The sequence below is a fragment of the Acinetobacter sp. V89_7 genome (genome assembly GCF_029967895.1).
Taxonomy (GTDB): domain Bacteria; phylum Pseudomonadota; class Gammaproteobacteria; order Pseudomonadales; family Moraxellaceae; genus Acinetobacter; species Acinetobacter soli.
This window is the reverse complement of sequence record NZ_JASCAJ010000024.1, coordinates 57,672-115,342: the sequence shown is the minus strand read 5'-3', so window position 1 is coordinate 115,342 and position 57,671 is coordinate 57,672. Positions and strand designations below refer to the sequence as shown.

Sequence of the window (57,671 nt, the reverse complement as noted above, 5' to 3'; positions counted from 1 at the left end):
CCAATTAATAATAGGATTCTTCATATACATGCTAAAAATGAAAGACCAAAGTCTAGAATTTGTTTTTGTCATGCCAAATTATCCATGACTTCTATTAGATTTCAGAGTTTAAGATAGCATTTATTATGATGTATCAGATATTCCTTCTTATTATTTTTGAAATGCCGCTGGCAAAATGCCAGCTTGCATTTAATCACGATCGAGTTGATGAGCAAATACGGCAAGATCTGAAATAGCCTGTTTGGCATCATCAAACCATGCATTAAACATATGGAAGTTATGCCACATGCCGGTATAGAGTTTGAAATCAACTTTTACATGCGCAGCTTTTGCATAATCGCGAAAGCGCTTGGCATCATCAAGCAAGATTTCTTTTGACCCCACCTGAACCAAGGTTGGTGGCAAACCTGACAGATCTGCAAAAAGCGGCGAAACGCGCGGATCATCACGTGCTACACGTGAGCCGATGTAGTATTCAATGCCAGCTTCAAGTGCTTCAATTGAGAGTAAGGCATCGTGCTTTTTATTTAGGCGCAGTGATTCACTACTCAATGTCAGATCTAAAAATGGTGACATTAAAATCAGGCCACTTGGTAAAGGATCCTGATTATCTTTTAAACGCAGCGCCAGAGCGAGCGCCAGATTTGCACCACAAGAATCGCCAGACAAGATGATATCTTTGGCCAAAACACCTTGATCGAGCAAGATATGGTAAATATCGTATAAAGCATCTAATGCTTCTGGAAAACGCGCCTCTGGAGAAAGTGGATAATCGACATGCAGAATTTGCATCTGGGTGCGCGCTGCCAGATCGGTCATAAAGGCACGGTGGGTATTTAAGCTTCCCAGAAAAAAGGCACCGCCGTGAATATGAAAAATAAGCTGTGTCGAAGACGATTGCGGTTTGATTTCCTCGGCACGAACGCCCGCCAAGCGCACTGAACGCACGGTCACGGTTTTATTCACGGGAAAAATCCGGCACATTTGCTCAAGTGCAATTCGCAGCGTTGTGGGTGGCAAGCTAAAACGGCTTGGTGTTCGTATCGTGGTTTTTAAAATTGTTTCGGTAAAATATTGTTTCCACATAATTTACAACCTATAGTGGTGTTGCAGATTTTTACAGTTTATTCGCAATGTATATGTTTTTTCCCCTGCGATTAACAAGGCTACACTAAATAGTCACATACAAAAATTGCATTATTGTTGTGAGTTTTTAATACTATAACTGTCGGTTAAGACTACAAGGATATTGGACAAAAATGAAAAAAATAGCATTGGCATTAGGATTGCTAGGCGCAACGGTTTTGGCAAATGCGGCCGATCCGCTCAATGGTACGGTATGGAAAACCATTGATGATAAAACCAACCAACCCAAAGCGATTGTCAAATTTACCGAGCAAAAAAATGGCACCTTATCGGGTACCATCCAGAATGTGCTTACACCAGGCCAGGAAAATGGCTGTACCGAATGTGAAGGCCCATACAAAAATAAACCGCTTAAAGGCGTGACCATTGTTCACAACCTGAAGAATACTGGCGGCACCAGCTATGACGGCGGGAATATCATGGACCCAAAAACTGGTAAAACTTACCGACTCAAAGGTGAGATTGCCGAAGGCGGGAAAAAGCTGAACTTACGTGGCTACATCGGTATTTCTGCACTTGGGCGTAACCAGACATGGGTTCGTGTAAGCTAATTACATTGAGTCATAAATTTGTATTAACAGCCGAATGAGTCATTCGGCTGTTTGCTTTGAACGGTTTAGCCCTTTAATGCCGCATATGTATCGGCATCGAAGCCAACGACAAAACCAGAGTCTGTTTTGAGAACCGGACGTTTAATGATACTTGGCTGCTCAATCAGGGTTTGAATCAGTGTGGCAGTATCAGAAAGTGCTGCTTGTTGTTGTTCAGGGCTGAGTTTGCGCCATGTGGTGCCTTTTTTATTCACTAGAAGCTCTGGGCCGATGTTTTCTAGCCACACACCGAGGGTTTCGGCATCAATACCTTGCTTTTTATAATCGTGAAATGTGTAACGCAAGCCGTTGGCATCGAGTGCATCAAACGCTTTTTTCATTGAACTACAATTTTTGATTCCGTAAATTTCCAGCATGATCATCAACTTTTCTCATCACAAGCGCTTAAGCCTATCTAAAAATCTTAAAAAGCACCAGTGCAACGCCAATCTGTAATCACGTGGAATAACCTTTGCAGAAATACAGACAAACAAGATGCAGATAAAAGTTTGAAAATGTCATAAGATTGACACATGACAGTGTTTAAATAGATTTAAAAGAAGTATGAAGATATAAAAATAAAATTGGATATTTAAATAGAGAAAACCCGCATTTAATCATCCTGATCATGCGGGTCTCATTTCAACGTCCAATGTCACATCCTTGAAATAACCATCCGGTTATCGTATTCGTCCTACGGCGTCCTATCCCTTTGTCATCCTGACATGTCCCTGTGCCGTGTGTGTATAATGCGCTTAAACCTATGAAATAAAAATACTAAATTTCCACAACAAATGTAGGTTTTTGACGTTTATTCAGTGTACATATGTGCACTGAATTAGCTAATTTGATAATCCACAATGACCGGTGCATGGTCGCTAAACCATTCATCTTTATATACCCAAGCATTGACGGTACGGGATTTCCAGTCTGGGGAACACGCATGATAGTCAATTCGCCATCCTACATTTTTAGCACGCGCCTGACCACGGTTTGACCACCACGAGTAGAGCTCTGCTTCAGGGCGAACCTCACGAAAAGTATCGACATAACCGAGTTCGTCATAAATATGATCGAGCCATGCACGTTCGTGCGGTAAACAGCCCGACGACTTTTGATTGCCCGACCAGTTTTTAATATCGATACGCTTGTGCACGATGTTGTAATCACCACATACGATGATCGATTTATTTTCATCGCGCCATTGCTTTAAGATCTGGGCGTATTGCTCTAAAAACACATCTTTACGCGCCTGTGCTTCATCGCCAGAAGATCCAGACGGAAGATACAAGGAGCATACATAGGCTGGCTGTTCGAGGCCCAAATCAAACTCGGCGGCAATAAAGCGACCTTGAGAATCAGCCAGTTCAAAGCCCAAACCGTCCTGAACAGCGCGAAAGGGAATACGGCTATAAATCGCAGTACCTGCATAGCCTGCACGTTCGGCAGGAAACAGGTGCGTATACCAGCCTTCGGGTTTGAATTTGTCGGTCCATTGGGCATGCGTGATGCGGCTTTCTTGCATACATACCACGTCTGCCTCGGACTTTTCTAACCATTCCAGTAGGCCTTTAGTGACCGATGCACGTAAGCCATTTACGTTGATTGAAACGACTCGTAGAATTTTTACATCACTTGGATACTGATCCTTTGGTATCATGCGCAAGTTTGACCTCAATTGATGAATCTGGAGCACCTATGACAACGCCATCGTCTTTTAACCCGCAAGCCTTTATCGAACTCGCGTTATCACGCGGTGTGCTTAAATTTGGTGAGTTTACCTTAAAATCAGGACGTGTCAGTCCGTATTTTTTTAACGCAGGTTTGTTAAACGATGGTGAAGCATTGTCGCTACTGGCGCAAGGCTATGCCGATCAATTGATGCAATGTCAGCATGTCGATGTCATTTTTGGCCCTGCCTATAAAGGTATTCCGTTTGTTGCCGCAACAGCGGTGGCATTATCGCAAGTGCATGGTAAAAGTGTGCCGTGGGGCTTTAACCGTAAAGAAGCCAAAGATCATGGTGAAGGTGGTGTGCTGGTCGGCGCTGCGGTTGAAGGTAAAAAGGTCTGGATTATCGATGATGTAATTACCGCAGGCACGGCCATTCGTGAAGTAGTCACCATTTTAAAAAATGCAGGGGCAACCATTGCAGGCGTGCTGGTGGCACTTGATCGTCAAGAGCGTGGTCAGGGCCAATTATCTGCCATTCAGGAAGTTCAAAAAGAGCTTGAGATCCCGGTTCATGCCTTGATCACCATGAAAGATTTAATGAATTATCTTGAAGCCAAAGGTGAAACTCAAGCGTTAGCCAAAATGGAAGATTACCGTTTGAAATACGGCATTTAATATTGAGTAATCAAAAAGGAAGCATCGGCTTCCTTTTTTTTATTTGCGATTACATCGCGTGCGCTGAAATGTCATTAATATCAAGATTGCAGAATAAATCACCATTAAAAACGTCCATTGAACCCTTAGATTCATTTTAGCCAATCGCTGAATGCCCTTATTTATGGGGCTATTGGGCTAAACATGAATTTTACTCAGTTTGCTGTGAAACTAAATCATTTTTATTCATCTAAGGCTTCGGGTATAACTGTCTGCATAGAGAATAGGGGCAGATCACCATGAGTAAAGCGTTTGAATTTTCGATTAAGAGTATTCGTTTTGACGAAAATTATCGTCCAGCCGACAATACGCGCATTACCACCAATTTTGCGAATTTAGCCAGAGGCGAAGCTCGTGAAGAGAATCTGCGTAATACATTGACGATGATCAATAATCGTTTCAATGATCTTGCCCAGTGGGATAATCCAAATGGTGATCGTTACGCCTTAGAACTCGATATTATTTCGGTCGGGATTGATGTTGAAGGCAACGGTGAAACGTTTCCAACGATTGAAATTTTAAAAACCACAATCATCGATTATCAAACCAATCAGCGTATAGATGGTATTGTGGGCAATAACTTTTCTTCGTATGTTCGGGATTACGATTTTAGCGTTTTGCTCTTGGAACATAATAAAAATCAGGCAAAGTTTAGCATTCCAGAAAACTATGGCGATTTACACGGTAAAATCTTTAAGTCGTTCGTCAATTCAGCAGCCTACAAGCAGAACTTTGCTAAGCAGCCTGTAATTTGCTTAAGCGTATCGAACACCAAGACTTATCACCGCACAACCAATGAGCATCCTGTACTCGGTGTGGAATATCAACAAGAAGCTTATTCATTGACCGATGAATATTTTGCCAAAATGGGTCTAAAAGTCCGTTATTTCATGCCAAAAAATAGCGTGGCACCACTGGCATTTTATTTCCAAGGTGATTTGCTGCGTGATTATACCGATCTTGAGCTGATAGCGACCATCAGCACCATGGAAAGTTTCCAGAAGATTTATCGTCCAGAAATTTACAATGCCAACTCAGCCGCTGGAAAAATTTATCAGCCAAGCTTAAAGCACCAAGATTTCTCATTGACACGCATTGTGTATGACCGCGAAGAGCGTAGTCAGTTGGCAATCAAACAAGGCAAGTGGACAGAAGAACACTTCATCAAACCGTACCAAGATATTTTGACGCAATGGGCTGCAACTTACACAGAAACAGGTCATTCGGATAAAAAGACTTACGCTGAAAAAAATTGTGCTGCTGTTTAACTTAAGATAGAAGATTATTGATTATGAAACGTGTATTACCGACATCAACTGCTGGCAGCTTACCAAAACCGTCTTGGATTGCAGAACCTGAAAAACTTTGGTCACCGTGGAAACTCGAAGGCGATGATCTAGTACAAGGCAAACGTGACGCATTGCTTGTGTCTTTGCAAGAGCAGCTACATGCTGGTATTGATATCGTCAGTGATGGTGAACAAACGCGTCAGCATTTCGTGACCACCTTTATTGAGCATCTTGATGGCGTAGATTTTGAAAAGCGTGAAACGGTCCGAATTCGTAACCGTTACGATGCCAGCGTACCAACGGTTGTCGGCGCAGTTTCACGCCAGAAGCCAGTATTTGTAGAAGATGCCAAGTTTCTGCGTCAGCAAACCACACAACCAATTAAATGGGCACTGCCTGGCCCAATGACCATGATCGATACCTTGTATGATGCGCACTATAAGAGCCGTGAAAAGTTAGCGTGGGAATTTGCTAAAATTCTGAACCAAGAAGCGTTAGAATTAGAAGCAGCGGGTGTAGACATCATCCAGTTCGATGAACCAGCATTTAACGTATTCTTTGATGAAGTCAATGACTGGGGCGTTGCCACACTTGAGCGTGCGCTTGAAGGTCTTAAATGCGAAACAGCAGTACATATCTGCTATGGTTATGGCATTAAAGCCAATACAGACTGGAAGAAAACGCTTGGTTCAGAATGGCGTCAGTATGAAGAAGCCTTTCCAAAGCTACAGCAGTCAAAGATCGACATTATCTCACTTGAATGTCACAATTCACGTGTACCTATGGATCTGATTGAACTGATCCGTGGTAAAAAAGTCATGGTGGGTGCAATTGATGTTGCAACCAATACGGTTGAAACACCGGAAGAAGTGGCAGATACCTTGCGTAAAGCCTTGCAGTTTGTTGATGCAGATAAATTGTATCCATCGACCAACTGCGGTATGACTCCACTCGCACGTCACGTTGCACGCGGTAAATTACAGGCCTTGAGTGCAGGTGCCGAAATTATTCGCCGTGAACTTTCAGCCTAAGCGTTTTAATCATCCTGGGGATATAAATGCCTTGGGGTGAATCAGTAAATTCAGTCGGTGACCTGTGCCTGTTGGGCACAGGATTCAATTGAGGAAGATGGGAATGGTTGCAGCAACAGACTTTCGAAACGCAATGTCGTTATTATCCAGTGCGGTCAGCGTTGTGACCACAGCGGGTATGTCAGGGCGCTACGGATTTACTGCATCTGCGGTGTGTAGCGTGACCGATACACCACCTACTTTATTGGTTTGCATGAATCAGTCTGCCAGCTCTCATGCGCATTTTCTCAAAAATAAAATCCTGAGTGTGAATGTACTCGGTGCCCAGCATGAGCAGCTCTCGACAGTGTTTGCATCGAAGCTTAGTCCTGAAGAACGCTTTCAACATGGCCAGTGGATTGAGCTGGAAACAGGTTCGCCGGTTTTAAATGATGCATTGGTCAGCTTTGATTGTGAAATCGAGCAAATTCAGCAAGTGGGCACACATACCATTTTTATCTGTCCGATTGTGGCAATTCGTCAGCAGCATCATGAGCAAGGTTTGGTTTATTTCAACCGTGCCTATCATCATGTAGGTGAAACAACGCTGGCGTAAATGACTGTTTAAAAACAGATTTAAATATAAAAAATGCCTGTCTCGTGACAGGCATTTTTAATTTAGGCATGTTGTTTGAGCGTTTCAAGCATATCCGCTTCTGGTTCGTAAGCGGCATTAACTTTTATCACAAGCAAATCTGCCCATGCGTATTTTTTACTTCAACAAAATTGCCAGATCAATCAATGGCGCTGTGCTTGAAGTACCAATAGTCGATGCTGCCACATTTGGCGTACCATCAACGCTGACTGCTGCGCGTGCGCGGGTATCGCTGGTGGTTGTGGTATTGATATCAACTCGATAAAGCACAGAAGGCCCAGTGCTTCCTGCCACTGTTGCCAGTGCCAGACCGTTATCACCACCTGCAATATCAAAGCCGTTGTCGGTGCCCAAGCTAATTCCTAGCCCACCAATTCGATTAATCGTACCGTTGTTTGGCGGGTCTTGTTTGACCAGCGTTTGATTGGTTTGATCAAGATCAAACAGTTCGGTTGCTACGCCACTGATTGCAGTTTTGAAGCTGTTGGTATACGCCGCTGCCGTGACAATTGCACCCGCAATGCCATTAATGTCACCATCTTTAATGGTTTCGCCCGTATCGACATTAATACGCAGGCTTTGTCCAGTGTTACTGATCACACGTAAGCGATCCGCCGCAGGGTTAAAGTCCACTGCAAAAGAGGTTCCTTGTAAGCCGGCGTAACTACTACCCGTAGCAGGCTTAAGAGGGGTTACCAAAGTGGCGACGCCTGTATCGGTATTGATGGTATAGAGATTGGCTTTGTTGGTCAGACCGTACAATACGCCAGACTTATCGGTGGTGGTGCGTAGTCGGTAATCGATACCAATAAATTTCTCATCGACCTGTACGCCACTAATTGAACGCTCTTGGACGCTATTTGGTGTGCTCAACGAGAACACCACCAGCTTATTGTTGGCATTTAAGCCAATACCTGTCGCGGTGGTATCTTTGGCACGTTTGAGTGCCAGTCCGCGAATGCCTGAAGTATTGAAGCTGCTGGCCAGCGCCGCACTATTAAATACGGCAGGGTTACTGGTGCCCACATTCCCGACATTAATTTGATACAGTTTGTAGCTTCCTGCCGCTTTTAAGGCCGCATAGCCAACATTACTCACTGGATCGATATCAAAACCGCTGCCACCTTGGAAATCCAGTCCTTCTGCAAGTCGTGCAGAAGTTCCCAGTGTACCCGCATTGGCGTTTTGTAAGTAAATGCTGTCGGTGGTCTGGTCGATACTAAATAAGCGTGTGGTCGCGGTGCCTGCAAATGCATTGGTATAGGCAGCGGCAACAATGACTGGACTGCTGGTGGTCGGGTTGATATCGAGGTCTGTAATCGTCGCACCAGTGTCGACGTTGATGCGTAGATTTTGCCCTGTATTGGTGATGACACGTAAACGATCGGCCACGGGGTTAAAATTGACCGTAATCAGTTCTGCATCGCCATTAATTTTAGTAAAAGGCGCATTACCATCAGTGGTATCTGTCGGGTCAGCCGTTAACTTTCTTAAGAAAGTCGCTGCACCAGTACTCGGATCGACGGTATACAAATTACCTTGTAAGCCAACGGCATAAAGCTTTTCATCTTTCGGACGATAATCGATCCCCACAAGCTGATCGTTGGCTTGCAGCATGGAGATTTTTTTCGATGATACAATCTGATCTGGCGTGTCGCGGTTTACAGAGGCAATGGAGCCATCTGCAGTTAATATGATGGTATCTCCTGTAGCACTTGATGATACGTTATCATCGCTATCGGAGTCTGAGTTGCATCCTGTAATCAAAAGGCAGCTTGCCGATGCAAGTGCCAATGCCAATATACTTTTTTTCATGAGTTTTATTTCCAGCACTGTTTGGAGTGGTTAAACAAGGTACAAGGAATGAGTGATCAACTTCCCCAGTCGCATTTGTTATTCCGCTGTGTTCTAATTGTGTCCTGTATAAATCGTGAACGATTTACTATTCTTAAGTTAGAGTTGTGATCAAATTTTGTAAATAAAAGAATTATTTTTGATCGATGTAAATTGGTCATTTAAGTGTAAGTCTTCACGTCAAATTCACATGGTTTATGGGTAAAAAGTAAACAGTGTAAGATTTTCTACACGCTGATACCGATCTGACTAAACAAATCACTATCATCGAACGCTTGGATGCGTTCACAAAAAATTCACTGTACTGTCGTTACCCTAAAATCGAAAATGATGATGTACCAGTGGCTGTAGCACTTTTTTATTGCATATATTGCGGCAAAAACTCACTAACCTTTTGAATCCAGTGGGCCCTCTTCTTATTAAATTCGGATTTAGATTTGTCGCTTCATAGAAGCTATTCAAAGCGCCTGATCTTGTCATTCATGATGATGTATCCGGGTTTGATCTCATTGGTTTTTTACAAGCGGATAAACTCATGGCTATAGAATTCGTTGCAAAATCAAAATTACCGACCGCTTATGGTGATTTCGACATTCATGTGTTTCAAGATCCCAAAACGGGCGAAGAGCATGTGGCGCTGAGTAAAGGCGGTGCGGATCTCTCTGGACAACCCGTGTTGGTGCGCATTCACTCAGAGTGTTTAACGGGGGATGCTTTCGGCTCACTCAAGTGTGATTGTGGTCCTCAATTGCATGCCACGATGAAGATGATTCATGATGCAGGGCAAGGTGTGATTCTGTATTTGCGTCAGGAAGGGCGTGGCATTGGCTTAACCAATAAAATTCGCGCCTATGCATTGCAAGATCAGGGGCATGATACAGTCGATGCGAATTTATTGCTCAACCTTCCTGCCGATGCGCGTCGCTATGATATGTGCTCGATTATGCTGGATCATCTCAAGGTAGAAAAAGTGAAATTAATTACCAATAATCCTTTAAAAATAAAAGCACTACAAGATTTAGGAATCAATGTGGTTGATCGTGTGCGATTAACAGTCGGACTGAATATCTTCAATCAAGATTATTTGAATACCAAACAAAAACGCATGTCTCACATGTATGAAGAAAGCGATTTTTAATCGGCCTTTCATCAACATTGAAAGTCACAGTTTTCCTGCGCTGTAGTTGAAAAGGCAAAGATTTCGGATCTTTGCCTTTTTTTGTGGTCTGTGTTGTTTTATGCTGCTGTTCGGCGTGAGATAAAAAATTCGCTATACTTTTGCCACAACTCAACAGATGAGCGTCAGATTATGCGTGTACTTGTCGTAATGGATCCGATTGAAACGGTGAATCTTAAAAAAGATTCGACTATGGCCATGCTGTGGGCAGCGAGCCGACGAGGTCATCAATTGGGATATGCATTACAGCACGACTTATATATCGATCAAGGTAAGGCCTGTGGTCTGATTGCACCTCTCACCGTATTTGAAGATTACCAGCACTATTACGAACTGGGCGAGAAGCAAAAACAGTCGCTAGCCGACTACGATGTGATCTTGATGCGTAAAGATCCGCCGTTTGACATGAACTTTGTCTATACCACCTACATTTTGGAGCAGGCGGAGCGTGAAGGGGTGTGGATCATCAATAAACCGCAGTCCCTGCGTGACTGTAACGAAAAACTCTTTGCCACGCAGTTTCCAGAGCTACAAGTGCCGACACTGGTAACATCGCAGCAGAGCTTAATCCGCGAGTTCATTCAAGCGCATAGTGATGTGATTGTTAAACCGCTCGACGGTATGGGCGGGATGGGAATTTTCCGCCTGCATCAAGGCGGGCATAATATTGGCTCAACTTTGGAAATGCTCACAGAAATGGGAACGCGTCCGATCATGGCGCAACGCTATATCCCTGAAATTGTAGACGGCGATAAACGAATATTGATGATCAATGGTGAGCCAGTGCCGTACTGTTTAGCGCGCATTCCGCAAAATGGAGAAGTGCGAGGGAATTTGGCTGCTGGTGGTTTAGGTGAAGCACGTCCACTCACAGAAAATGACAAAAAAATTGCAGCCAAAGTGGGGCCATTTTTACGTGAAAAAGGCTTGGTCTTTGTCGGGCTCGATGTTATTGGAAATTACGTCACGGAAATTAATGTGACCAGTCCAACCTGTATCCGCGAGATCGATGCGCAGTTTGGTACTTCAATTGCCGATATGTTGTTTGATGTGCTAGAAGCAGATCGTCCACAGTAAAAAATAAATCACGCTATGTCCTTGTCGGCCAGTGTCTACAAGGATATTAGATAATTCTAAAAATGATTATTTTGATTTTTATGCAGTTAATATATTTTTTGCTGTAGAACAACCAAAAAACACCATGCTTTATGTTGCAAACACGTGAAATAAGCTTTTCGTTGCGTGTGCTTTAGGATTAGAATAATCCGCTAAATAAATAACTGTTATTTCCCTTGTTTTTGAGCTAAAGAAGTATACCGTGACTGATGCATCACAACGTAAATCCAAACATGTCATGATGATGGCTGCCGGTACAGGCGGTCATGTCTTTCCCGCATTGGCGGTTGCAAAACAATTGCAGCAACAAGGGTGCCAAGTGGCATGGCTGGCAACACCTACGGGGATGGAAAATCGACTGCTCAAAGACCAGAATATTCCGATTTATCAGATTGATATTCAAGGTGTGCGTGGCAATGGTGCGGTGCGTAAACTCATGGCACCATTTAAAATCATGAAGGCCACGTACAGTGCCATGCGTTATATGAAGCAGCTCAAAATCGATGCAGTCGCGGGCTTCGGTGGTTATGTGGCAGGGCCTGGTGGGCTTGCCGCGCGTATTTTAGGGATACCGGTGCTGATTCATGAGCAAAATGCGGTTGCAGGCTTTACCAATACGCAGCTCGCACGTGTTGCTGCAAAAGTCTGTGAAGCTTTCCCCAATACGTTTCCTGCACATAGCAAAGTCGTAACCACAGGTAATCCGGTGCGTCAGGAAATTTCAGCCATTCTTAGTCCGAAGTGGCGCTATGACAGCCGTGAAGCAGCTGGCCAACCACTAAATATTTTAATTGTAGGCGGATCCTTGGGAGCACAGGCACTCAATGAACGTCTGCCAGAGGCGCTATTAAAGCTCGGATTGCCGCTCAATATTTTTCATCAATGTGGGCAAAAACAGCTTGATGACACCCGTGCACGCTATGCCAATGCACCCTCTCATGTACATGTACAAGTGATGCCGTTTATCGAAGATATGGCACAGGCTTATAGCGATGCCGATCTGATTATTTGCCGTGCTGGTGCGTTAACCGTCACTGAAGTGGCAACAGCGGGTGTGGCGGCAGTTTTTGTTCCGTTACCCATCGCAGTGGATGATCACCAAACTGCCAATGCCAAGTTTTTAGCTGATGTCGGTGCTGCCAAAATTTGCCAACAATCTAGCATGACGCCAGAAACGCTCGATGCATTGTTGCGCCCGCTCATGAATCGTCAGTTACTCTCTGAAATGGCTGTGAAAGCCCGCCAACATGCGCAACCCAATGCTACCCAACACGTGGTAGACCTTATTGAAACTTTGTAAGTTAGAGTGCCCTATGTCACCAACAACCCCAGCCGATCAAGCCAAAAAACTCATTAAAGTTCCTGAGATGCGCCGTATTAAACACATTTATTTTGTGGGAATCGGTGGTGCTGGGATGTGCGGCATTGCAGAAGTTTTAAAAAACCAAGGGTATAAAATATCTGGCTCGGATATCAAAGCCTCTAAAACCACGGCACAGCTTGAAGAAAAAGGCGTAAAAGTTTATATCGGACACAGTGCCGAAAACCTGAAAGCTGTAGATGTACTGGTGGTATCGACAGCCATCGATCAGGAAAATCCTGAAATTAAAGCAGCGATGGAACAGCGTATTCCTGTGGTGCGCCGTGCAGAAATGCTGGGTGAGCTGATGCGCTACCGTCATGGGATTGCAGTTGCAGGCACGCATGGTAAAACCACAACCACCAGCTTGCTGACCACCATGTTGGCCGAAGAAAATCTGGATCCAACTTATGTGATTGGCGGTTTGCTGAATCGTACCGGAGTGAATGCTGCCCTCGGTGCAAGTCGCTTTATTGTGGCCGAAGCTGATGAATCCGACGCCTCATTTTTATATTTGCAACCAATGGCCGCCATTATTACCAATGTCGATGCGGACCATATGGATACCTACGGTGGAAGCTTCGACAAATTAAAAGATACCTTTGTCGAGTTTATTCATCGTTTACCGTTTTACGGTTTGGCTGTGGTGTGTGGCGATGATCAGAATGTGCGTGAAATCATGCCACGTTTTGGCCGCCCAACCTTGACCTATGGCTTTAATGAAGACAACGATATTCGTGCTGTAGACGTGGTGCAAGAAGGCATGCAGTCGCATTTTACCGTATTGCGAAAAGATCGCGAACCATTGCGTCTGACGGTTAATCAGCCAGGGCTGCACAACATTTTAAATGCACTTGCAGCGATTGGTGTGGCCACCGATGAAGGGGTTTCCGATGCAGCGATTGGTCGTGCGCTAGAAGGTTTTAGTGGTGTTGGACGCCGTTTTCAGGTGCAAGGTGAATATGCACTTGGTGATGGAGATGTCAAACTGGTCGATGATTATGGCCACCATCCAAAAGAAGTCGAAGCCACCATTAAAGCGGCCCGTCAAAGCCATCCAGATCGTCGTTTGGTCATGATGTTTCAACCGCATCGTTACAGCCGTACCCGTGACTGTTTCGATGATTTTGTAGAAGTGCTGTCACAGGTGGACCAACTGCTGTTGCTCGAAGTTTACCCTGCGGGTGAAAAGCCGATTGTTGGTGCTGACAGCCGCGCCTTGGCACGAAGTATCCGCTTACGTGGTGATGTAGAGCCTATTTTGGTCGATCCGGTTGAAGGCAATTTGCCCAACATCATACAAAAAGTGTTACAAGCAAATGACTTGTTATTGACACAAGGTGCGGGTAACGTGGGAGCAATTTCAGTCGATCTTGCCCAGCAGCATTTGTATTTAAAATCAGTGTAATGGTTTTGGTCAGATTCAGTGTGCGAAAAATTTAAGGATAAAAACGTGTCAAATGCGTCAAAGTTCGGCAAAGTTGCCGTGTTGTTTGGTGGGAAATCAGCTGAGCGAGAAGTTTCTTTAGATAGTGGTCAGGCCGTACTCGATGCATTGTTACGTTCGGGTGTTCAAGCAGAAGCATTTGATCCTAAAGAACGTAGCGTCACCGAACTGGTGGGCTACGATCGCGCGTTTATCGTATTGCATGGTCGGGGCGGGGAAGACGGCCAGATTCAAGGTGTACTGGAATGGTTAGATATTCCTTATACCGGAACAGGTGTACAAGGCTCCGCCATTGGCATGGATAAAATTAAGACCAAGCAAATTTGGCAGGGCAGTGACTTACCGACTGCACCTTACCGGATTATCAATAAAGATTCAGATTTGAACGAAATTGTGGCGTCTCTTAACCTGCCTGTCATCATCAAGCCAGTACATGAAGGCTCAAGTATTGGCATGAGTAAAGTCGAAAAAATGGCAGACTTTGCAACCGCCATTGAAAAGGCAACCGCCCATGATGCCGTGGTTATGGCTGAACAATGGATCACGGGGCGCGAGTACACGATTGTGGTGCTCAATGGTCAAGCTTTGCCCGTCATTCGTTTGCAGCCACCTCAAGACGTGGCGTTTTACGATTACGATGCCAAGTATCAGCGTAACGATGTGCAATACGGTATTCCGTCGGGATTGTCCGATGCCGACGAAAAGAAACTACAAGCACTCACTTTGCGTGCCTTTCATGCCGTTGGAGCCAGTGGTTGGGGACGTGTCGATGCGATGCAGGATGAGCATGGAAACTTCTGGTTGCTCGAAATCAATACTGTACCAGGAATGACCAGCCATTCGCTTGTACCAAAGGCTGCGCAGGCCGTTGGAATCGATTTTGATGCACTGTGCGTTGAAATTTTAGCGCAAACTCTTACAGGTTCGACACACTAAATATGGCTCAGCTTCCAGCATCCATGCGTCGTAAACGAGCGGCGATTACATCCATTCATGAAAAGCCACCCACGCGCAAGCAAAAGCTTGCCAATATTGGTGGCTGGATCTTGCTGTGTATTGCATTTGTGGTGCTGGCTGCTGGCGTGTTTGGTTTGTATAAAGTGATTACCGATGCAAAAATTGCCGATTTAGACATTGTCGGCACACGCTCTGGTATCGAGCAATCACAGCTTGAGCAGCATATACGACCCATCATCAAAGAAAATTACTTTACCTCGGATCTAGAGCAGATCCGCGACAAAGCACTAGAGATTTCTTGGGTAGATCGCGTAGTGGTATCACGTGCTTGGCCCAATAGTATTCGTGTACGGATTATGCCGCGACATCCAATTGCACGCTGGGGCACGGGTCGATTGCTCAGTGACAGCGGCGATGTGTATGCAGAAGCCGAGCTCAAAAACCATCCAAATTTACCGATGCTACATGGGCCAATCACCCAGTCGAAGGCCATGATGCGTCGCTATAACGAAATTAACCAATTATTCCAGCCCGTCAATTTACGTTTAACTGAGCTTTATCTCACCGAGCGTATGACGTGGTTTATGCAATTTGATTCTGGTCTGCGTATTATTGTGGATCAAGATCAAACCATGAGTAAACTGCAACGTTTAAGCCATCTGGCTCAAACTGACCTGAAACCAGTGTGGTCCAAAATCTCAGCCATTGATTTACGCTATAGAAATGGATTATCACTACAATGGAAAACAGGCGCACCGCCTAAGATACTAAATGGTCAGTTTGTTGTAACGAGTGATGACACAAATGTTGCATCTGGAATAACAGCAAAGCCATAATGTTTGGCTTTAAAAATAACAGGCATTTTGCCATATTACACAACGAACGAATGGTAGTGAGTAATGAGTGAAGCTGTTCCCTCGATTGTTGCGATTGACATTGGGACGCATAAAGTTTCAGTTTTAATTGGTAAAGTTCACGCACCGGATAACATTCAAGTCATCGGGATGGCGACTGCACGTAACCGTGGCATGAATAAAGGAAAAATCGTCAGTCTCGATAAGGTCATTTCGGCAATTAAAAATGCAGTGGCTGAAGCAGAGAATATGGCGGAGTGTCGTGTGCACACGGCATGGGTGTCAATTCCAACAACAGAATTACAAAGTTTTTATGCCTCTGGCCGAACGCCGATTGCCAAAGCCGACCACACCATCACCACCAATGAAGTGGTACGTGCCTTAGAGCTGGCCAAAGCCAGTCATGTCACGCCAGATTATTATTTGGCCAGTGCGGTGCCGTTAGGTTTTGAGCTCGACGACGAATCAGAGTGGGTACAAAATCCGATCAATATGTCGGCGCATAGCATGACCGGTCATTATCAGCTGATGATGATGCCGATCAGTATCATGCAGAATCTGGATCGGGCCATGAAAGGCGCCAACATTGGTGTTGAAAAGATGGTGGTGTCGTGTTTGGCGACTGCCGAAGCCAGCCTGCTCAAAGACGAAAAAGAATATGGTGTGTGTTTGCTCGATATGGGTGCAGGTATTTCTAATCTTGCGGTATATTTAGACGGACGTTTAGCACTGGCACGTACTTTGCAGCGCGGTGGGGAAAATGTAACTCGTGACATTGCAGCAGTACTGCAAACCACCACGGAAGAAGCAGAACGTATTAAAATTCTGCATGGTTGCGTGGATTTGAGTGCGATCAAACCCGATCAGATGATTCAGGTACAGGCGATTGATGGGCCACAAACCATTAGTCGTATTGAGCTAGCAGAAATCATCATTGCACGCTATGAAGAGATTTTAGGTCAGGTTCGTGATGAACTTGAGCGTAGTGGTGCCATTCATGGTCTGTATCATGGTGTGGTTTTAACAGGTGATGCTTGTCAGATTGAAGGTATGGTGAGTCTGGCACGCCGTATACTGGGTGTTTCGGCACATTTAGGTAATCCGCCATTACAGGTGTATGCTGATGAACAGCATCAGGCGGCCATGCGTCGCTCGATGTATGCCACAGCTGCGGGCTTACTGATGTTTAGCCAAAGTGAACTGCAAGATACCGTTGAAGATTCTGAAGAGGTCGCCCAGCGTTCATTGTGGAATCGGGTTGCAAATGGTTGGAATACCTTAAATACCAAGTTAAAAGCCATCTTTTAAGGTGTATGTATTTTTGGACAATATTGTTGGGAAGTTGTAATAGAAAATTGTCGTACTTGACAAGGTCACTCTTGAGCAGCATCCTAAAAATGAAGTTTTATTAAAGATCAAGGCAGTATACGGGCTGAAGTGACTGCCAATATGAATTAGGGAACTCTACAGGTCATGGCCTCATTTGAATTTATAGAAGATGAACTAAGCGATAGCAACGGTCAAGCCCGTTTCACTGTGTTTGGTGTAGGTGGTGGTGGCGGAAATGCCGTACAGCACATGGTGCAATCCGACATCAAAGGTGTGAAATTTGTTTGCGCCAATACAGACAAGCAAGCTTTAGATAGCATGAATGCACCTTTTAAGATGCAGCTTGGTGAGCAAAGCACACGTGGTTTGGGTGCAGGTGCAAACCCGGAAGTGGGTCAGATTGCAGCAGAAGAAAGCCGCGAAATTATCCGCCAGCATTTAGAAGGCACCGATATGGTGTTTGTGACTGCCGGTATGGGCGGTGGAACCGGAACTGGTGCTGCGCCAGTTGTGGCCGAAATCGCACAAGAGATGGGCATCTTAACCGTTGGTGTAGTAACAACGCCATTTAACTTTGAAGGCCGCCGTCGTTTGCGTGCTGCCGAAAAAGGTATAGAAGCACTTGAGGCACATGTTGATTCATTGATTATTATTCCAAATCAGCGTTTGCTCAGTGTCTATGGCGACATCTCAATGCGTGATGCGTATAAAAAAGCAGATGATGTCTTGCTTAATGCGGTACGTAGTATCTTTGATTTAGTAGTCAACCGTGGTCACATTAACCTTGACTTCGCCGATTTGAAAACTGCTATGAGTACCCGTGGCTACGCCATGATGGGTGCTGGTTTAGGCCGTGGTGAAGATCGTGCGCGTCAGGCAGCTGAGCAAGCCATTCGCAGTCCGCTGCTCGATAATGTCAATATCATTAATGCCAAGGGTGTATTGATCAACATTACCGGTGGTGATGATATTACCTTGCGTGAAACCGAGATTATTACCGACGTGGTTAACCAGATTGTCGATCTTGATGAAGGCGAGATTTTCTACGGTACGGTATTTGACCCTGAAGCACGCGATGAATTACGTGTGACTGTGATTGCAACAGGGTTAACGCGTAATGCCTCTGAAGCAGAACCGCGTAAACGTCATGTTCAACATCATGTGAATGTACCAAGTGCACATACAACTGATGACGATGACGTACCAGCGATTAACAAGCGTCAGGGTGTTGAAGCGGCAGCTGCACCAAGCTCTTCACCACGCTCTTCACCGATGAGTATTCAGGATTATCTTAAAAATCAACAACGTAAATAATAACGTTATTGAGTTAACTAAAAGGTAGTGAGATTCACTACCTTTTTTATTTTTTATCAATAGCTAAATATGCTAACTTATATCGGTTTTTAGAGATAAAGTAAGCGTAGCATGTTGAAACAACGTACCCTCAAACGCGTGGTTAAGGCGAGTGGCATTGGTCTTCATAGTGGTCAGAAGGTCATGATCAATTTTTTGCCTCATGCAATTGACGGTGGCATTGTATTTCGCCGGATTGATTTAGATCCACCAGTCGACATTCACGCCGATGCTTTGCTCATTCAAGAAGCATTCATGTGTTCCAATCTGGTCATTGATAATGTCAAAGTGGGCACCATTGAGCATGTCATGAGTGCAATTGCAGGATTGGGAATAGATAACCTGATTATTGAAGTGTCTGCCTCGGAAGTTCCGATTATGGATGGTAGTGCAGGGCCGTTTATCTATTTATTGATGCAAGGTGAACTGTGTGAACAGGATGCCCCAAAAAAGTTTATAAAAATCTTAAAACCTGTTGAAGCACTGATTAACGATAAAAAAGCCATTTTTACTCCGCACGATGGCTTTCAACTTAATTTTACCATTGATTTTGATCATCCAGCCTTTGCCAAAGAATACCAGTCAGCCACGATTGATTTTTCGACCGAAACGTTTGTATACGAGGTGAGTGAAGCACGTACATTTGGCTTCATGAAAGATTTGGATTACTTAAAAGCCAATAATCTTGCACTGGGCGCCAGTCTTGAAAATGCCATTGGTGTAGATGATACCGGTGTTGTGAATGAAGAAGGCTTGCGTTTTTCGGATGAGTTTGTACGCCATAAGATATTAGACGCCGTAGGGGACTTGTATTTGATGGGTCATCAGATTATTGCCAAGTTCGATGGCTACAAGTCTGGCCATGCTTTAAATAACCAGTTACTTCGCAACGTACAAAGCGATCTAGCCAATTATAAAATTGTAACATTTGATGACGCACAGGATTGCCCAATTTCTTACGTAAACATTGGCTAAGTCATTGTCTCGCAGTTGTTATGTTATAGTGTAATTCTTTAAAGAGATAACTGCATCACAGATTTAACGCACCGCGAGCCAGACCTAACGCTCGAGATTATTTTTTATTGCTTGCCAAACGTAGTAAAGCTTGGCTAAGCTTAGGGTCGCTCACCAAACCAGCAGCACCTTGTAACATATCTTGGGTTTCTGGTGGGAGAGAGGTAACTGACGGTGATGATGTTGGGGGAAGTTGCGATTTTGGTCGTAAACGCACTTGGAGTCGTTGCAGTTCGTGTAAGCCTTCTAGTTGAGCTAATTTCGTAATGTATTGTGTTTGAAGATAACCGAGCTGACTAATCATGGCCTGATTTTCGCCGGTGAGGGTCAAGACACCATATTGATAACAGACTACTTGCCATTTTTCAGGTTGCGGCAATAAGGGTTGAATTAATTTCGTAAGTTTTTGCCACTGTGCAACTTGCGTTGTAAGAAACGTTAAGTTTCCTGTTTTTATGTGTTTTCTTGTTTGTTGAAACACGTTTTTAGGTTCAGACATGGTCGTGACTCACTGCAGGCAATGTCTCATCTTATACGCGTCATTCAATGGATATCAAGGAAGAGATCACGCAAGGAACTTTTAGTAAGAACAGTTTCACGAGGTTTTTTATGCATACGCGTCGAATTTTACTTGCTTTTTCTCTGGCAGCTTCTGCCGCATCAGTTGCTTTCGCTGATTACCAAACGATTGACCAGACAGATACATCATCCGACCGACTCGAACAGCTTTCCCGTACACTCAGTCAAGGTTCTTACACGCATCCAGACGATTTGGATATTCCCGGTAAGACACAGGTTTCAGTCACCTTACGAGAAAAAACAACTGAACTGAACAATCAAAGCATCGAAAAAAAGTACGGTAAATCCTCTTCTTCGCGTTATAGCGCCGCCTCAAATAACAGCCCTTACTCATGGTTAGTAACGCATCCATTGCCAGACATGGTGCGTGTCTCTTCGGAATTTGGTACACGAACTTTACTCGGCACCACACGCGCACATGAAGGAATTGATCTCTCTGCGCCAAGTGGTACACCGATCTATGCTTCTGGCCCGGGTATTGTGACCAAGGCGGGTTGGGGTACAGGTTATGGTCAATATGTCGAGATTAATCACGGCAACGGTTACCTCACACGCTATGCACATGCTTCACGCGTAATGGTACAGGTCGGTGACCGTGTAGGTGCGGGTGAGCACATTGCCAATGTTGGCTGTACAGGGCGCTGCACGGGACCACATTTACACTTTGAAGTGGTGAAAGACGGTCAGCGCAAGAATCCAGGTTCTTATCTTGCCATGTTGCCATAAGTTCTTTATATCCATCTGACTCCTGTTTTATTGAATCTTGCTTTACATAAATTCTTAACAATGCACAAACCGCGCAAAAGTCGCGGTTTGTTTATTTTTGAGCCAAATTTGACTCTAACATCAAATTTCAAATACTCGTGTATAAAAAAACAGCTTTAATTGGCGTTTTTTTGTTATTTTGGGTTATAAAAAGTCAATCAGTATTTATTATCTAAATAATAGTGCCTATCTGTATTCACCTGCGGGGATAACTTGCATGGCGGTAAATATGATAAAAATACACCCTAGACAAAAGACTAAGGAAAAGGTGAACTATGGCGTTTTATGGTGATTCCGACGCACAAGAAACCCAAGAATGGCAAGATGCATTTGATTCGGTTTTACAGCACATGGGAACTGAACGTGCAGCTTTTTTATTGGAAAAGCTTTATCAACGCGCGATTGCGAAGCATGTTCCCATTCAACGCTTGAATACACCTTATCTCAATACAATTTCTGTGGATGAACAGCCTGCAATGCCGGGCGATCAAGACATGGAACGCCGTATTCGTGCATTGATCCGTTGGAACGCGTTGGCCATGGTACTACGTGCCAACAAAACAGGCGACGACTTAGGTGGTCACTTGGCCAGCTTTGCATCTTCAGCAACGCTTTACGACGTTGGATTTAACCACTTCTTCCGTGCCAACAGCGACAGCTTTGGCGGCGACATGATCTACTATCAAGGTCACTGTGCACCTGGTATTTATGCGCGTTCTTTTCTTGAAGGCCGTTTGACAGAAGACCAACTCAATAATTTCCGCCGTGAAGTAAATGGCAATGGTCTATCAAGCTATCCGCATCCTTACTTAATGCCAGATTACTGGCAGTTCCCAACCGTATCGATGGGCTTGGGTCCAATCATGTCGATTTATCAAGCACATATTCAAAAGTACTTGATGAACCGTCGTCTGATCAAAGAAGAAGACCGTAAAGTCTGGGCATATCTCGGCGATGGCGAGATGGATGAGCCAGAAAGTACTGGTGCAATTTCACTGGCAGGTCGTGAGAAACTCGACAACCTGATCTGGGTAGTCAACTGTAACTTACAGCGTCTTGATGGCCCTGTACGTGGTAACGGTAAAATTATTCAAGAGCTTGAATCATTGTTCCGCGGTGCCGGATGGCGCGTGATCAAAGTGGTTTGGGGCCGTCATTGGGATCCACTTTTGGCCAAAGACACCTCAGGTGCACTTAAAGCAATTATGGATGAAGCAGTTGATGGTGACTACCAACGCTACCAAGTAAAAGGTGGTGCTTACACCCGTGCGCACTTCTTTGGTAAATATCCAGAAGCTGAAGAGCTGGTGAAAAACTTAAGCGATGAAGATATCGACAATCTGAATCGTGGTGGTCACGATCCGTACAAAGTATACGCAGCTTATGCTGAGGCAATGAAGAGCACTGGTCAGCCAACCGTTATTCTGGCAAAAACTGTGAAAGGTTACGGTTTGTCTGACGAAATTGAAGCGGTCAACAAAACGCACCAAATCAAGAAAATGCATGTTGACTCACTCAAATATGTACGTAACCGTTTCAACTTGCCATTTAACGATGAGCAATTAGAAGATCTGCCGTTCTATCGTCCTGCGGAAAACTCGCCAGAACTTAAATACATGAAAGCGCGTCGTGAGGCTTTAGGTGGTTATCTGCCTGCACGTCGTAAAGAAAGCGAATCTTTGGCGATTCCTGAAATTTCAGTATTTGACAGTGTGTTAAGCGGTAGCAACGGTAAAGAACAATCGACCACCATGGTGATGGTGCGTTTGATCGCGTCGTTGTTAAAAGAAAAAGCGATTAAAGATCGCGTAGTGCCAATCGTACCAGATGAAGCACGTACCTTCGGTCTTGAAGGGATGTTCCGCCAGTTGGGTATTTATGCTGCTCATGGTCAGAAATATACCCCAGAAGACAATGAACAGCTCATGAACTACCGTGAAGCAAAAGACGGTCACATGTTGCAAGAAGGCATCAACGAAGCGGGTGCGATGAGTGCATGGGCCGCGTTGGCAACCAGTTATTCAACCAATAACTTGCCAATGATTCCGATGTACATGTATTACTCAATGTTTGGTTTCCAGCGTATCGGTGATATTGCATGGGCAGCAGGCGATGCACAGGCACAAGGTTTCTTGTTGGGCGCGACCGCTGGCCGTACGACGCTAAACGGTGAAGGCTTACAGCACCAAGATGGTCACTCGCATATCCTTGCAGGAACGATTCCAAACTGTATTTCTTATGATCCATGTTTCGGTTATGAGCTTGCAGTGGTCGTACATGATGGCTTGAAGCGTATGTATGTCAATCAAGAGCGTGTGTTCTATTACCTAACGCTCATGAACGAAAACTACGAGCATCCAGAAATGCCAAAAGGCGCTGAAGAAGGCATCAAACGTGGTATGTACCTGTTTGAAAAAGATGAAAAAGCCACCGTTCAGTTACTTGGTTCTGGCGTGATCTTACGTGAAGTCATCAAAGCGGCGAAAATCTTGCGTGAAGAATATCAAATTCACTCAAATATCTGGAGTGTTACCAGCTTCAACGAGTTGGCGCGCGACGGTATGGCCTGTGATGAATACAACCGCTTGCATCCGCTAACCGAAGAAACCAAAGAATCTTGGGTATCTCAGCAGCTTCGTGGTACAGACGGTATCGTGGTATCGGCAACGGATCATATGCGTGCTTATAGCGAACAGATTCGTGCCTACCTCCCAGACAACCGTCCATACGTGACTTTGGGTACCGATGGTTATGGCCGTTCAGATACGCGTGCCAACCTACGTAGCTACTTCGGTGTCGATGCAGCTCACATTGTGGTGGCAACACTGAAAAAACTGGCTGATGAAGGTGAAGTAGAAAACCGTCTGGTGAAAGATGCGATTTCAAGCTTCGAACTCGAAACAGACCGTCCAGTTGCATGGGCGCCACAGACGCATCCAGAGGTTCATCCTGTGGCAGCGTATGAAGAACACTCAGGTGAGGGGAACTAAGACATGCAAGTGAAAACACCTGATATTGGCGTAGATAAAGCAACGGTTGCTGAAATCTTGGTAAAGGTTGGTGACACGATTTCTGAAAACGACAGCCTGATCTTGCTCGAATCGGACAAAGCATCGGTTGAAGTACCAAGTACAGCAGCTGGTGTGGTCAAACGTATTTTGGTTAGCCTTGGTGATGAAGTCACTGAAGGTACAGACTTGGTTGAGCTTGAAAGTGAGGGTGCAACGGCAGAACCTGCCGCTGCGCCAGCACCAGAAGAAAAACCAGTTGCACAAGAAGCAGCACCTGCACAAGAAGCACCAGCTGCACAGCCTGCTGCTGGCGGTGCAACTCAGGAAATTGAGGTTCAGGTTCCTGATATTGGTGTAGAAAAAGCAACAGTTGCCGAGATTTTGGTGAAAGTTGGCGACGAGATTGCCGAAAATGACAGTCTAGTTTTGCTTGAATCGGACAAAGCGTCGGTTGAAGTGCCAAGTACAGCAACAGGTACTGTGGTGTCTATTGCGATCAAAGAAGGCGACACGGTTCAAGAAGGTGTTGTGCTGCTTAAGCTTAAAACAGCGGGCGGCGCATCTGCTGCGCCTGAACAAGCACCTGCTGCATCAAGCGCTGCTGCACCTGCCAAAGAATCTGCGGCAGAAACGGCACAACCTGCTACTGAATCAAACGCACCTGCGGGTGATGTTGAGGTAAATGTTCCAGATTTAGGTGTGGACAAGGCTGCAGTGGCTGAGATTTTGGTCAAAGTGGGCGACAAAATCACCAAAGACGAAAGTATCGTGGTGGTTGAATCGGACAAGGCAACAGTTGAAGTTCCAAGTTCGGTTTCAGGCGTGGTTAAAGCCGTGCATGTTCAAGCCGGACAAGATGTTCAAGAAGGCGTACTGCTGATTACAGTTGAAGCCGAAGGCGCAGCGCCAAGTGCACCGAAAGCAGCACCAGCAAAAGCCGAAGCAGCACCTGCACCAGCGGCACCAAAAGCAGCGCCTGCGCCTGTTGCCAAAGCCGATCATGCAGCGCCACAGGCAAGCCAAGACAGCAAATTGACCAAAGAGCAAGAAGCTGAAAATGCCAAAGTCTATGCTGGTCCAGCTGTACGTAAACTCGCCCGTGAATTGGGTGTGGTGTTGGCACAGGTCAAAAATTCTGGTGAGCATGGTCGTCTGATTAAAGAAGACATTTATGCATACGTGAAGCAGCGCTTAACTGCACCAGTTGCAGCGCCAAAAGCAGCAGCGGCTGCAGTGGCATCGGGCTTGCCGTCATTGCCAGATTTCAGCGCATTTGGTGGCGTTGAAGAAAAAGCACTGACGCGTTTACAGCAAGTTTCGATTCCGCAATTGTCGCTCAACAACTTTATTCCGCAAGTGACTCAGTTTGATCATGCGGATATTACTGAGCTTGAAGCATGGCGCAATGACTTGAAGGGTAACTTCAAGAAAGAAGGTATCAGCCTGACCATCATGGCGTTTATCATCAAGGCTGTGGCACACCTGCTGAAAGAAGAGCGTGAGTTTGCTGGTCATTTGTCTGACGATGGTAAATCAGTACTGCTTCGCAACGAAATCCATATGGGGATTGCTGTTGCAACGCCAGACGGTTTGACTGTACCGGTACTACGTAACCCAGATCAGAAATCGATTAAGCAGATCGCGGTTGAGCTAGGTGTAATTGGTCAAAAGGCACGTGATAAGAAATTATCACCAAAAGACTTGCAAGGTGCCAATTTCACCATTTCAAGCTTGGGCGCGATTGGCGGAACAGCCTTTACACCGTTAGTGAACTGGCCACAAGTGGCGATTTTAGGTATTTCACCTGCTGCGATGCAGCCAGTATGGAATGGCAAAGATTTTGAGCCTCGCTTGATGTTACCGTTGTCATTGTCGTATGACCACCGTGTGATTAATGGTGCCGATGCAGCGCGTTTTACCAACAAGCTGACCAAATTGTTGCAAGATATCCGCAGCTTACTGATCTAAATCATCGTTTATTTAAAAACCCTGCTTCGGCAGGGTTTTTTGATTTAAAGTGGTTGAATATGTGTTTCAGATCAAAGCAAATTGAAACTAGGCGATCAAACAGGTATAATCGATTCACTTCATTGGGGAGTAGCCTCTATTTACGCAATGTAAATAGGTGATGATCAACATAATTGTTCCACAGAACATGGTCATCATAGCTTAAACGCATACGTGTGTTTCCGAGTTGGCAAGACCTTTGATTTATCGTTCTGCACATTTGGCTAGCAGGGGCGGTGAGTCATCGGTACGTTATGCTAGCCAGAGAACAGATATGCAAGAATTCCTGATTTCGACTTCTGTTGTTGCCCTTGCTGAAATGGGCGACAAAACCCAGCTCCTTGCGCTTTTACTCGCAGCCCGGTTCCGCAAACCTGTTCCTATCTTAATCGCGATTTTATTGGCGACCACCATCAACCATGGTTTATCTGCGGTATTAGGACAATGGCTGACGACCGTCTTAAATCCTACCGTTATGGTGTGGGTATTGGCCATTGGCTTTATTGCAATGGCACTGTGGATGCTAGTGCCAGACAAGCTCGATGACGAAACCGATAGCATCAATAAATGGCAACGCTTTGGAGTATTTGGCGCCACCTTTATTTTATTTTTCTTGGCAGAAATTGGCGATAAAACCCAAATCGCGACCGTTGCACTGGCAGCACGTTTTGACAGTGTGTTTTGGGTAATGCTCGGGACCACTGTCGGCATGATGATTGCCAATGCACCAGCGGTATTTATTGGCAACAAAATGGCCGATCGTTTACCTATTTCGCTCATTCACAAGATTGGCGCGGCAATTTTCTTGGTGGTGGGTGTCTCAACACTGGTACAGCATTACTTCTTTTAAATTGCTGTAAAAAATCAAGTCGACCTAAAAACGCGCAATCTCATGCGCGTTTTTTTCAAAAAGTCGCATCAGAAAAAATCGGATCATGTTTATTTTGCGCTAAAATAAATCATGAGTGAGCAGCGAAACTTACTCAAGCCTCATATAAAAAAATTCTTCAAGCATCAGAAATCTGTAGTGAACGCAGGAAAAAGGATTCATGTATGCCATTACTAAATGAGCGTCAGTGTGTAATTGCCAGTTATCTGATCATGACCATTAGTTTACTCATGATTTTACCGCTACATCTGTTGCCCGGGCTTTTGTCGGGTTTACTGGTTTACGCGTTGGTCACCAGTTTGAGCCCCTATGTCGAGCGCTTTTCCAATCGAAAGTATGGCCGTGTAACGGTGGTGGCATTATTTAGTGTGGTGATTATCAGTCTGTTGGTACTGCTCATGGTGAGTTTAAGTGCCTATGTGGTGCATGATCTACGCGGCGGTGGACTGGCTGAGGTCAATGCCAATCTGGATGCCTTGCTCAAAAAATTTCAAAGTGAAGTGGGCGGGTATTTTCCTGGATTTGTACCTGAAAGTATCGATGAGATGAAAGATACTTTGCTGCGCTTATCCAAAGAGCACCTGATCACGTTGCAACATGCCGGAACCGATGTATTGCATGGTTTTGTCACCATGATTGTCGGCATGATCTTAGGTGCCTTGATTTCACTACATCCGAATCAAGACGAAAAAGACATGCCAATGTTTCGGCGCGTTTTTCTACAGCGCTTAGATACGTTATACCGTGCCTTCAAGAATATCGTCTTTGCGCAGGTCAAAATTTCTCTGATCAATACGATTTTATCGGGACTGTTTATTTTCATTGCCTTACCGCTGATGGGAATGCATTTGCCTTTTGGAAAAACCTTGGTGATTTTAACCTTTGTATTTGGCCTGTTGCCCGTGATTGGTAACTTGATGTCCAATACCTTGATTGTTTTATCCGCCATGAGCGTGTCTTTTACCACGGCGGCCATTGCCCTGTTGTATCTGGTTCTAATTCATAAACTGGAATACTTCTTAAATGCCGATATTATTGGTCAGCGAATTAATGCCAAGGCGTGGGAGCTATTAATTGCGATGCTGGTATTTCAGGCCGTTTTTGGGCTGATTGGCTTGGTGGCTGCACCGATTTACTATGCATACTTCAAAAGTGAAATGAAAAAAGCGGAATTAATTTAATTATTTCAGCGCCTTCTGGGCGCTGATTGATATAACAAGTGTTAGAATTTAAAAATTAGCGCAAGAAAAAATGAAATTTAAGCGCAAATTTGTTTATAATAGCTCACGGAAATTACCAGTGAGATTGTTATGCTGACCATCGTTCAAGAAGCGTTAACCTTCGATGATGTCTTATTACTCCCTGCCTATTCTACAGTTCTCCCAAAAGATGTCTCCTTAAAGACACGTTTGACTCGCGGCATTCAACTAAATATTCCACTCGTTTCGGCTGCAATGGATACCGTGACTGAATCTCGTATGGCCATTGCAATGGCGCAAAACGGTGGTATCGGTATTTTGCACAAAAACATGGACATTGCAGCTCAAGCAGCTGAAGTTCGTCGTGTCAAAAAATTCGAAGCCGGTATGGTCAAAGACCCGATTACTGTAACCCCTCAAACCACCGTACGTGAATTGATTGCCATTACGCAAGCCAATAACATTAGTGGTGTGCCTGTGGTACAGGACGGCAAGGTTGTGGGTATTGTGACCGGTCGAGATACACGTTTTGAAACCAATCTTGAGCAACCTGTTAGCAATATTATGACCCCTCAAGACCGTTTAGTGACGGTGAAAGAAGGTGCGTCAAAAGAAAGTATTCAAGCGTTACTTCAAAAGCATCGTATCGAAAAAGTCTTGGTTGTTGATGATCATCATGCCTTAAAAGGTCTGATCACCGTAACCGATTTTCGTAAAGCCGAGCTTTATCCAAACAGTTGTAAAGATGATTTAGGTCGTTTACGTGTTGGCGCAGCAGTCGGCACAGGTGCCGAAACCCCTGCACGTGTTGAAGCACTGGTCGATGCTGGTGCAGATGTGATTGTGGTCGATACCGCACACGGTCACTCAGCCGGTGTGATTGAGCGTGTACGTTGGGTGAAGCAGAACTATCCGCAAGTACAAGTGATTGGCGGTAACATCGCAACTGCAGATGCAGCCTTGGCATTGCTTGATGCGGGTGCAGATGCGGTCAAAGTTGGTATTGGTCCAGGTTCGATCTGTACCACGCGTATTGTTGCAGGTATTGGTGTACCTCAAATTTCTGCGATTGACAACGTGGCACGTGCCCTCAAAGGTGAAATTCCATTGATCGCAGACGGCGGTATTCGCTTCTCTGGTGATATGGCGAAAGCGATTGCGGCTGGTGCAAGCACCATTATGGTCGGATCTTTGATGGCAGGTACCGAAGAGGCGCCAGGTGAAGTTGAATTGTTCCAAGGTCGCTATTACAAAGCGTATCGTGGTATGGGTTCATTGGGTGCGATGTCGGGTGTGAGTGGTTCATCAGACCGTTATTTCCAAGACGCGAAAGCGGGTGTGGAAAAGTTGGTGCCGGAAGGTATTGAAGGTCGTGTGCCTTACAAGGGGCCAATGAGCGCGATTGTACATCAGATGATGGGCGGCCTACGTTCATCTATGGGTTATACAGGCTCTGCCGACATCGAAGCGATGCACCAAAATACCCAGTTTGTGAAAATCACAGCAGCAGGTATGCAAGAGTCACACGTTCACGATGTGACGATTACGAAGGAAGCACCGAACTACCGTATTGGTTAATTACCACTTACGGACCTCAGTGAAAAACGCCGTCAGTCCACTGACGGCGTTTTTGATTTGGTGTAAAGTAAACACATGGATGGTGGCGTCACCATAAAATGAAAAGTGAGTCAAAAATGAGTTATTTTGGAACCGATGGCATTCGTGGAAAATTCGGTATAACGCCGATCACACCTGAATTTGCACTAAAGTTAGGGTTTGCCGCTGGAAAAGTATTAAAACGAACAAGTCCAATTCATAAACCCATTGTTGTTTTAGGTAAAGATACCCGTTTATCTGGCTATATTTTAGAGTCCGCTTTACAGGCCGGTTTAAACGCCGCAGGTGTTTATGTCCACCTACTCGGGCCGTTACCGACGCCTGCTATTGCACATCTCACACGTGCCTTACATGCCGATGCCGGTATTGTGATTTCCGCATCGCACAATCCTTATTTTGATAACGGTATTAAATTCTTTTCAGGCGAAGGCAAAAAACTGCCTGATGATTTACAAGATGCGATCAATCAGGAGCTTGAGCATGAGCTTTTGATTGAAGATACCGCCAATTTGGGTAAAAGTGTCCGTGTGAAAGATGCCAATGGTCGCTATATCGAGTTTTGTAAATCTACCTTTCCCTATCATTTCGACTTACGCAGTCTGACCATTGTGGTGGATTGTGCCAATGGTGCTGCCTACAATGTCGGGCCATCGGTGTTTCGTGAACTCGGTGCAAAAGTGATTGCGCTGTATAACGATCCGACGGGCATGAACATCAATGAACATTGTGGTTCGACCCATCCAGAAAACCTGCAAAAGGCCGTGGTGCATTATAAAGCAGATTTAGGTATTGCCTTTGATGGCGATGCTGATCGCGTGATTTTAGTGGATAAATTCGGACAATTGGTCGATGGCGATCATATTCTGTATATTCTGGCGACCCAAGCTAGAAAGAAACCGGCAGGTATTGTCGGGACAGTGATGAGCAATATGGCGCTCGAGTTAGCACTGGCCAAAGCCGAAGTGCCGTTTGTACGTGCCAAAGTTGGTGACCGCTATGTGCTTCAGGCGCTTGAAGAAAATGAATGGGTGATTGGCGGTGAGCCATCTGGTCATATCTTGACACTCGACAAGAGCACCACGGGTGATGCCATTATTGCTGCCTTGCAAGTGTTGACTGTTATGGTTGAAAAAGGCAAAGCCTTGCATGAGCTTGTGGCTGGTTTTGAGCTGTTCCCACAGGTATTGGTCAATGTACGTCTGGATCAAATGATCGATCCGTATGCGATTCCTGAACTGGCGCAGGAGTTTAATCAGGCCGAAGCACAACTTAAGGGACGTGGACGTTTACTGATTAGAAAATCAGGAACCGAACCTGTGATTCGTGTGATGGTGGAAGGCGATAACGAAGAAGAAGTGACGACCCTAGCGCATCGTTTAGCGGACTGCGTCCGTGAACATGCTGCTGCATAAGAGAGATTCACATGACAGATACCATTAAAGATCTGAGTGAGCTGCGTTTGAGTTACGAAAAAGGGCAGTTAGTTGAGGGTCAAGTGGATCCAAATCCACATGGCCAGTTTTTACAGTGGTTTAACCATGCCTTGCAAGAGAATTTCCTGGAACCCTATGCCATGTCACTGGCGACGTGTAACCGTGCTGGTCGGCCGCACGTTCGAACGGTTTTACTCCGTGGTGCGACTGAACAGGGGTATGACTTTTATACCAACTACGATAGCCAAAAAGGGCTTGATTTGGCCGAATCAGCCTTTGCTGAATTACTGTTTTACTGGCCGAGTCTTGAGCGCCAGATCCGTGTCAGTGGCAGTGTGGTCAAGATTCCAGAGGCTGAGTCGACGGCGTATTATCATAAACGCCCACGCGATAGCCAGATTGCAGCACATTTAAGTACGCCGCAAAGTGGGGTGATTGCAAGCCGTGAATTGCTTGAACAGCGCTTTAAGGCATTTCATGAGCAGGTGCAAGATCAGGCCGAGATTGAAAAGCCAGCCTTCTGGGGCGGTTATCGGGTACAGCCAGATCACTATGAGTTCTGGCAGGGTCGACGTAATCGGATGCACGATCGAATTAGCTATGACAAGCATGATGATCAATGGATCATGCAACGATTAATGCCTTAATGAACTTCGTTCAGATCAAGCAGCGCCCTTTACTCACGCCGCCAGAATCTTTTCAGGCGGTGCCTGAATTTCTTGCACAGATTTTGGCGCGACGCGGTGTGCAGTCCGAACAGGAACTGGATTTAAAGTTACGGCATTTGCTCAAGCCAGAACTCAAAGATTTGGCCACTGCAACAGCGTTAATCGATGCAGCGATTGATCGGCATGAGCATATTGTGATTGTGGGCGATTACGATGCAGACGGTGCGACCAGCACGGCATTGATGTGTTTGGTGCTCAAAGCGTTGGGCGCCCATGTCGATTATATCGTACCGGATCGTTTTAAATACGGTTATGGGCTGACGCCTGCAATTGCAGATCTGGCCGAAACCACTTTCGCACCAGATTTACTGATTACTGTAGACAACGGAATATCCAGTCATGCTGGAGTAGCGCGCGCGCAGGCATTAGGCATGCAGGTGATTATTACCGATCATCACCTCACCACCAAACAGCCACCCGATGCCGAAGCGGTGGTCAATCCCAATCAGCTTGAGTGTGCCTTTCCAAGTAAAGCCTTGGCCGGTGTGGGCGTGGCATTTTATTTACTTGCGCATTTGTGTACTTTACGTCAGCAGCAACAAAAATCGAGCTGCAAAATCAGTCAATATCTGGATTTGGTGGCGCTGGGCACGTATGCCGATGTCGCGACGCTAGATTACAACAACCGGATTTTGGTCGATGCAGGACTCAAGCGTATTCAGCAACAGCAGTGTCGGCCGGGTATTTTAGCCTTGCTCGAGATTGCTAAGCGTGACGCTGCAACGCTTAAAGCACAGGATTTAGGTTTTGTGCTTGGGCCTCGTATCAATGCTGCTGGTCGGATGGACAGTATGAATATTGGAATTGAATGCCTGATGGCGCCAGATTTCAAAACGGCTTATCCAATTGCAGAGCAACTTAATCGGCTCAATCTAGAGCGCCGTCAAGTCGAAACTGAAATGAAGCAGCAGGCACTGGGCTATCTGGAAACACTTCAACTCAATGAAACACAAATTCCACCAGCGCTGGTGTTGTTCGAAGAGAGTTGGCATCAAGGCGTGATTGGTATTGTTGCAGGGCGTTTAAAAGAGCAGTTTCATCGACCAACCATTGTGTTTGCACCCGATACCGATGGCGAGCACATCAAGGGCTCTGCACGTTCCATCGATGGTATTCACATTCGCGATACCATTGAGCAGGTGGCTGAGCAATATCCGCATTTGGTCAGTCATTTTGGTGGACATGCGGCGGCGGCGGGTTTAACGCTGAAAAAACAGTATTTCGATGAGTTTAAACGTATTTTTACCCAGTATGTTGCTCAGATGGATGAATCTTTACTGGACGCGGTCCTCTGGACAGATGGCGTTTTACCGATGTCTGCACACCAGCTCGATACTTTAAACTGGATTGAGCGTTTAGGTCCGTGGGGACAAAAATTTCCTTATCCACAGTTTGAGGGCCGCTTTCAGGTGCTCGATTATCGCTGGCTCAAAGAACTTCATTTAAAGCTAAAGCTCTCGCTGGATCAGTACGGAACCGTAGATGCGATTGCCTTTAATGCGGCACATCAATTCGAATTTGATCCGAGTATACCGTTTGTCAATTTAGTCTATGAGTTAGATCGAAACGAATTTAACGGCAGTGTGAATTTGCAGCTTCGTATCCTACATTTAGATCAGACATAAAAAAACTGCTCCTTGGAGCAGTTTTTTTATACGTCTAAACCGATTGCTTAGAAGCGATACGCTGCACGAACGCCATAGGTATTGTAGTTGTCGCCAAAACCAACACGACCTTCTACACTCACTTGCTGACTTAAGAATTTCTTGGCATTGATGCCCCATTCATCTTTGTCTAGTGTGTCATCATTATAATAATCTACACCTACACTAAGTGTTTTATCGAGATAGTAGTCGCCGCGTACGCTAAATTCGTCAAGATCACCAAAGCCGCCGTAGGCTTCAAGGTTTACGTCATGTTGACCAACTTGAGTGACATACTTGGCACGAATCGTTGGGTCTGCACCATCGTTTCCGCCTTTGACATCATAACCTTTAACACCCAACGCCACTAACAAACCAGGTGCTGGCAAATAACCCACTTCAGCGCCATATGTTGTTTTCTTACGTTCAGCATTAATATTGTCGTATTCAAGTTCTTGACGTGCCACATTACCGCTTACATAAAAATCGGTATTCGGGACGTAGTATTCAGCGCCTACACCGTATTGGGTATCTTTGGTGCCGCTGTTGTCGCCATATTTAACTTGTGCGCTTACATTACTTGCGCGGTCTAAAAACGCAGCCTCAGCCAATGGAGAATTACGTGTTTGAACAGGATTAAAATAGTAGGTGCCATCTACACCAAATTTAGTCACACTGCTGCTGTTGTCTGGGTCTAGGTAATCAAGTGATCCGCCTACCTCAGCCTGGTATGCATGCGCAGTGCCAACCAACGCGAGTGAAGATAAGAGTGCCGATGCCAGTGTTAACTTTTTCATGGAAAATCTCCCCTCCAAAAAATAATAATTAATGTTTTGTTACAACTTTCAGTCTAGTGAAAAATTTGAGTGCGTCAATTAGGCCAACGTAACCGAACGGTAATAATGTGGAATTCGTGTAATTAAGTATTTTTAAGTTTTTGATATTAAATAATAAATATGAAATGTTTTGTTTTATTAAAAGCTAGAGGGTTTTGTGAAGTTATCACGAATATGCACAATTAATCATCAATATTGTGACCAATTGTATTTAAAACGCACCAGTTTAGACCTGCATAATGAAGATTAGATTAATGTTGTAAAAACAAATTCATAACGCTTTATAGGGATTAGATTTCAAACAAATCGGGGTTTCTTTATAGGACTAAAACGCAGTTTTTCTCTCTCGAAGCGGGCTGTGTTAAACTAGACAGCGAAATAAATGAATGTAATGTGGGAATTGTGGCGTGGAAATTAATCCGTATTTGAACCAATTAAAAGATTTAACCGAACGTAGTCAAACACTACGGGGGTATCTTTGACTACGATCTAAAAAAAGAACGTCTAGAAGAAGTTTTACGCGAGCTTGAAGATCCGGCGATCTGGAACGACCAAAGCCGTGCTCAAGCCATGGCCAAAGAAAAAGGTGAGCTTGAAAACGTTCTGAACGTTTTAGATGGTCTTGCCAATCAGCTCGACGATGCTAAAGCAATGCTGGATCTTGCCGTTGAAGCTGATGACGAAAGTCTGCTCGAAGATGTTGATGCAGAGCTTGTGGCGGCAGAGGAGGCGCTGGCTAAACTCGAATTCCGCCGGATGTTTAGCAATCCGATGGACCCGAACCCATGTTATGTCGAGATTCAGGCAGGTTCGGGTGGTACCGAGGCACAAGACTGGGCTTCCATGTTACTGCGTATGTACATGCGCTGGATCGAGCGTCATGGCTTTAAAGCTGAATTGATGGAAGAATCAGATGGTGATGTAGCGGGCATTAAGTCGGCCACTATCCGAGTCGAAGGCGAATATGCATATGGTTGGTTACGTACCGAGTCTGGTGTACATCGTCTGGTGCGTAAGTCGCCATTTGACAGTGGCAACCGTCGTCATACCTCGTTTAGTGCTGTATTCGTTTCACCTGAAATTGATGACAATATTGAAATTGAAATCAATCCGGCCGATGTACGTACCGATACATACCGTGCATCGGGTGCTGGTGGACAGCACATTAACAAAACCGATTCTGCCGTTCGTTTGACTCACGCGCCGACAGGGATTGTGGTGGCTTGTCAGAACCAGCGTTCTCAGCATGCGAACCGGGACCATGCATGGAAACAGTTACGTGCAAAATTGTACGAACTTGAAATGCAAAAGCGTAATGAAGCTGCGCAAGCCCTTGAAGACTCGAAGTCTGATATCGGCTGGGGTAGCCAGATTCGCTCCTATGTACTGGATGACTCACGTATTAAAGACTTGCGTACTGGTGTCGAAAATTCAAATACAGGTGCTGTACTCGACGGCGATCTGGATAAATTTATCGAAGCCAGTTTGAAACAAGGCTTGTAATTGTAAACATCCGCAAAGCGTGTTTACCTGTGCTTACAATATATCTATGAAAATCGATATTAATATTTATAAAAATAGATATTAATATCGTAATTATGCGATACAATGTAAAGTATGGTGTTGAACAACGCTTTGCGCCCTAATCTTTGAGCTTTGCTTATGGATACCGATGTAATTTTTAAAGCCCTCGCCAATCCGACTCGTCGTCAGATTTTGGAATGGCTCAAGCATCCAACAAAATACTGGGCCGCAGAAGAATGCGGCAATTTTGAGCGGGGTGTTTGTGCCGGGCAAATTGAGCGATTAGGCAATGTGTCACAATCGACCATGTCTAATCATTTGTCTGTTTTACAACAGGCAGGTCTCATTACGGTAGAGAAATATGGCCAGTGGTCTTATTTTTCGCGCAACGAAGCGTTGATTCAGCAATATCTCGATCATTTAAAAGAAACGCTTTAATCGAGCGTAAGCTGAGGTTGTGATGGCTGAACTAAGTTCTCCGTTAAAAGTTGGTGATTTTGAATTAAAAAACCGTTTGGTGATGGCGCCGCTGACTCGCTCGCGCAGTGGGGAAAGCCGAGTGCCAAATGCGCTGATGAAAGAGTATTATCAGCAGCGTGCCAATGCAGGTCTAATCTTGACGGAAGCCACGGTGATTTCTCCTAAAGCCGTCGGTTATGAAGATACACCAGGACTTTGGACAGAAGAACAAGCACATGCTTGGCAACCCATTATTCAGGCGGTTCATGCACAAGGCGCCAAAATCGTGGCGCAGCTTTGGCATGTGGGCCGGATCTCAGATCCTCAGTTTCTTGATGGTGATCTCCCGGTTGCACCGAGCGCGATTCAGCCAGAAGGACATGTCAGCCTATTGCGTCCGAAACGTCCTTATGTGACACCGCGCGCATTATCGCTCGAAGAAATTGACGAGATTGTTCAACAGTACCGACATGCGGCTGAAATGGCCAAACTGGCTGGTTTTGACGGCGTAGAATTACATGCTGCCAATGGTTATTTAGTCGATCAATTCTTACAATCGCAAACCAATCAGCGTGATGATCAATACGGTGGTTCACTCGAAAATCGTGCACGTTTACTGTTGCAGATTGTCGATGAATTCATTGCAGTTTGGGGTGCTGGACGTGTTGGTGTACATATTGCCCCTCGCGGTGATTCGCACGATATGGGCGATGCCAACCCACTTGAAACCTTCGGTTATGTTATGCGTCAGCTCAGTGAGCGAGAAATTGCCTTTGTATTTTCGCGTGAATATGAAGCCGCAGACAGTATCGGGCCTGAATTGCGTAAACAATTTAGTGGTGTATGGATTGCCAATGAAAGCCTAACGCCAGATTCTGCGCGTCGTATATTGGCCAATGGCGATGCCGATGCCGTATCTTTTGGTAAAGCGTATATCGCGAATCCTGATTTGTACACGCGACTAATCAACCATGCACCGCTGAATGATGTCAATCCAGAAACTTTGTATGCCAAAGGTGCAGAAGGTTATACTGACTATCCTACGCTACGTGAATCGACGCTTGACGCCTAAATTTGCGTGAGTTATTCAGAGCGCCATACATTAACAAATGTATGGCGCTCTGCTATATTCTGCCCATCGAATATGTATTGAGACAGATGTATTGGCGACTCCATTGTGGTACAACGCGGCCTTGGTTTTACTCAAACCTTTGTATCGTTGGCGAATCCGTAAACGTGCCCAGAGTGACGCAACATACCAGCAAGAATGTTATGAACGTTTTGGTCCATTTCAGCCTCCTCAACATCGTCATGCCATCTGGTTTCATGCAGTCTCAGTCGGTGAGACCAATGCAGCACAGCCACTCATCGAACATTATCTTCAAGCGGGTCATCCGGTGTTGGTCACCAATACCACCAAAACGGGTCAAGCACGTGCCAAGACGCTTTTTTTAAAACCGCCCTATCAGGATCGTTTTCAAGCAGTTTATCTACCAGTCGATCAGGTGCATTTACTGCGTGAATTTTTTGCGCGTTATCAGCCTAAAATACTAATCTTGGTCGAAACTGAGCTGTGGCCCAATTTGATTGATCAGGCCGCACAACATGGAATAGCCCGAGTCTTAATCAATGCGCGCCTGTCGGAAAAATCCGCACGGGGTTATGCCCGTGTGGCGGGTCTTACCCGAGGGATGTTGAACAATCTGAGCACATTACTGGCGCAAGACCAAAATACCCAGCAGCGTTATATTGCGCTGGGTCTAGCCGCAGATAAATCCCAAGTGGTGGGAAATATCAAATTTGATATTCGTGCACCCGAAGCGGTAGGGTTGCAAGCGGCATCTCTAGTGCAGCAGTGGCAACTCGGCACACGTAAAATAATGGTGCTTGCCAGTACTCATGCACCCGAAGAACAGCAGCTTTTGACTGCCCTTAAAACGCATCTAAATCATGATCCTGCGCTACTTTGTATTGTAGTGCCACGCCATCCCGAACGTTTTGATGAGGTGTTCCGTGTAAGTCAGGATCTGGGCTTAAATACCTCACGGCGCAGTCTTGCCGAATCTATCATGCCCGAGACGCAGGTTTATCTGGCCGATAGTATGGGAGAGTTGTGGTTGTGGTATGCACTGGCACAGGTTGCTTTTGTTGGGGGATCACTCAATACGCCCGGCGGTGGTCATAATATTTTAGAACCTATGGCACTGGATTGTCCGGTGGTGATTGGGCCACGTTATTTCAATTTTCAAACCATTGTAGATGAGTTTGTTGAGGCAGCAGCGATTGATGTTGCTCTAGATGCGCTTCAGGCAGTCGAGTATTTACTCAGCTATGCCAACGCATCTGCCCAAGCCGCGGCACGTGCTCAGCATGCGCAAACCATTTTAGCCCGTAATCAGGGAGCGCTGGATCGCCATATTGCGCTGCTCGATGGATATATCACATGAATCTGGTCTTGATTCCACCACAAGAAAATCTCTCTGGGCCATGGCAAATTCATGAACCGCGTCAGGTCATGCATTTGCGCGAGCAACTGAACTTGCAAGTGGGAGATACGCTCAAAGTCGGGATACTGGGGCAGGCACGCTACCTCACCCGAGTGATGACAATTACAGCGCAATCTATTGAGGTAATGCCGCTACAGCAAGAAGCGTGTCCTAAAAAACTTCCAGTCACGCTTATTGTGGCACTGCCACGCCCCAAAGTGCTGCGCCGTTTAATCATGGACAGTGTGACACTTGGTGTTGAGCGAATTTGCCTGATTCACAGCTATCGGGTGGATAAGAGTTACTGGCAAACGCCATTTTTACAGCAGCTTGATGATTATGTACAACTGGGGCTAGAACAGGCCGGCGATACAGTTGCTCCAGACATTCAGCTCTACAAACGCTTCAAACCGTTTGTAGAAGATATTTTACCGGGCATGATTCAACCAGAACGTCCAGCCTACGTGGCGCATCCGTATAGCGCACAAACCATGCCTATCAATATTTCACACGGCTGTTCACTCATTATTGGCCCCGAGGGTGGCTTTATTTCATATGAAGTCGAACTGATGCAAAAAAACGGCTGCCAGACGTATCAGTTAGGCAGCCGTATTTTGCGAACCGAAACCGCAGTATCTTACGTGTTAGGTCGACTGTTTAGCTGAGTCGGTAGGCGTTGAGGCAGTATGTGGCAATGCTGCGGTCGACTCTTTATGTACTTTTACTTCTTGTACCGGGTAAGGAATATTAATACCTTCCTGATTAAAAGCACGTTTCACCTCAGTCTGAATCTCACTCACTGAGGCTGAAATATTGGTTTCAGTGGTATCAATCCACCAACGCACCGTGAGGTTGACCGAAAAATCGGCCAGTGCTGTCACATTCACACTAAATGCAGGCTGGCTGAGGACATTACGATTATTGTCCAAAATATTCAAAATAATGCTTTTGGCTTGTTGTTCATCGTCGTCATAACCGATGCCGACCACAAATTCACAGCGACGGCGCTGATAGGCGGTATTCACGGTAATGGCACTGGTGTATACCGTGGCATTTGGGATCACAATGCGGCGCCCATCGTAGGAACGAATAAAGGTTGCGCGAATCTGGATATCTTCAACTGTACCTTCCATTCCGTTGACAACAATGTCATCGCCAATACGAAACGGTTCACCCAGTAAAATCAGTACGCCAGATAACAGGTTTTGGAAAATATCTTTAAATGCAAAACCAATTGCCACCGAACCGATACCGAGTGCGCTCATGAGCTGACCTGGTGTGAATCCCGGAATCGCAATCACCAGTGCAATCAGAAAACCGATAAACAAGATGAGGACAGATCCAACACGATTCAGAACCAAGACCAAATTTTGACGGGTATAACTACGATTAGTCAGGGTTTTATCAACGAATAGTTTAAAGACCTTGGTCAACAACCAGAAAACTAAAAATACGACAAGCGCGATACATAAATAAGGAATACGCTCCCAAAAACTATCTACAATTTTATCAATTGCAGTATAAGTTTCATGGTATTTCTCGGTATGCTGTAGAACGGATTGAGTGGTTTTTTGCCCCGCTTGTTGCAATAGCATCGCTGTATCTGATGCGACCTGATCTAGTTTATTTTCTTCAGACACTCGAATTCCTGATGTGATAAAAGTTAAGAGAAAAGTAATGCGAAAGTGTAGTATGAACTGTATATTCGCTCAACCTTTCACATATTTTGTTTAGAAATAACCAGTGTGTGACTGAAGCATTAAATGCTGTAAATCGATATTGCCAGTACTCATCATAAAGTGCATGGCTTGTCCAAAAACCAAAATACTCATCACAAACATCAGCACGACCAACCATCCCATCAGCTTTTCTAAAAAATGAGAAGGTCGGGGTGGACCATAATCATTTACCCCAGATGAACCCGGCGCGATCAGTAAATACAGCAATAGAATCCATTGAATCACGGGCAGTAAAAACAGCAGGCTCCACCAGCCAGAATGATTGGTGTCGTGTAAGCGTCGAATGATAAGGAGCAGATGAAGATAGATAAATAACAACGTGCCAGCGAGCAGCAACCACCCCGAGCCATCGAGCCATAATGCTAACCCATGATCGTACAGTGTTCCAAAATCAAGACGAATTACACCTAAGCCGAAGTGAAGCAATAACAGCAATGCAATGGGTAACAAATTAAAGAAACCATACCAGCCCAAGTAGCTTAAACGATTAAAGCGTCCTCGAGTCGAGAAGGGGTGATCGTTACGGCGTGCAGGGTGTGATGACCAGTCGGAATGATCGGTTGAGGTAGAATGCATATCATCCTCCTGTTGAAGCGCTGCCTGAAACGTCAAGATGGATGCGGATACAGGCAATCGTATGAATGTCTTCAAGAAATACTACAACCAACATACAAAAAATGTTGAGTCTTTGGGTGTTTAAATTGTTTCGAATCTGATAGGTTGAAAAATATACGACCAAATGCGTATTGTCAGGCCCAACCACGTGTGTGGATACTGCTTCAGCAACAACAAAAAAAGATCAAACACAGTGTCGGTTAAAAAAGCCTCGTGATGGGGCCTAAAAATCAAGGAAGTGATACTATGAATGAAATCTATCCAGTACCAGAAGAGTTTAAAAAAACAGCCCGAACCATTGAAGCCGATTATTTGGCGCGCTATCAGCAATCAATCGATGACCCTGATGGATTCTGGGCAGAAGAAGCCCGCAATGTCGATTGGATTAAGCCATTTACACAAGTTAAAAATACCAATTACGCGGCCGATGATTTTAAAATCGAATGGTTTGCCGACGGGCAATTAAATGTATGTGCCAACTGTCTGGATCGACATCTTAAAACACATCCGCACAAGCCTGCCATCATTTGGGAAGGCGATCATCCATCACGGCATAAAATTATTTCTTTCAAAGAGCTGTATGAAGAGGTGTGCCGTTTTGCCAACGTGCTAAAAAAATATGGCATCGAAAAGGGCGACCGTGTGGTGTTGTATATGCCAATGGTGTCTGAAGCGGCGATCGCCATGTTGGCCTGTGCACGGATTGGTGCGGTGCATTGTGTGGTATTTGGTGGTTTTTCACCCGATTCGCTCGCCAGCAGGATAGAAGATTGTCAGGCTAAACTGGTGATCACTGCCGATGCCGGTATGCGTGGCGGTAAGTTACTGCCATTAAAAGAAAGTGTCGATGAAGCCCTAAAAGTTAAGGGAACCGAGTCGGTTGAGCATGTGATCGTGGTTCATCGCACAGGTAATCTGGTTCGCTTTCAAGAGGGGCGTGATCTTTGGTATCACGTGGTGATTACCGAAGTGAATGATGTGTGTCCACCCGAACCCATGAATGCAGAAGATCCGTTATTTATTTTGTATACCTCCGGCTCGACGGGTAAACCCAAAGGTGTTCTGCATACCACAGGTGGCTACTTGGTGTACGCCACCACCACATTCAGAGAAGTTTTTGATATCAAGCAAGATGATGTGTATTGGTGTACTGCCGATGTGGGCTGGATCACGGGGCACAGTTACCTGATTTACGGGCCACTGTCGAATGGTACCAGTACGCTGATGTTTGAAGGTGTACCGCAATATCCGACGTGGGCCAGAATTGGACATATTATCGATAAGCACAAGGTCACCATTTTATATACTGCCCCAACGGCAATACGCTCCATGATGCGTGAAGGCGATGCCTATGTACGTGAAAGTGATCGGAGCAGTTTACGACTGCTGGGCACGGTGGGTGAGCCGATTAATCCGGAAGCGTGGTCATGGTATTACAACGTGGTGGGAGAGGGACGCTGTCCGGTGGTTGATACTTGGTGGCAAACCGAAACTGGCGGAATTTTGATTGCACCACTTCCGGGTGCAACCGACCTAAAACCGGGCTCGGCTACACGTCCATTTTTTGGTGTGCAACCTGCACTGGTAGATGGTGACGGACATGAAATTGAAGGTGCTGCCGAAGGCAATCTTGTGATTAAAGATGCTTGGCCAGGACAGATGCGAACCATCTGGGGCGATCCGAAACGGTTCATTGAAGCTTATTTCTCGACCTTTCCCGGGCGTTACTTTACCGGCGATGGTGCACGTCGTGATGAAGACGGTTATTACTGGATTACCGGACGAGTCGATGATGTGTTGAATATTTCGGGGCACCGCTTGGGTACAGCCGAGATCGAAAGTGCACTGGTTGCGCATCCGCATGTGGCTGAGGCTGCGGTGGTGGGTATGCCGCATGACATTAAAGGGCAAGGCATTTGTACCTTTGTGACGCTACAGGCAGGTGTGGAAGAGTCTGAAGAATTACGTCAAGAGCTGGTACAGTGGGTGCGAAAAATACTGGGACCGATTGCTACCCCAGACGCGCTGCACTGGGCACCTGCTTTGCCCAAAACCCGTTCTGGAAAGATCATGCGGCGCATTTTAAGAAAAATTGCGGCAAATGAGCTAGACAGCTTGGGCGATACCTCCACCTTGGCAGATCCCGCCGTGGTTGAACATCTGATTCATACGGTATACCCAGCGTCGAAAGCAGCCACTTAAGTGCTGACAGCATCTCCTGCTTAAGTGAGCAGGAGGTGTTTTTATTTTATTGTTTTGAGCAAAGCTATGCCTAAATTTGCATAAAGCAGTGGGCAGAGATTTGCTAGGCTTAGACCTTGTTTTGGTCCTTCGGATTTGCGCATGAATCAACCTTATTTTGCACAGACATTTGATCCCTTGGCACAAGCTCAAAGCTTGGCGGCAGCGTTTGAGAAAACCGCAGCCGTACGGGACAAGCAAGGGGGCACGGCCAAAATTGAGCGTGATTTGATTCGGGCTAGCGGACTACTCTCGCTTTCAATTCCCAAAGCATATGGTGGGCAGGGAGCCGACTGGGAAACAATTTTTAAGACCATTCAACTGATTGCACAGGTCGATAGTTCTCTGGCGCATGTCTATGGTTTCCACCACTTACTGATTGCCACGGTTCAGCTTTTTACCCAGCCCGAGCAGTATGAGAGCTGGTTTCGCCAGACCGCTCAGCAACAGCTCTTTTGGGGCAATGCACTGAATCCGCTAGATCGGCGTACGCAGGTGCAACAGCTCAACGACGATACTTTTATTTTTCAGGGTGAAAAAAGCTTTTGTTCGGGTTCAATCGATTCAGACATGCTGCTTTGTTCGGGTTATACCCAAGAGGATAAACTGCTGATTGCGGTAGTGCCCACGCAACGTGACGGTATTCGTTTTTTAGGCGACTGGAATAACATGGGACAGCGCCAGACCGACAGCGGCACCACTCATTTTGAACAGGTCAAGATTTTAAAGCATGAATTACTGCTCAACCCCGGGCCACTGAGTACACCGTATTCGAGCCTAAGGCCTTTAATTGCGCAGCTGATTTTTGTGCATTTGTTTTTGGGCGTCGCAGAGGGCGCTTTTAAAGTCGCACATCAGGCGGTGCAACATCAAAAAGCATGGGCCACGTCAAGCGCAACGCAAAGTGTAGATGACCCCTATATTCAAAAGCATTTTGCCGAATTTTACGTGCAACTTGAAAGTGTCCGCTTACTGACCAACAAAGCCCGTACGCTCTTACAAAACGCGTGGAACGAAGGGCCAGACTTGAGTGCTCAGCAACGGGGTGAGGTATCGGTGGCCGTGGCCACAGCGAAAATTGCAGCGACTCGCACGAGTCTGATGCTCACACAAGATATGTTTCAGGTGATGGGTGCCAGAGCGACTACAGCAGCGCTGAATCTGGATCGCTTCTGGCGAAATGTAAGAACCCAAACCTTGCATGATCCAATCGATTACAAATATCAAGAGGTCGGGGAGTGGGTATTAACTGGCAAAGTTCCGCATCCTAGTTTTTATTCCTAACCATGACCTTTGGTATTGAATCTCAGGTTGCAGCGTGCGCTTGTAAAAAAGCCGCGGTGCTTTGAACATCGGCAAAGGTGGTGAGTGCACTCAAAAATGCATGTTGTACGGCATCGGCGGGTGTGGTGTGACTCTCAAAGGTTAAATCGCGTGTTGCTGTTGCATCGGCAATTAAAATCGGCTGATAGCCACGCTCCGCTGCGGCACGGGTACTGGAGTCGATACACATGTGCGTCATCATGCCGGTAATGACCAACTGTTCAATCTCCAAGGTTTTTAAGGTGTCTTCTAGTGAGGTATTTAAAAAACTGTTCGGTTTGTTTTTTGGAATGACAATCGCATGAGCTTGGCGCTTGAGCCCGGCATGTAACTCGACTCCAGATGTATTGGGACGAAAAAAAGTGGCTTCTGGCGGGTTGATATGCTGAATATAAATAACCGGTAAATTCTGTTCGACGAAGTATGTCTCAAGACGATTAATCTGGCTGAGCGCTTGGTCTGGGCCCACCAGTGTCATTGCACCACCTTCAAAATAGTCATTTTGTACATCAATGATCAGCAACGCTTGTTTCATGGTTTATTCTCGTTTTGATGATGCGATGTTTTTAGCTTAAATGGGAATATCCCTCGATACCATGTCAGATTGAGGTAAAATTGTTGGGCTTCGTTATCTCATGAGTTATTGTGATTTGACGAATGATTGCGTTACAGCATTTTTAAAATAAAAAAATACCCCGAGCCGAGTCTCAGGGTAAAGATGTATGTACCACCACGTTATTATTATAATTTCTCCTTAAGCAGATTTGGCAGTGATTTCCTGCTGCTGCTCCAGTTCGCGTACCAGTGGCAACACATGCTGTCCGAAATACTCGACTTCTTCGATAAAATGTAAAAACCCAGACAAAATCAGATCAACCCCCACATGTTTCAAGGCAACAATCCGTTCTGCGATTTGCTGCGGTGTTCCAATCAGATTGGTTTTAAAGCCATCGTTATACTGCACTAAATCTTCGAAGGTCGACTTGGCCCAGTTTCCTTCACCTTCGGGGCTGGCAGCTCCCGCCTGACGTGTGGCATCGCCAAAGGCATGTACCGCTTCGGTATTGGCCTGATCAATAATTGACTGTAATACGGCTTGCGCTTCTTGTTCTGTATCTCGGGCAATAATAAAGGCATTTACTCCAATTTTAACCTGATGCTGGTTGGCCTTGGCTTTGCTGCGAATATCGTGTACTTGTTTTTGAATTTCCTCGACGCTATTGCCGTTGGTAAAATACCAGTCCGATACCCGAGAGGCCATGTCACGTGCTGCCCGTGAGCTGCCTCCTTGAAAGACTTCGATATGCGGTTGCTGTAGCGGTTTTGGCTTTAAGGTATAGTTTTGAAACTGATAGTAGTTGCCGTCAAAACTAAAATTGTCTTGTGTCCAAATGCCCTTTAGGCTGCGGATAAATTCCTCCGAGCGTGCATAGCGCTGATCGTGCTCGGGCCATGGCTCGCCAATGGCATCAAACTCACCTTTAAACCAGCCACTCACCACATTGATGGCAATACGCCCCTGTGTAAGATAATCAATGGTCGCCAGTTGTTTGGCTGCCAGTACGGGTTTCCATGGGCCGGGTAATATGGCCGCAATTACTTTAAGCTTTTCGGTTTTGGCCAATAAGGCATGACTAAAGCTCACCGATTCATGCTGATACTCTGCGCCGTAGCCTGCAGTAAAGCGAATTTGAGTCAGGGCATATTCAAAGCCATTTGCTTCTGCGGCCTGAGCCAGTTTAATGTTGTATTCGTAGCTCCAGTCAGTTCGTTGTTCGATATTGCTGACCACGAGTCCACCACTGACATTGGGGACCCAGTACGCAAATTTGATGGGTGCAGTTGATTGACTCATGGCAAAACTCCTTCTCATAAACGGTACGGCTTAGGCCACGTTGCTTTTTAAATTTTTAGGATGCAAGCGAGATTCGGCAGCGTCCAGATTGGGAACCGCAGCCGATGGCAAAACTTCGTCCTGCTCGATTTGTTTGTTGATGCCCAGATTTTGGTTGGCCTGAGCTGTTTTGTCTTTGACCACCTCGGCGCGCTGGCCTTTGGCAGGTGCCCATTCCAAAATAGGCAGTGCACGTGCCACAGCCAAGGTAATGCGGTCACGAAGTAAATCGCTTTGAATGCTATAGTCTTTCGCAAAGTCGCGATCGGTGGCGTAGACGCCAATTGGCAGTGTTTGCGCTTGGAAAAAGCTAAACAATGGGCGTAGCTGATGTTCAAGTACGAGAGCATGGCGGTCACTACCACCTGAGGCTGCCAGCAAAACAGGGACATCGACCAGCGCGGTTTGTTCAACGAAATCAAAAAAATGCTTGAACAGGCCAGTAAAAGATGCACGGTATACCGGCGTACCTACAATCAAGGCATCGGCTGCTTCAACCTTGGCGAGATCGTCTTGCACGCGCTGCGGAAGCTGGTTACGGTAAATCGCACCGCCAAGCAAATGACCGATTTCGCTAAACTTAATAAAATGCACCTGAATCGGGGTTGCATCGGCCAGCTCATTTAGAATTTCTTGAACCAGTGCTTCAGTTTTAGATGGATGATTTAAACCGCCAGAAACGGCAACAATATTGAGTGGTTTTTGAGTATTTGAATGTTGTGGCATGATCAACCTAAATAGCAAATAAAACAATTGATCCTATTAATCGGTATTTCCAGCCTCAGGTAAAATAATCAAATTGTGAAACCTTATCGTTTTTTCTTCTATATTGGCACACGCGTTCATCGGTGTATAAAGGCTATTTTAACCCTATGAATTTATTTTATTTTCTTCTTTAAGATAAGGTCTTCAGTATTTTTAATAAAATTATAACAATAATCACTAAGCTTTAAGCGATTTTGAAAAAACGAAAAAAAAACTGAAATCTAACGGCTTAACCGACATTTTATATAAAAATTGGGTAATATGGTTCTATCCTTAAAGCCAGCAGTATGAGTAAAATCAAGATACTGCGCCAGAGATCTCTCGTTTCGCTTATGAATATTTTAATCGTCGATGATCATCCTCTGTTTCGCCATGCCCTAATTCAGGCGGTGCGATACAGTCTGCCTCAAGCTCAAATTTATGAAACTGCAGCAGTCAATGAATTTTACGAGCGCTTAGAAAGTGGAGCAGAGCCAGATCTGGTATTGCTGGATTTAAACTTACCGGGTGCATCGGGCTTTTCTGCGCTGGTGCATGTGCGTGCGCAATATCCGTCGCTACCGATTATTGTGGTGTCTGCACATGAAGAGACCTCGATTATCCAGCGTGCGATTGCTCATGGTGCCATGGGCTATATTCCAAAATCTGCGCATCCAAGTCATATTGGCGAAGCCATCCGCCATGTGCTGGAAGGTGAAATCTGGTTGCCACCCAACTTACCTAATAATTTAAGTTTCGATCCGCGCGCTGCAGATGAAACCGAGCTGGCCGAACGTATTCAGTCGCTGACGCCGCAGCAGTTTCGCGTTTTAATGATGGTGGCTGAAGGTTTGCTCAATAAGCAAATTGCCTATGAATTAGATGTTTCAGAAGCGACCATTAAGGCGCATGTGACCGCTATTTTCCGTAAACTGGGCGTACAAAATCGTACCCAAGCGGTATTGGCGATTAATGCCCTAAATATTGAAGACAAAAGACTTTAACTATTTAAGTGTATATGTAAAAAACAGGGGAAAATCCCCTGTTTTTTTATGGCCAAAAATTTAAGCCAGACAGTCTTGCTTGGTGGTAATGTTGTCACAGTACAGCGGATTGAGCGCACAGTGCAGTTCATCGATTTGATCTTGAGTCACATAACCTTTTTGTTTGAGGTACTCGGCCACGCGATCATCGCGCAGGCTCAAAAAAGTGGCATCATATACCCCTAAATCGACAAACAAGGCCGCCGTTTCGAGGCTGTTGAATCGATCCAGAAAGATATCGTCGCCATACATTAAAAAGATATGATCATCTTCGGCACGCATGTCGACATTCAAGCGCTGGGCCAGCTTTTTAGGTGCTGTCTTGATAAAAAGTAGATCCGATAGTTCATCAAACTGCGACATATCCAGTGCTTCATGACCGTGTTTGACTCGTCCAAGCCATGCTTTAAACACCAAGACCGCACCGCCACGAAGTAACATGCTCCACATTTGATGGCGGATTTTTTCATCTAGCATGTTGCCTTCTAATTCAAGCTGTTGCAGCAGATCTTCTTCTTTTTGGGCAAGTTTTTCAAATAATCCGAGCCCTTGTGGGCGATACATGGCCGGTTCAAACACGTCGAGCTGTAACTCATCAAACACTTGCAAGGCCAGTGGCACAACACTGCGGTATATGGTATCGAGGGCCTGTTTGTGTTCTGCTTTGAGTTTACTGTGTGGAAACAAAACGTCCCAATCGATATCGGGTAACAGGGCATTGGCACTGTATTCACGATAAAATTGCTGTGAACTGTGTAGATCGAATGAAGCTGCATCATCTGAGGTAATCATGACGAATGTCCTTTCTTATATCTGCAAGAGATCAACCGATCGGGTTGATGTGGGCTGCTTTTCACTGTTATGAGTTTTTTGGAATGCAATAGATATTAGACTAAAGTTTTATAGTGGCTATTTTTATGATAAAAGTTATATTTTTCAAATCATTATTGAATTGTAACTAACTATGGCAGTGTTCATTTACAAAAAGGTCAGACTTTGCCATAGTCACTCGTACTTTGCTGGATTTGATCAATCAATCGCCAAAAAAAAGCGCGCTATCTGAACACTTTTGCCAACCATTCGTCTATGTGGCATGGCTTCAGGTCATTTCTTGCAAAAAATGGCCTGAAGCGGGTAGGTAGAGCCAAGCGTTTTAGCGAGTTGGAGATGAAATTTTCAAGCCAGATAACCATGCCCGTAATCCGGCCGGTTTAAGTGGCTTTTTGAGTAACATCACATTGAGCTCTTTGAGTCGCTGTGGCAGCTCGGGATCGGAGTCTGCGGTAATCAGTGCAACCGGAACCTGATCTTGTCGATGCTGCAAAATAAAGTCGAGGCCGAGTTGCTGGTTGTTCAGATGCTGATCGATCAACCAGACCTGAATATTATGCTGTTGAATCAAGGCGTAGGCCTGTTCGGGTTCTGTGGCTTTAAAGACTTCATACCCCCATTTCGACAACAGCGTACTCATCCCCTCCAAAATGGTTTCGTCATTGTCTAAACATAAAATCCGGTAAGCTTTGGTTTTTAGGGGAATCGCCTGTGCTTGCGGTGCCATCACTTTAGGCGCATCTACGGTAGGTACCTCAATGATAAAGCATGAGCCTTGACCAATCTGGGAGTACACCTCGACCGGATGATCGAGCAAACTGGTCATACGCTGTACAATCGCCAGACCCAATCCTAGGCCTTGTTCACCCCAAGGCGAAGTATGGCCGCAGCGTTCAAACTCTTGAAACAGTTTGATGCGCTGTTCTTCTGCAATCCCTGGGCCTGTATCCCATACCCCTATACGGATATGCTGTGGTCGGGTGCTATGGCGTAACACGCCCACCACCACACGGCCCTTGGCGGTGTAGCGTAAGGCATTACTGACAAAGTTTTGAATAATCCGACGAATCCACTGTGGATCGGTGTCGATCCAGAATTTGGCATCGTGGACATTCAGGCGAATATTACGCTGCGCTGCAATCGACTTAAATTGCAGTTCGAGATCGCTCAATAAATCATGCAGTGGGTAAGACTGTCGTTTGGGCTGTAATGAGCCGCCTTCAAGACGTGCAATATCGAGCAATGCCGACAACATGCTTTCGGCACCATGTAGCGCTCGATCAAGCTGTTGGAGCGTTTTACGATCGTCCTCACGAGACACACTTTGCTCCAATGCAGTACTAAACAAACGCGCCGCATGCATGGGCTGAAGCAGATCATGACTGGCTGCAGCAATAAAGCGGCTTTTCGACATATTGGCCTTATCGGCCTGTTCACGTGCGAGCTGTTGTTCGGCCAAAGCGGTTTCAAGCTGTTGGGTACGATCACTGACCCGTGCTTCCAAAATCGCTTCATTTTCACGAAACGCCGTGATGTCGGCAAAGGTGGTAACAAAGCCACCGCCTTCGATAGGATTACCGCGCATTTGAATGACACGGCCATCTTTACGAATCCGTTCAAATTCATGTGCGCTGCCCACTTTCATCCAGTGAATTCGCTTACGTACATGTTCTTCAATTGAGCCTGGTCCGCATTCACCGCGTTCGGCGTTATAACGAATCAGATCGGCAATTGGACAGCCGACGTACACCAGATCTTTCGGGTAATCAAACAGCTTTAAATATTGATTGTTCCATGCCACCAGACACATGTTTTCATCGACCACGCTCACGCCTTGGGTCATATGATCGATCATGGTCATGAGCAAATTCTGGTTAAAGCGCTGCCACTGCGAGGCTTGGTCCAAAATATTGGCCACCTGACCCAAGGCCAGTCCATTATTGACCATGGCGGTGGTGAGTAATGTCCGTGCAGATGCCGCCCCAATCGTGCCCGCCAAATACTGCTCGGTGAAGCGCCACCACATGCCGTTGGCGACGCTGTTGGGATTAAGCAGTACATCATTTTGCTCACAAAACTGTTTGAAGGCCTGTTGTGTCGGCCCTTCACCGGTAATGCGTTTGGCTAGCGTAATCAAATCACCCACTTTAAGCCGAGCCGCATCGTGATGCAGATAGCTCATATCTGTTGAGGTGTGATGCGATGGTAAAGGCTTGGTTTCGTAGTAAAAGAAACTTTCCGCCTGAATCTGCTCTGCCACACTGGGGCGATAAATCTTGGAAATCCAGACATACAAAATGGTGTTGAGGCCCAATGACCAGATCACCCCGTGAGTCAGTGGCGCAAAAGATTCGAAGCCAAGCAAAGCCTCAGGGCGCAAGAGGTTTAAGTGAAAAGGACCAAATACCAACACCTGATGCGCGAAGGCTTGATAGGCGTCTGGAAGGCTTCTTAAAATTGTCGGGAACAGCAGAGTATAGGTCCACATAAAAAAACCGACAATGAGTCCGGCATATACGCCTTGACGGCTTCCACCGCGCCAATACAAACCTCCAATAAGTGAGGGCGCAAATTGTGCTACTGCACTAAAGGCCAGTAAACCAAAGACTGAAAGCTGATCGATATCATTAAAAAAGTGGAAAAATAAAAAACCGAGTAGCATCACAGCCAAAATACAAATACGTCGGGTGAGCTTTAAAAATTGTGGTAAGCGTTTATCATGTCTGGATAATAAATTTAGGCGCCAGAGCGCCGGCATGATCAGATCGTTACTGAGCATGATCGACAAAGCCACTGACGATACCAGAAGCATGCCGGTTGATGCCGAAAAACCTCCCAAAAATGCCAGTAAGCTGAGCCAATCTTGATTAAAACTTAATGGCAGTGACAGTACTGCCACATCTGGAATAGTTAAAAAATTAGGTGATGCATGCAGTGCCCAACTGGCAATCGGAATAATTGCCACGGTGGTTAAAATTAAATACACCGCAAACCAGCGGCGCGCACCGCGAATATGTTTTTCGTCACGTAACTCGACCACCGCCACATGAAACTGCCGCGGTAAACAAATAATGGCCAGTCCGGCAAGTAGCGTTTGAATCCAGAAGGTTTCCGGTACACCAAACATCTGTACATTGTGAAAGGTTTTGGCGACATCTTCACTGACTTGTCGCATATTGGCGGGTGATTCAATCAGAAAAAAAACCGCCACGCACAGCAGGGCAAACAGTTTGACAAATGACTCAAAGGCGACTGCCAGCATGAGACCGCCATGTTGTTCGGTATTGGCAATTTGCCGTGTACCAAACATCATGGCCAGCAAAGCCAATATGCCGGTCAGGAGCAATACGCTATTGGTGGCCGTAGTCAAATGATCGGTGGCCTGATCTAAAATCACCGCAGTACTCAATGCCACGGCACGCAATTGCAACGCCAAGTACGGAATAATCGCAATCACCGCCAAAATGGTCACCAGTGAAGCCAAGGTCCCGCTTTTACCGTAACGTGCGGCAATAAAGTCGGCAATCGATGAGACAGCATGGTGCTGGCGAACACGGCCTAGGCGTCGCCAAATATCGTAGCCAAACCAGATAAAAATCAGGGGACCCAGATAAATGGGCAGGAAAATAATACCGTCTCGCACAGCGGCACCCGTGGCGCCGTAAAAGGTCCAAGATGAACAATATACGCCCAGTGTCAGGCTAAACAGCAGCATTCGTCCGCGAGGCCCTAAACGGCTGGCATGCCGCTCACCAAAAAAAGCGCAGAGAAATAAGACTAAAATATAGAGGGCGAGTCCGCCGATAATAAGCCAGCTGTTCATGCGATCGAATCTATGAAAACACAGGCCTATCATACCTTAAGCCACTTTAAAGCCCTGCATGTTGATTAAAATTTAGCGACCAAAGTCTAAGTTACGAACCTCATACAACATTGCTAACGTTATAGCGTGAAGAAAAAGGATTACAAAAAGCGTCCGACGATGGCCGCGGTAAAAGGAGCAGATTATGGATGACGTTCAGGTAGAAAGAATTCTACAGAATCCAAAATTTAAAAAAATGGTCAGCAAAAAAGCCACACTCAGTTGGACTCTTACCATCATTATGCTGGTGGTCTATGTGGGCTTTATGCTGTTGGTTGGATACAACAAAGAGTTTCTAATGAGCTCTTTTAGTGGCGGTGTCACCACCTGGGGTATCCCGCTTGGTCTTGGCATTATTGTTCTGTCATTTGTTTTGTGCGGTGTGTATTCGTATATCGCCAACAACAGCCTTGACCATCTCAATGAAGCTGCATTGAGAGAAGTTGAGAACATCACTCATGAGAAAGGACTGCACTAAGATGAAATGGACTTCATTTAAAGCGCCAGCACTGATGGCAATCAGCTTGCTGATGTCAACCCTCGCAGTTGCGGGGCCTGATTTGGGCGAAGCGCAGCAACAGGCCACCAACTGGCACGCAATTATCATGTTTGTGATGTTTGTCGGTGCAACCTTGTTCATTACCAAATGGGCAGCCAAACAAACCACCAGCACCAAAGATTTCTATACGGCAGGTGGCGGAATCTCAGGTTTTCAAAACGGTTTGGCGATTGCCGGTGACTACATGTCTGCGGCATCGTTCTTGGGAATTTCCGCTTTAGTCTTTAGCTCAGGCTTCGATGGCTTACTTTATTCACTGGGTTTCATGGTGGGCTGGCCAATCGTATTGTTCTTGATCGCAGAGCGTTTGCGTAATTTGGGTAAATACAATTTATCTGATGTGGTGTCATTTCGTTTAGAAGAAAAACCAGTACGTACCTTGGCAGCTTTTAGCTCGCTTGTGGTAGTGGCGTTTTATCTGATTGCGCAAATGGTGGGTGCAGGACAGCTCATTAAACTACTTTTCGGTTTGAACTATAACATTGCGGTTGTAATTGTGGGTTTACTCATGATGGCCTACGTGATGTTTGGCGGCATGTTGGCGACCACATGGGTACAAATCATCAAAGCGGTACTGTTGCTGTCTGGTGCAACCTTCATGGCGTTTATGGTGATGAAAGCGGTTGGATTTAGCTTCAGTAACATGTTTACCCAAGCCATCGATGTTTATGCCAATGTGCGTAGTATCAGCATGGAAGAGGCAGCAAAAATTATGGGACCAGGGAAACTGGCCGCCAACCCAATTGATGCGATTTCTCTTGGCTTAGCGCTCATGTTTGGTACAGCGGGTCTGCCACATATTTTGATGCGATTCTTTACGGTAAAAGATGCTAAAGAAGCGCGTAAATCTGTAGTGGTGGCGACTGGCTTTATTGGCTACTTCTACTTGCTGACGTTTATTATTGGTTTCGGTGCGATTCTGTTTGTTTCGAACAATCCGCAATTCCTTGATGTTGCCAAAGCAGCAGTAACAGGTAAGCTTGAATTGGTCGGCGGAAACAACATGGCAGCGGTTCACTTGAGTGATGCACTCGGTGGCGATCTGTTCATGGGCTTTATCTCTGCTGTTGCCTTTGCAACCATTTTGGCTGTAGTGGCAGGTTTGACCTTGTCGGGTGCATCTGCAATTTCACATGACTTGTATGCCAACGTATTCAAAAAAGGTCAAACCACACCAGAATCTGAATTGCGTATGTCAAAAATCGCAACATTGGGCTTGGCAATCTTCGCTATGATTCTGGGTATCTTGTTTGAAAAACAAAACGTTGCTTTCATGGTTGGCTTGGCCTTCTCTGTGGCGTGCTGTGCGAACTTCCCGGTGCTTGTATTGTCAATGTTCTGGAAAGGTTTAACCACACGTGGCGCCGTGATTGGTGGCGTGGTTGGCCTGACGACGGCGGTGGTCCTGATTATTCTGTCTAAAGCCGTGTGGGTAGACACACTTAAAATCTCAGATACACCGATTAATCCGTTTAATGGCCCAGCAATTTTTGCAATGCCGTTGTCGTTCATTTGCTGCTGGTTGTTCTCGGTGACTGATAATTCGGCCCGTGCCAAAGCAGAACGTAAAGCATTTGATGCGCAGTATGTGCGTTCAATGACTGGTATTGGAATTTCGGGTGCTTCAGATCACTAAGGTGCGTCTGTCAGACACATAAAAAAAGCGCCGTTGGCGCTTTTTTTATTGCTTGGTGTATACATCGCCGTTGAGCTGCATGTGCCATTTTTGATTCATCTGATACGGCGCGCGATCAATTTTGAACACCTGACTAAATTCGCCTTGACCGATCTGAAACTGCTGTGCATTAAAGTCGCTGATACTGGCTTTTAAGTCTGACTTGGCAGCATATTTCAAATCGTGATCTGGCGTTTTTTGTTCCTGAGTCACGTTCTGCCGATAATCCACTTGCCCGGTTTTTTCAATCACCAAACTACTGTGACTGCTTTTCCACTGACCAATATATTCTGGATGCTGCTCCAGCATCGGATTGGTTTTGCTGCATCCGATAAACAGCAGCGAGGCCATGCAGCAGCCCATGAGTGTTGTTTTGATATGCATATAAAGCCCTCTTCGCTTCATTGATACTTTTGAGTATGCACCGATTATTTCGGGTCAAATAGTGCAGTTTGATAATGTTATGTCATAAAACGTGATCTATTTCCGCTTTCATCTATAAAATCACTTGACGACTTGCTCAAGCACACGACAAGATTCAGACATTCGCTCAGATGAAAACAACAAGAACGGGACGCCTCTTTTTATGTCGATTGCTCAAGATTTCAAACAACATTTCCGTTTACTGCCTTCGGCTTGGCTACTGGTGGTGCAACTGTTCATTTTGATTTTGTCTTTTTTTACTTATGATCATGGTGCCTATCGTGTACTGACTTGGATTTTGGGGGTACTGGCACTTTTATTGATTGGTCGAGTCATCCGTGAAACTAGTGTATTTACTCTCACGGGCTTATTTTTTGTGTTGGGCGCACTCTTTTTTTCAGTCTTGATTTTACTGGGCTTTAATCAGGTTTCAATTCAGATCCTGACGCATGGATTCGAGGCATGTGCTTATTTCTATGCCGCCTATGGCTTATTGCGCTATATGTTTGCAGACCGATATCTGACCAAAGATGAGCTATTTGCAGCAGGGGCAGTGTTTACACTGATTGCATGGGGGTTTGCCTTTTTGTACAACATTTGCCAGTTGTTGGTGCCGATGAGTTTTAGTAAACCCGATCATCAGGGCTTACAAAGCTGGTTAGACCTATTATTTTTGAGTTTTAGTTTGCAATCGGCTACCGGGCTTTCCGATATTTTTCCGATCAGCCCTGCGGCACGGGTAATTTCAATTCTTCAAATGTTTATGGGCGTGATGTTTTTGGCCGTGGTGGTGTCACGTCTGGTGGCATTGCAATATATTTCGCATTTGCCAGAAAAAAATCATCACGACGATACATAGCCTGTTACAGCTCTGTAACTTCTTTATTTTTCAGCAGGCTATACAATAATAACGCGCTTAATGCGCCTTTTTGCTTTTCACGACAGTGAATTTTTCTGACACATCGTTGTCGTTGGTTTTTATCAAAAAAATATGGGGGATGTATGCCTTCCAAAACCTCATCTAGGTTTTCAAATATTAATCCAAATGTATTTGTCAGTACGATCATCATTATTGCGATCTTTCTGGCGATTGTCTTATTAATGCCAGATTCATTTGAGTTTCTGACCCAGCAGCTCAAAAACTGGATCACAGAATCCTTTAGTTGGTTCTATGTGTTGTCCGTGGCTTTGTTTCTGATCATCTTGGCGTTTATTGCCTGCTCATCGAGCGGTAAGATCAAACTCGGGCCCGATCATAGTCAACCCGACTACAGTAATCGGTCATGGTTTGCCATGCTGTTTACAGCGGGGATGGGGATTGGCCTGATGTTTTTCGGTATTGCCGAGCCGATCATGCATTATGTGAGCCCGCCTTCGGGACAGCCTGAAACGGTACTGGCAGCACAGCAGGCCATGCGGGTGACCTTTTTCCACTGGGGGCTACATGCATGGGGTATTTATGCCATCGTCGCTCTTTCGCTGGCTTACTTTGCCTATCGGCATGATTTACCCTTAAAAATACGCTCGTCTTTATATCCGCTGATTGGTAAAAAAATTCATGGCCCCATTGGTGATGCCGTAGATACCTTTGCCACAATCGGAACGATTTTTGGTGTGGCGACCACATTGGGCTTTGGTGTCACTCAAATTGGTTCAGGTTTAAATTATTTATTTGGCTTTGAATCAACAGCTTGGTCCAAAGTTATTTTGATTATTGTGGTCAGTGCCATGGCGGGTCTTTCTGTCGGATTTGGTCTCGATAAGGGCATCAAGCGTCTGGCCGAGCTGAATCTGATACTGGCTCTGGTTTTACTGGCATTTGTATTCTTTGCCAGCCAAAGTATTTATCTATTACAAACCACGGTTCAAAACACCGGACAATACATCTCTAATTTATTTGAAATGACCTTCAATTTGTATGCCTATCAACCCAATGGCTGGATTGGTGGTTGGACCATCATGTACTGGGCATGGTGGATTTCATGGTCACCATTTGTCGGCATGTTT

The 57,671-nt window shown here is 45.5% G+C and carries 49 protein-coding genes and 1 riboswitch (1 of these 50 only partly in view); of the genes, 35 read left to right on the top strand and 14 right to left on the bottom strand.

What is annotated here, in order from left to right:
- Positions 1 to 189: 189 nt before the first annotated feature.
- Positions 190 to 1,086 (bottom strand): alpha/beta hydrolase, encoded by an 897-nt coding sequence (locus QLG00_RS06225; protein WP_004933853.1) that lies wholly within the window; start codon positions 1,084 to 1,086, stop codon positions 190 to 192.
- A 173-nt stretch (positions 1,087 to 1,259) separates the two neighbouring features.
- Here QLG00_RS06225 and QLG00_RS06220 point away from each other — a divergent pair, with 173 nt between their 5' ends.
- Complete coding sequence (locus QLG00_RS06220) at positions 1,260 to 1,697, top strand: DUF2147 domain-containing protein (protein ID WP_004933856.1); 438 nt, start codon at positions 1,260 to 1,262, stop codon at positions 1,695 to 1,697.
- Between the two features lie 65 nt (positions 1,698 to 1,762).
- Here the strand turns inward: QLG00_RS06220 and QLG00_RS06215 are convergent, their stop codons facing one another.
- Positions 1,763 to 2,113, bottom strand: a complete 351-nt coding sequence (locus tag QLG00_RS06215) for an arsenate reductase (RefSeq protein WP_039909803.1) — start codon at positions 2,111 to 2,113, stop codon at positions 1,763 to 1,765.
- Positions 2,114 to 2,574: 461 nt separating this feature from the next.
- Positions 2,575 to 3,396, bottom strand: a complete 822-nt coding sequence (locus QLG00_RS06210; RefSeq protein ID WP_076033194.1) for an exodeoxyribonuclease III — start codon at positions 3,394 to 3,396, stop codon at positions 2,575 to 2,577.
- A gap of 38 nt (positions 3,397 to 3,434) precedes the next feature.
- Here QLG00_RS06210 and pyrE point away from each other — a divergent pair, with 38 nt between their 5' ends.
- The 4 genes from pyrE to QLG00_RS06190 all read left to right on the top strand — a co-directional run bounded on the left by pyrE (position 3,435) and on the right by QLG00_RS06190 (position 7,039).
- A complete protein-coding gene (pyrE, locus tag QLG00_RS06205; protein WP_004933866.1) occupies positions 3,435 to 4,085 on the top strand; it encodes an orotate phosphoribosyltransferase in 651 nt (216 codons plus the stop codon).
- A gap of 278 nt (positions 4,086 to 4,363) precedes the next feature.
- On the top strand, positions 4,364 to 5,392 hold the full coding sequence (locus QLG00_RS06200; protein WP_004933869.1) for a DUF1852 domain-containing protein: 1,029 nt from the start codon (positions 4,364 to 4,366) through the stop codon (positions 5,390 to 5,392).
- A gap of 23 nt (positions 5,393 to 5,415) precedes the next feature.
- Positions 5,416 to 6,444, top strand: coding sequence for a methionine synthase (locus QLG00_RS06195; protein WP_004944793.1), 1,029 nt, complete (start codon positions 5,416 to 5,418; stop codon positions 6,442 to 6,444).
- Between the two features lie 103 nt (positions 6,445 to 6,547).
- Positions 6,548 to 7,039, top strand: coding sequence for a flavin reductase (locus QLG00_RS06190; RefSeq protein WP_048765366.1), 492 nt, complete (start codon positions 6,548 to 6,550; stop codon positions 7,037 to 7,039).
- A 156-nt stretch (positions 7,040 to 7,195) separates the two neighbouring features.
- On the opposite strand, the gene QLG00_RS06185 is transcribed toward QLG00_RS06190, so the two are convergent.
- Positions 7,196 to 8,893 carry a DUF4394 domain-containing protein gene (locus QLG00_RS06185; protein ID WP_004944796.1) on the bottom strand — a complete coding sequence of 566 codons (1,698 nt, stop codon included), beginning with the start codon at positions 8,891 to 8,893 and terminating at the stop codon, positions 7,196 to 7,198.
- Between the two features lie 574 nt (positions 8,894 to 9,467).
- Between QLG00_RS06185 and ribA the strand changes: the two genes are divergently transcribed.
- The 9 genes from ribA to lpxC all read left to right on the top strand — a co-directional run bounded on the left by ribA (position 9,468) and on the right by lpxC (position 19,500).
- Complete coding sequence (gene ribA, locus QLG00_RS06180; RefSeq protein ID WP_282470676.1) at positions 9,468 to 10,070, top strand: GTP cyclohydrolase II; 603 nt, start codon at positions 9,468 to 9,470, stop codon at positions 10,068 to 10,070.
- Between the two features lie 171 nt (positions 10,071 to 10,241).
- On the top strand, positions 10,242 to 11,186 hold the full coding sequence (gshB, locus tag QLG00_RS06175; RefSeq protein ID WP_282470675.1) for a glutathione synthase: 945 nt from the start codon (positions 10,242 to 10,244) through the stop codon (positions 11,184 to 11,186).
- Between the two features lie 241 nt (positions 11,187 to 11,427).
- A complete protein-coding gene (murG, locus tag QLG00_RS06170; RefSeq protein WP_282470674.1) occupies positions 11,428 to 12,525 on the top strand; it encodes an undecaprenyldiphospho-muramoylpentapeptide beta-N-acetylglucosaminyltransferase in 1,098 nt (365 codons plus the stop codon).
- A 13-nt stretch (positions 12,526 to 12,538) separates the two neighbouring features.
- Positions 12,539 to 13,993, top strand: a complete 1,455-nt coding sequence (gene murC, locus QLG00_RS06165; protein ID WP_004933901.1) for a UDP-N-acetylmuramate--L-alanine ligase — start codon at positions 12,539 to 12,541, stop codon at positions 13,991 to 13,993.
- Between the two features lie 45 nt (positions 13,994 to 14,038).
- The gene (locus QLG00_RS06160; protein WP_004944800.1) at positions 14,039 to 14,968 is read left to right on the top strand and encodes a D-alanine--D-alanine ligase; all 930 of its coding nucleotides are present in this window, start codon (positions 14,039 to 14,041) and stop codon (positions 14,966 to 14,968) included.
- Between the two features lie 2 nt (positions 14,969 to 14,970).
- Entirely contained in the window at positions 14,971 to 15,825 is an 855-nt protein-coding gene (locus QLG00_RS06155; protein WP_004944803.1) for a cell division protein FtsQ/DivIB, read from the top strand.
- 63 nt (positions 15,826 to 15,888) lie between these two features.
- Positions 15,889 to 17,151, top strand: a complete 1,263-nt coding sequence (ftsA, locus tag QLG00_RS06150; RefSeq protein ID WP_004933909.1) for a cell division protein FtsA — start codon at positions 15,889 to 15,891, stop codon at positions 17,149 to 17,151.
- 165 nt (positions 17,152 to 17,316) lie between these two features.
- Positions 17,317 to 18,486: a cell division protein FtsZ gene (gene ftsZ / locus QLG00_RS06145; RefSeq protein WP_004933913.1), complete on the top strand. Its 1,170-nt coding sequence runs from the start codon at positions 17,317 to 17,319 to the stop codon at positions 18,484 to 18,486.
- A 111-nt stretch (positions 18,487 to 18,597) separates the two neighbouring features.
- The gene (gene lpxC, locus QLG00_RS06140) at positions 18,598 to 19,500 is read left to right on the top strand and encodes a UDP-3-O-acyl-N-acetylglucosamine deacetylase (RefSeq protein WP_076033187.1); all 903 of its coding nucleotides are present in this window, start codon (positions 18,598 to 18,600) and stop codon (positions 19,498 to 19,500) included.
- Positions 19,501 to 19,597: 97 nt separating this feature from the next.
- On the opposite strand, the gene QLG00_RS06135 is transcribed toward lpxC, so the two are convergent.
- Positions 19,598 to 20,038 (bottom strand): hypothetical protein, encoded by a 441-nt coding sequence (locus tag QLG00_RS06135; RefSeq protein ID WP_004933917.1) that lies wholly within the window; start codon positions 20,036 to 20,038, stop codon positions 19,598 to 19,600.
- 110 nt (positions 20,039 to 20,148) lie between these two features.
- On the opposite strand from QLG00_RS06135, the gene QLG00_RS06130 reads away from it, so the two are divergent.
- From QLG00_RS06130 to recJ, 9 genes are all read left to right on the top strand, one after another.
- Positions 20,149 to 20,844 (top strand): M23 family metallopeptidase, encoded by a 696-nt coding sequence (locus QLG00_RS06130; protein WP_004933921.1) that lies wholly within the window; start codon positions 20,149 to 20,151, stop codon positions 20,842 to 20,844.
- 314 nt (positions 20,845 to 21,158) lie between these two features.
- Positions 21,159 to 23,873, top strand: coding sequence for a pyruvate dehydrogenase (acetyl-transferring), homodimeric type (gene aceE, locus QLG00_RS06125; protein WP_004933924.1), 2,715 nt, complete (start codon positions 21,159 to 21,161; stop codon positions 23,871 to 23,873).
- A 3-nt stretch (positions 23,874 to 23,876) separates the two neighbouring features.
- The gene (locus tag QLG00_RS06120; protein WP_282470673.1) at positions 23,877 to 25,862 is read left to right on the top strand and encodes a 2-oxo acid dehydrogenase subunit E2; all 1,986 of its coding nucleotides are present in this window, start codon (positions 23,877 to 23,879) and stop codon (positions 25,860 to 25,862) included.
- A gap of 112 nt (positions 25,863 to 25,974) precedes the next feature.
- A riboswitch (yybP-ykoY riboswitch) is annotated at positions 25,975 to 26,160 on the top strand.
- Between the two features lie 15 nt (positions 26,161 to 26,175).
- Positions 26,176 to 26,751 carry a TMEM165/GDT1 family protein gene (locus QLG00_RS06115; protein ID WP_004933930.1) on the top strand — a complete coding sequence of 192 codons (576 nt, stop codon included), beginning with the start codon at positions 26,176 to 26,178 and terminating at the stop codon, positions 26,749 to 26,751.
- Positions 26,752 to 26,954: 203 nt separating this feature from the next.
- Entirely contained in the window at positions 26,955 to 27,971 is a 1,017-nt protein-coding gene (locus QLG00_RS06110; protein ID WP_004944810.1) for an AI-2E family transporter, read from the top strand.
- Positions 27,972 to 28,100: 129 nt separating this feature from the next.
- Complete coding sequence (guaB, locus tag QLG00_RS06105) at positions 28,101 to 29,567, top strand: IMP dehydrogenase (RefSeq protein WP_004933934.1); 1,467 nt, start codon at positions 28,101 to 28,103, stop codon at positions 29,565 to 29,567.
- Positions 29,568 to 29,683: 116 nt separating this feature from the next.
- Complete coding sequence (gene glmM, locus QLG00_RS06100; protein WP_282470672.1) at positions 29,684 to 31,018, top strand: phosphoglucosamine mutase; 1,335 nt, start codon at positions 29,684 to 29,686, stop codon at positions 31,016 to 31,018.
- 11 nt (positions 31,019 to 31,029) lie between these two features.
- Positions 31,030 to 31,686, top strand: a complete 657-nt coding sequence (gene pdxH, locus QLG00_RS06095) for a pyridoxamine 5'-phosphate oxidase (RefSeq protein WP_282470671.1) — start codon at positions 31,030 to 31,032, stop codon at positions 31,684 to 31,686.
- Positions 31,686 to 33,392: a single-stranded-DNA-specific exonuclease RecJ gene (recJ, locus tag QLG00_RS06090; protein WP_088458624.1), complete on the top strand. Its 1,707-nt coding sequence runs from the start codon at positions 31,686 to 31,688 to the stop codon at positions 33,390 to 33,392. Before pdxH ends, recJ begins: the two co-directional genes overlap by 1 nt.
- 47 nt (positions 33,393 to 33,439) lie before the next feature.
- On the opposite strand, the gene QLG00_RS06085 is transcribed toward recJ, so the two are convergent.
- Positions 33,440 to 34,207 (bottom strand): putative porin, encoded by a 768-nt coding sequence (locus QLG00_RS06085; protein ID WP_004933950.1) that lies wholly within the window; start codon positions 34,205 to 34,207, stop codon positions 33,440 to 33,442.
- Between the two features lie 446 nt (positions 34,208 to 34,653).
- On the opposite strand from QLG00_RS06085, the gene prfB reads away from it, so the two are divergent.
- The 5 genes from prfB (at position 34,654) to QLG00_RS06060 (ending at position 39,380) form a co-directional block, all read left to right on the top strand.
- A protein-coding gene (gene prfB, locus QLG00_RS06080; RefSeq protein WP_119690053.1) for a peptide chain release factor 2 occupies positions 34,654 to 35,749 on the top strand; the annotation gives its coding sequence in 2 pieces (ribosomal slippage) (positions 34,654 to 34,725 and positions 34,727 to 35,749; 1,095 coding nt in all).
- Between the two features lie 159 nt (positions 35,750 to 35,908).
- Complete coding sequence (locus QLG00_RS06075; protein ID WP_004933957.1) at positions 35,909 to 36,208, top strand: metalloregulator ArsR/SmtB family transcription factor; 300 nt, start codon at positions 35,909 to 35,911, stop codon at positions 36,206 to 36,208.
- A 22-nt stretch (positions 36,209 to 36,230) separates the two neighbouring features.
- Complete coding sequence (locus QLG00_RS06070) at positions 36,231 to 37,301, top strand: alkene reductase (RefSeq protein WP_151746063.1); 1,071 nt, start codon at positions 36,231 to 36,233, stop codon at positions 37,299 to 37,301.
- Positions 37,302 to 37,392: 91 nt separating this feature from the next.
- Positions 37,393 to 38,676, top strand: coding sequence for a 3-deoxy-D-manno-octulosonic acid transferase (locus QLG00_RS06065; RefSeq protein ID WP_282470670.1), 1,284 nt, complete (start codon positions 37,393 to 37,395; stop codon positions 38,674 to 38,676).
- Entirely contained in the window at positions 38,673 to 39,380 is a 708-nt protein-coding gene (locus QLG00_RS06060; RefSeq protein ID WP_282470669.1) for a 16S rRNA (uracil(1498)-N(3))-methyltransferase, read from the top strand. Before QLG00_RS06065 ends, QLG00_RS06060 begins: the two co-directional genes overlap by 4 nt.
- Here QLG00_RS06060 and QLG00_RS06055 read toward each other — a convergent pair.
- Both QLG00_RS06055 and QLG00_RS06050 read right to left on the bottom strand, forming a co-directional pair.
- Entirely contained in the window at positions 39,360 to 40,310 is a 951-nt protein-coding gene (locus QLG00_RS06055) for a mechanosensitive ion channel family protein (protein ID WP_228267716.1), read from the bottom strand. The two genes, QLG00_RS06060 and QLG00_RS06055, sit on opposite strands and share 21 nt — an antisense overlap.
- A 135-nt stretch (positions 40,311 to 40,445) precedes the next feature.
- On the bottom strand, positions 40,446 to 41,030 hold the full coding sequence (locus QLG00_RS06050) for a DUF805 domain-containing protein (RefSeq protein ID WP_282470668.1): 585 nt from the start codon (positions 41,028 to 41,030) through the stop codon (positions 40,446 to 40,448).
- Between the two features lie 285 nt (positions 41,031 to 41,315).
- On the opposite strand from QLG00_RS06050, the gene acs reads away from it, so the two are divergent.
- Positions 41,316 to 43,271 (top strand): acetate--CoA ligase, encoded by a 1,956-nt coding sequence (gene acs / locus QLG00_RS06045; protein WP_282470667.1) that lies wholly within the window; start codon positions 41,316 to 41,318, stop codon positions 43,269 to 43,271.
- 141 nt (positions 43,272 to 43,412) lie between these two features.
- Positions 43,413 to 44,594 (top strand): acyl-CoA dehydrogenase family protein, encoded by a 1,182-nt coding sequence (locus tag QLG00_RS06040; protein ID WP_282470666.1) that lies wholly within the window; start codon positions 43,413 to 43,415, stop codon positions 44,592 to 44,594.
- 22 nt (positions 44,595 to 44,616) lie between these two features.
- On the opposite strand, the gene QLG00_RS06035 is transcribed toward QLG00_RS06040, so the two are convergent.
- The 3 genes from QLG00_RS06035 to msuE all read right to left on the bottom strand — a co-directional run bounded on the left by QLG00_RS06035 (position 44,617) and on the right by msuE (position 47,253).
- On the bottom strand, positions 44,617 to 45,168 hold the full coding sequence (locus tag QLG00_RS06035) for a cysteine hydrolase family protein (protein ID WP_282470665.1): 552 nt from the start codon (positions 45,166 to 45,168) through the stop codon (positions 44,617 to 44,619).
- Between the two features lie 219 nt (positions 45,169 to 45,387).
- Complete coding sequence (gene sfnG / locus QLG00_RS06030) at positions 45,388 to 46,488, bottom strand: dimethylsulfone monooxygenase SfnG (protein WP_282470664.1); 1,101 nt, start codon at positions 46,486 to 46,488, stop codon at positions 45,388 to 45,390.
- A gap of 30 nt (positions 46,489 to 46,518) precedes the next feature.
- The gene (gene msuE / locus QLG00_RS06025) at positions 46,519 to 47,253 is read right to left on the bottom strand and encodes an FMN reductase (RefSeq protein ID WP_004944832.1); all 735 of its coding nucleotides are present in this window, start codon (positions 47,251 to 47,253) and stop codon (positions 46,519 to 46,521) included.
- Positions 47,254 to 47,624: 371 nt separating this feature from the next.
- Between msuE and QLG00_RS06020 the strand changes: the two genes are divergently transcribed.
- Positions 47,625 to 48,275: a response regulator transcription factor gene (locus QLG00_RS06020; RefSeq protein ID WP_004933991.1), complete on the top strand. Its 651-nt coding sequence runs from the start codon at positions 47,625 to 47,627 to the stop codon at positions 48,273 to 48,275.
- 60 nt (positions 48,276 to 48,335) lie between these two features.
- Here QLG00_RS06020 and QLG00_RS06015 read toward each other — a convergent pair whose 3' ends face one another.
- Positions 48,336 to 49,106: a hypothetical protein gene (locus QLG00_RS06015; protein WP_282470663.1), complete on the bottom strand. Its 771-nt coding sequence runs from the start codon at positions 49,104 to 49,106 to the stop codon at positions 48,336 to 48,338.
- A gap of 361 nt (positions 49,107 to 49,467) precedes the next feature.
- Complete coding sequence (locus tag QLG00_RS06010; RefSeq protein ID WP_004944835.1) at positions 49,468 to 52,968, bottom strand: PAS domain-containing hybrid sensor histidine kinase/response regulator; 3,501 nt, start codon at positions 52,966 to 52,968, stop codon at positions 49,468 to 49,470.
- A 184-nt stretch (positions 52,969 to 53,152) separates the two neighbouring features.
- On the opposite strand from QLG00_RS06010, the gene QLG00_RS06005 reads away from it, so the two are divergent.
- Together QLG00_RS06005 and QLG00_RS06000 are read left to right on the top strand one after the other, a co-directional pair.
- Positions 53,153 to 53,485: a DUF485 domain-containing protein gene (locus tag QLG00_RS06005; protein ID WP_004934001.1), complete on the top strand. Its 333-nt coding sequence runs from the start codon at positions 53,153 to 53,155 to the stop codon at positions 53,483 to 53,485.
- Between the two features lies 1 nt (position 53,486).
- Positions 53,487 to 55,202, top strand: a complete 1,716-nt coding sequence (locus QLG00_RS06000) for a cation acetate symporter (RefSeq protein WP_025095590.1) — start codon at positions 53,487 to 53,489, stop codon at positions 55,200 to 55,202.
- Positions 55,203 to 55,247: 45 nt separating this feature from the next.
- On the opposite strand, the gene QLG00_RS05995 is transcribed toward QLG00_RS06000, so the two are convergent.
- Positions 55,248 to 55,625 carry a hypothetical protein gene (locus QLG00_RS05995; protein ID WP_151820517.1) on the bottom strand — a complete coding sequence of 126 codons (378 nt, stop codon included), beginning with the start codon at positions 55,623 to 55,625 and terminating at the stop codon, positions 55,248 to 55,250.
- Positions 55,626 to 55,827: 202 nt separating this feature from the next.
- On the opposite strand from QLG00_RS05995, the gene QLG00_RS05990 reads away from it, so the two are divergent.
- The gene (locus QLG00_RS05990; RefSeq protein WP_004934007.1) at positions 55,828 to 56,523 is read left to right on the top strand and encodes an ion channel; all 696 of its coding nucleotides are present in this window, start codon (positions 55,828 to 55,830) and stop codon (positions 56,521 to 56,523) included.
- Between the two features lie 143 nt (positions 56,524 to 56,666).
- A protein-coding gene (gene betT / locus QLG00_RS05985; protein WP_282470662.1) for a choline BCCT transporter BetT crosses the window boundary here: on the top strand, positions 56,667 to 57,671 show its 5' portion. The gene runs 975 nt beyond the window's last position; the window shows 1,005 of its 1,980 coding nt (coding positions 1–1,005); the start codon lies at positions 56,667 to 56,669; its stop codon lies beyond the right edge, outside the window.

Coding starts and splice junctions, on each gene's coding strand:
- QLG00_RS06225 (WP_004933853.1), bottom strand. CDS start 1,086: ATGTGGAAACAATATTTTACCGAAACAATTTTAAAAACCACGATACGA.
- QLG00_RS06220 (WP_004933856.1), top strand. CDS start 1,260: ATGAAAAAAATAGCATTGGCATTAGGATTGCTAGGCGCAACGGTTTTG.
- QLG00_RS06215 (WP_039909803.1), bottom strand. CDS start 2,113: ATGCTGGAAATTTACGGAATCAAAAATTGTAGTTCAATGAAAAAAGCG.
- QLG00_RS06210 (WP_076033194.1), bottom strand. CDS start 3,396: ATGATACCAAAGGATCAGTATCCAAGTGATGTAAAAATTCTACGAGTC.
- pyrE (WP_004933866.1), top strand. CDS start 3,435: ATGACAACGCCATCGTCTTTTAACCCGCAAGCCTTTATCGAACTCGCG.
- QLG00_RS06200 (WP_004933869.1), top strand. CDS start 4,364: ATGAGTAAAGCGTTTGAATTTTCGATTAAGAGTATTCGTTTTGACGAA.
- QLG00_RS06195 (WP_004944793.1), top strand. CDS start 5,416: ATGAAACGTGTATTACCGACATCAACTGCTGGCAGCTTACCAAAACCG.
- QLG00_RS06190 (WP_048765366.1), top strand. CDS start 6,548: ATGGTTGCAGCAACAGACTTTCGAAACGCAATGTCGTTATTATCCAGT.
- QLG00_RS06185 (WP_004944796.1), bottom strand. CDS start 8,893: ATGAAAAAAAGTATATTGGCATTGGCACTTGCATCGGCAAGCTGCCTT.
- ribA (WP_282470676.1), top strand. CDS start 9,468: ATGGCTATAGAATTCGTTGCAAAATCAAAATTACCGACCGCTTATGGT.
- gshB (WP_282470675.1), top strand. CDS start 10,242: ATGCGTGTACTTGTCGTAATGGATCCGATTGAAACGGTGAATCTTAAA.
- murC (WP_004933901.1), top strand. CDS start 12,539: ATGTCACCAACAACCCCAGCCGATCAAGCCAAAAAACTCATTAAAGTT.
- QLG00_RS06155 (WP_004944803.1), top strand. CDS start 14,971: ATGGCTCAGCTTCCAGCATCCATGCGTCGTAAACGAGCGGCGATTACA.
- ftsA (WP_004933909.1), top strand. CDS start 15,889: ATGAGTGAAGCTGTTCCCTCGATTGTTGCGATTGACATTGGGACGCAT.
- ftsZ (WP_004933913.1), top strand. CDS start 17,317: ATGGCCTCATTTGAATTTATAGAAGATGAACTAAGCGATAGCAACGGT.
- lpxC (WP_076033187.1), top strand. CDS start 18,598: ATGTTGAAACAACGTACCCTCAAACGCGTGGTTAAGGCGAGTGGCATT.
- QLG00_RS06135 (WP_004933917.1), bottom strand. CDS start 20,038: ATGTCTGAACCTAAAAACGTGTTTCAACAAACAAGAAAACACATAAAA.
- QLG00_RS06130 (WP_004933921.1), top strand. CDS start 20,149: ATGCATACGCGTCGAATTTTACTTGCTTTTTCTCTGGCAGCTTCTGCC.
- aceE (WP_004933924.1), top strand. CDS start 21,159: ATGGCGTTTTATGGTGATTCCGACGCACAAGAAACCCAAGAATGGCAA.
- QLG00_RS06120 (WP_282470673.1), top strand. CDS start 23,877: ATGCAAGTGAAAACACCTGATATTGGCGTAGATAAAGCAACGGTTGCT.
- QLG00_RS06115 (WP_004933930.1), top strand. CDS start 26,176: ATGCAAGAATTCCTGATTTCGACTTCTGTTGTTGCCCTTGCTGAAATG.
- QLG00_RS06110 (WP_004944810.1), top strand. CDS start 26,955: ATGCCATTACTAAATGAGCGTCAGTGTGTAATTGCCAGTTATCTGATC.
- guaB (WP_004933934.1), top strand. CDS start 28,101: ATGCTGACCATCGTTCAAGAAGCGTTAACCTTCGATGATGTCTTATTA.
- glmM (WP_282470672.1), top strand. CDS start 29,684: ATGAGTTATTTTGGAACCGATGGCATTCGTGGAAAATTCGGTATAACG.
- pdxH (WP_282470671.1), top strand. CDS start 31,030: ATGACAGATACCATTAAAGATCTGAGTGAGCTGCGTTTGAGTTACGAA.
- recJ (WP_088458624.1), top strand. CDS start 31,686: ATGAACTTCGTTCAGATCAAGCAGCGCCCTTTACTCACGCCGCCAGAA.
- QLG00_RS06085 (WP_004933950.1), bottom strand. CDS start 34,207: ATGAAAAAGTTAACACTGGCATCGGCACTCTTATCTTCACTCGCGTTG.
- QLG00_RS06075 (WP_004933957.1), top strand. CDS start 35,909: ATGGATACCGATGTAATTTTTAAAGCCCTCGCCAATCCGACTCGTCGT.
- QLG00_RS06070 (WP_151746063.1), top strand. CDS start 36,231: ATGGCTGAACTAAGTTCTCCGTTAAAAGTTGGTGATTTTGAATTAAAA.
- QLG00_RS06060 (WP_282470669.1), top strand. CDS start 38,673: ATGAATCTGGTCTTGATTCCACCACAAGAAAATCTCTCTGGGCCATGG.
- QLG00_RS06055 (WP_228267716.1), bottom strand. CDS start 40,310: ATGCTATTGCAACAAGCGGGGCAAAAAACCACTCAATCCGTTCTACAG.
- QLG00_RS06050 (WP_282470668.1), bottom strand. CDS start 41,030: ATGCATTCTACCTCAACCGATCATTCCGACTGGTCATCACACCCTGCA.
- acs (WP_282470667.1), top strand. CDS start 41,316: ATGAATGAAATCTATCCAGTACCAGAAGAGTTTAAAAAAACAGCCCGA.
- QLG00_RS06040 (WP_282470666.1), top strand. CDS start 43,413: ATGAATCAACCTTATTTTGCACAGACATTTGATCCCTTGGCACAAGCT.
- QLG00_RS06035 (WP_282470665.1), bottom strand. CDS start 45,168: ATGAAACAAGCGTTGCTGATCATTGATGTACAAAATGACTATTTTGAA.
- sfnG (WP_282470664.1), bottom strand. CDS start 46,488: ATGAGTCAATCAACTGCACCCATCAAATTTGCGTACTGGGTCCCCAAT.
- msuE (WP_004944832.1), bottom strand. CDS start 47,253: ATGCCACAACATTCAAATACTCAAAAACCACTCAATATTGTTGCCGTT.
- QLG00_RS06020 (WP_004933991.1), top strand. CDS start 47,625: ATGAATATTTTAATCGTCGATGATCATCCTCTGTTTCGCCATGCCCTA.
- QLG00_RS06015 (WP_282470663.1), bottom strand. CDS start 49,106: ATGATTACCTCAGATGATGCAGCTTCATTCGATCTACACAGTTCACAG.
- QLG00_RS06010 (WP_004944835.1), bottom strand. CDS start 52,968: ATGAACAGCTGGCTTATTATCGGCGGACTCGCCCTCTATATTTTAGTC.
- QLG00_RS06005 (WP_004934001.1), top strand. CDS start 53,153: ATGGATGACGTTCAGGTAGAAAGAATTCTACAGAATCCAAAATTTAAA.
- QLG00_RS06000 (WP_025095590.1), top strand. CDS start 53,487: ATGAAATGGACTTCATTTAAAGCGCCAGCACTGATGGCAATCAGCTTG.
- QLG00_RS05995 (WP_151820517.1), bottom strand. CDS start 55,625: ATGCATATCAAAACAACACTCATGGGCTGCTGCATGGCCTCGCTGCTG.
- QLG00_RS05990 (WP_004934007.1), top strand. CDS start 55,828: ATGTCGATTGCTCAAGATTTCAAACAACATTTCCGTTTACTGCCTTCG.